Source organism: Clostridium fungisolvens (assembly GCF_014193895.1).
Classification (GTDB): Bacteria; Bacillota; Clostridia; order Clostridiales; family Clostridiaceae; genus Clostridium_AR; species Clostridium_AR fungisolvens.
On the sequence record NZ_BLZR01000001.1, the window covers coordinates 4094669 to 4152339 of the forward strand.

Sequence of the window (57671 nt, forward strand, 5' to 3'; positions counted from 1 at the left end):
GCCATTTCCTCAAATGTATCTATATTATAATTACTTGCATAAACTGTTCCTTTACTTATATATGCACCAGTACTATAAGTATTATCTGGCAAGCTTATATTTTTGGGAACTCTCAACTTGTCAGTGGACTTTTGATTATACAATATAAAATGATCAGCTTTATCAAAAGCAGAAAAATTGCTTTTAGAGTTTTCGTCAACCCTATCTAATAACTGTAGCGGCTCAAAGTATTTATAGTAATATCCCTTTCCATCTTCATCTGGAGAAAATATAGTTGTATATGCCTTATAATTTCCTTTTACAGCAACAGACTCTCCAGTTTGGTACGCTTCAGGAGAAGTGTTTATATAAGCAGTTCCCATTATCAAAGCTTCATTCCCAATATCGATAATCCTATCATTTACTACATCATCTGAATCATCTGCAGAAGTACTTGTATTCACAATTATACTACTAGAAGATTTAAAATGTTCGTTTTTATCTTCACTGATTGTATCGGACAAGGTTGTACTAGAAATAGCACTACCATCTGATACATTATTTGCACCTGTAGTCGCTGCACCCGTACTACTTGCATGAGTACGATTTAATTCACTTATTGCATATAAGCCTCCGGGTAGCCTTATGTGGCTATTATTTGAATTATAGGCTAAGTCATTGTCAATGATAGACTCACCCGTTACCGTTAAAGTATTTCCTGAAGATGAGTCCGCAGTTGTGTTTTTTCCCACATATATGTTATTTGCATACAGCTTCTTATCTAAAGTTACAGAAGCATTATTTAGCAATTTAAGTGTATTAGAAGTAACTACATTTTCACCGAAAGTAACAGTTATATTACTAGTATTATCTATTATAATACCACCATTATATTTTGAATAAGTATCTAGAGCCATATCATTTTCACTTGGATCGTTTCCTTTAACAAAAACAGAACCTCCACTTACTGTTAAATCTCCTTTTATACGTAAATCCCCGTCAATCGCTACTGCTTTTTGAATCACTGGTGTCATCTCAATCTTACCACTTGTAGTCTTAGTCCCATACACTCCTGCATAATCAGGTACATTTATAGTGTAGTTAGCTTCAACTTTTCTTTCTTGATTTCCAGTACTACTATCAATTTGATAGTCAGAAATAATCTTTACTACAAACTTAGATGCACTATCGTAGCCTATATCATGATTAGAATTATCTCTCGAATAGATATCAACATCAAAGGTAGGCTCATGAGAAGTATTAAATGTAGCCGGTGTGCTTGTCGGGGTTCCAGTAGAATCATCTGCCAGTGTCAAAAATGATTTACTCACTATTTTATCATATAAATAGGTGTGAATAACATTTCTATATGTTGCCTTAAACATACCATTTAATAATATTTTTACATTATCTAGATTTGTTGTATAATCATCCTTTAGCAACTTACTCTTTGTAGAATTATCATCTCGTGGATAATCGCATATTTGTCCAGTTTTCATTTTATTCGTCTCACTGGCTATAACATTACCAAACGTATCCATAAATGTTTTCACACTATAATTTCCTCTTCTTACAGCTTGCTCTACAACCTTTCCAGTAATAGCATATGCCACATCTATTCCTGATTCTGATCCATACAAATTTTCAACTCTTCTGCTTTCTAACACTCTTGACTGATAACTAGAGGCTGTCAATGCTAGAACTGAGGTCCCTACAGTAAATAAAACAGCAAAAATTGCAACTACTGTTATTAATGTGCTCCCCTTTTTCTTCCTTCTCATTGAATCCCCTCCTATTTTGATATATTAGAGTTTACAGTGTATATTGTTGCTCCGTCCTTTATCACATCAACTTTTGTATTATAGTTTTTAGAAAAGACTGCTGCATTACCAGTTACTACATTATAAGTTGTAATAGTACCTTTTATGTTATTAACGACGTAATCTACATTCTTTCCAGTTTGGGTATTAACATAAACGTTTATGTTATCAGTTGTATCATTATATAAATTCACACTAAATTGATGTGTATTTTCATAACTATTATCAAAGCTTAAGCTAATATTATTATTAAAAGTATCCCTATCCAAATAAACTTTAGTATAGTTATGGCTGGCATCCTCAATAGAACTACTAGTCTTTACTGCTAAGTTATACCCCGGTAGATTGATGTCATGTTTAGTCGCGTATACATAAACATAAATACCGTTAGGTGCTTCACTTATAGAACTTTCTGGTAAATTATTTAACTTAACAGTCCTTGATGAATCATCTTGCCCACCAACCATAAGATTATAATCCGCACTTACATTGTTTGTTGCAGTATTATTATAAATATTAGCATTTTGCATCCTACCTAAAGTTACCCTTAAAGTGTAGTCTCCTATATTTATGTCATTGAATCTTACTGTCAAAGGGTCTGTATTTATGGTGCTGTCTACACTGAAACTGTATGCATTACCATTTAAAGAGAAGCTTTGAGCTGTAAACCCATTGTTGTCTTCAAATGCTGATACATTCTTAAAGGCTTCTAGAACTTGTTGTGCCAAATATACAGCCTGCTGCTTATCTTCTCCTCTTTTGTTCGTCTTAACCGAGGTCAATATCATATTGCTCATTGGAACAATAATAATACCTAGGATAGCGATACTTATTATTACCTCTAACAGGGTCATACCTTTTCTCTTACTTTTCATCGAAAGCATAAGCACCACCTCTACTTCTTGGTGACATTTACAGCCTTGCCTTCAGAAGTTATATTAACTCTTGGCCTCTGACCATCATCACCATCTACTTCTACCGCAACTACCTTATCCGTGTTATTAATTATTTTCATATTTATGCCTGATTTATCGTCAGCTCCTTGCCTTGGTGTAGCAAATATTTTAAATCCTATATTAGATGAGCTAGGCTTAAATTCCACTCCGTTAGTATCGTACTGCAGTGGATAACTATTTTTACTAGTTTTATATTTATAATAGTAGTTACCATCTTTATCTTTAGTCACTACCATCTCCACATTTTCTATTCCAGGATTATCTGCGTATAGATAACTTGTCCTGCTTTGATCATTATCTCTACCAATTATAACTGTAGGCAAATCAGAAGTTATAGGTTTTGCAACCATAGAGAAGTCATTTACTTCTTGTTTTGGTTTAGCTGCATCTTCTATTGTTGTAGCTAACGTAAGTTGTCCGCCACCAAAAGGCGTATCTTTACCATATTTATTTGTTAAAAGCCATTTTGAATAATCACTATCTTCGTCTCCAACTTTAGGAACCGCATAGAATTCTAATGTTAGAGTTCCAGTTATACCAGTTTGAGTACTTTGAGCCATAGATAGATTAGATAATACTATTCTTTTGCTTCTTTCTTCTATGTTTTTTATAAAGGTAGTTAAGTTTTGATAGCTTCCTCTAAAGTTTAAAGTAACCTTCATTTGCTCGGCAGTATTCCCACCACCATCTTTTGCTTGAGCAGCTTGTCCGTTGTTTTGTTGAGTTGCCTTTGTACCACTATTGTTTGTCTTACTGTTATTACTGCTAGTACTATTGTTGTATTGATCTGCTAAACCTTGAAGTGATGAAGACGGTAATGGCTGGTAAGTGCTCTTTTTACCTTCTACTCCTTGAACTTGTATATTTGAAAAACTTATATTGCCCTTTAGATTAGCTCCTTTAAGAAGATCATCTAGCTCTAATATTAGTTTTTCTTGAATAAGCTCAGGATAAATATTTTTTGATTTATCTATGATTTTTGCATTTAATATCTTTAAATCTGCTTCTTTTTTATCTAAGGAATTTATAGTGTTCATTATGGTGTTATATTTTGCTTCAGCAGCAGCTCTTTGAGTCTTTAACCCAGCTATTTTCTCTACTTGCTTTGTATAAACGAATTGATAGTAGCCCACAACTACCAAAACCGCTAACAGGATACCTAGTAAATATTTTTCTCTTTCACTTATCTTCATTTCACATCAACATCCTTTAATGTACATTTTAAGTCAAAGGTATAATTCCCATTATCAGAATCATCTCCGCTTATATTTCCTATTTGGGCATCTCCTACTATATCTAGGGCTTTCATGTTGTGTTGAACTTCACCAATAGCTGTTCTAGTCTTAGAAACTCCTTGTATGCTAAGGTTACTTCCATCAACAGTTATACTCTTAAAGTAAACATCCGCAGGAAGTGTAGAATTGATATTGTTAAGCAAACTTGATGATATAGTATTTCTGCTGTTTATTCCTTCATTAATCTTAGTAAGGCCATCATCATATTTATTAAGTACATCTATTTTCTTGTTTACTTCTTCAGCTTTCTTTACCTTATCTTGTACCTTTGGAGAATTTATAGAGCTTTGAAACTTGTCTATATCTCTATTAAGCATATAAACATTTATGCTATTCCATGCAAAAGTCCCAACAATAAAAACTGCAACTACAGCTGATACTGTATAAATATATATCTTTTTATTTACTACCTGCTTTTGCTTCCCTTGATAAGGGGCGAAAAAGTTAAAATCATTCATCCTCATATCCCCCTTATAGTCTTATTATAGAACCAATTGCATTTAAGTACTGTTCTATAGTCTCAGTGGCTATTTTTAAATTTAGATTTACATTTCCCATAGTTCTAACCTTTGAAGTAGGTATTGAAAATCTATTAAATATATATCTTTCTATCCCTTTTAAGTTAGAGCTCCCTCCAAATAAGAATATCTTATCTATACTATTTCCAACCTTTTTGTTTCTATAGAATTGAACTATTCTTTCAAGTTCCATACTCCATTCATCTACTACATCTCTTATTATTCTGTTAGAAGAATCCTCATTATCATTTGAAATTGATAAATCTCCTTTGTTTTTCTTTATCTCTTCAGCAGCCTCTAAAGATATTCCCATTGCTCTGCTAAGTGCTCCATCTATATTGGCTCCACCAGACTTTATAATTCTAGTAAATTCAAACTTACCATCCTTGTATATACTTACGCTAAGGGTACTTGCTCCCATATCAATAAAAGCTATGGTTTCTTCGGTACTATAAGCTTCATCGTTTACTTTATTACTGTAGTTTACAAGTTTGTTTAAGGAATTATAAGATATATCTAACGCTAATGGTTTTAAATTTGAGTTAGTTAATAGCTTATAATACTTCATAGCTAACTTTTCTGGATATGTAATAACTAAGGCCTTAAACTTAAGTTTTGATTCCACTTGAAATCTATCTAGTATACTTTGCTGGATAACATAATCATCCATATTTATAGGAAGATACTGCTGTATTTCATATTTAACCACTGTACTAAGTTCATCCTCTTGTACCGCTGGTATAACAACTTCTCTATTAATTACACTAGTAGAGTTATTTGTACAAATAGCATCTTTTATATTGATTTTGTTATTATTAAGAAGCTGCTCTAAAAAAACATTCATAACATCTGGATTTAATATGTTTCCATCTCCAACTGCATCTACAGGAGTTTTAGCAGTAATCAATCTTTCTATCTCTAATTGATCTTTATAATACTTCCCAACTACCACTTTCGTAGTATCACTTCCAAAATCAAAAGAAACTACTTTTCTATTTAGTTCTTTCTTTTTAACCGGCTTCTTTTCAATAGGTTTATTTCTTATTTTATTTTTAAGATCACTTATATCTACATTCATTAAATCTTTTACTTTACTGAAATCCATTTACTTGAACCTCCGATTTTCTGTTTTAGTTTTGTTCGTCGTATCTATATCTTAATAAAATATGCTTCTCATTGAGTTCAATTTAACTTTAGTTTATATATACTTAAAACTACATAGATACTGAGTTTTAGGCATATATAAGCTAAGTTATGGAATAATATAGTTTAAAGTGTAAAGTTATATGGATAACTTTACACTTCATTGATAGTTATTAATTAGTTTGTTGCAACTACAGTAACTGTTTCATCAGTATGACTTATTTTTACATTAAACTTAGTTTTTCCTGACTCTTGTGGAGATTTTATATCTTTAAAATAAGAAGCAATAGTTGTTGCTGATCCTGAAGTAAGTCCTACTGGAGTAGAAACTTGTACAGTACCTGAAGCATCAACAGATATATCAAATGTTCCATCTGTAGCACTATCCTGCTTTATAGTTCCATCAGTTAACAGTGTGATAACAGCTTTTTTAATTGTATCTGAACTAGCTTCATCCACCTTAACTTTTGATTTTTCCCTTATTTGAGTAAAGCTTGGTATAGCTATAGCTGCTAATATAGCTATAATAGCTATAACAATGATAAGTTCTATCAAAGTAAAGCCTTTCTTCTTCTTCTTTAGTCTTGATGTTAATGCGTTTGACATGAATTATTCCTCCTTGAATTTTTTATTATATACTAAGTCACTACATATTGTTATACATAGTAAACATTGGTAACATCATTGATATTACGATAAACCCAACTACTCCCCCCATCAATACCAATAGTAAAGGTTCAATCAGAGCTGTAGTGGTTTGTATGGTAGTTTCCACTTCTTCATCATAGAAGTCAGCAGTTTTATTCAATATATCATCTAGAGATCCAGACTCTTCCCCTATTTTTATCATAGAAGCAAGCATTGGGGGGAAGATTTTGCTTTCCTCAATAGGCTTGGATAAACCTTCACCTTTTATGAGTTCTTCCCTTATTTCAAGCAGTTTATCTTGAGCTATTTTATTTCCTACAACTTCTGATACGGTCTCTAAAGCTTGCACCAAACTTACGCCACTTGATAGCATAGTAGATAATGTTCTCGTAAATCTAGAAACAATAATTTTTTGATTTAAACCTTTTAGTATTGGAAATGTAAGTTTAAACTTACTTATAAATAGCTGCCCACTATCACTTTTAAAATAATATCTCAAGCCTACGACTACTAATACTATGATTAAAAGTATTATTAAGCCATGTTTACTCAAGGCTCCACTGATAGCAAGTAAAATTCTTGTTGGTAGTGGCAGTACTACACCACTTTGGGTAAACATATCTATAAAGGTTGGCATTACAAAAGTTAAAAGTATAGTTACAACACTTACTGCCAGTACACTTAGTACTGCAGGATAAACCATTGCACCTTTTATCTTATTATTTATCTTATTTTCTTTTTCAAAATGAGTAGACATTCTAAGCATTACACTATCTAAATTACCACTCATCTCTCCAGTCTCCACCATGCTTATAAGTAAGTCTGGAAAGACCTTACCTTGTAGCTTCATCGACTCAGACAGAGTTTCCCCTTTTTTAACATTATCCTCTACCTTAGAAAGTACTTCTTTAAGCTTTTTATTAGGAAGCTGCCTTGCAAGGATATTAAGTGAACTATTTATGGACACACCAGCATCTAGCATGGTATAAAACTGTCTACAAAAGATAGCAATATCTTTAGTGGTAACTCTATCAAAAATGCTCAAGTTTATAGTTGTGCCTTGCTGAACTTCCTCTACTAGAAGCGGATAATAATTATTCGCACTTATCATGTCCATTACTTCATCTCTACTATCCGCAGTATAGGTACCTTGCAGCCTATCACCATTTTCATTCATTGCTTTATATTTAAAATTAGGCATGTGCGTAAAACACCTCTCTTCTTAAAGAAATTACTACTCTTTTAAGAACGCAATGGAAGCCATCTCTTCTACTGTGGTTACCCCTTCTAAAACAAGCTCCTTACATGCCATACCAAGAGTTTTCATCCCATTTTTTATTGATAAATCCATTAGTTGATTAGAATCTCTAGTATTTAAAATCATATCTCTATGATCTCTAGTTATTTCCATTATTTCATATACACCTACTCTGCCCGAGTAACCAGTGTTATTACAATAACCACATCCGCGACCTTTATATATAGTTACTGCTTCATTATTTCTTTCACCTAAAATTGCCTTTTCATAAGCTGAAGCTTCATGGGCTTGCCTACAATTTGGGCATATCTTTTTTACTAATCTTTGAGCAACTATACCTGCTAAAGATGTAGAAACCAAATAAGGCTGTATCCCCATATCCACTAGTCTTAATACAGAAGAAGGAGCGTCATTAGTATGTAGTGTACTTAATACTAGATGTCCAGTTATCGCAGCTCTTATAGCTATTTCTGCAGTTTCACTATCTCTTATCTCACCTATCATTACAATGTCAGGGTCTTGTCTTAATATAGATCTAAGACCGTTTGCAAAGGTAAGTCCAGATTTGGTGTTTACATTAACTTGATTTACACCTTTTAAGGTGTATTCAACTGGATCTTCAACAGTTACTATGTTAACATCTCCAGTATTTAGTTCATTTAGCACAGTATAAAGAGTAGTGGATTTTCCGCTTCCAGTAGGCCCTGTAACAAGAACAATTCCATGTGGAGATTTTATTATTCTATCTAAAACCTCTAAATCATCATTCTTCATTCCAAGTCTTTCTTTTCCTATTTGATAGCTTTCTCTATCTAGTATTCTTATAACAACCTTTTCACCCGCTACCACAGGTAAAATTGAAACTCTTAGGTCAACATCCTTGTGTCCCACTTTAGTTATAATTCTTCCGTCTTGAGGGATTCTTTTTTCTGCTATATTAAGCCCTGCTAGTATCTTTATTCTTGTAACAAGAGCAGCTTGGCTTTCAGGCTCTAGGGAATTTGTAGTTTGAAGTTGTCCATCTATTCTATATCTTATTCTTATTTCATCTTCAAAAGGTTCTATGTGTATATCAGATGCTCTCATCTCAACTGCATTCTTGAATAGATACTCAACCATCTTTACAACTGGCGCATTCTTTATATCATCAAACTGTTCTTCTTCCTGAACTTGGATTGTTTTAGCTTCCAGCTTACCTTTAGAAAGTTCCTCAGCTGCTTTTGTAACCTTCTGACTTGAATATTCCATTTCTATATGTTTTTTAATTTCTTCTCTTGTACATATATAGGTTTCCACTTCAAATCCAGATGAAATTGAAACGTCATCGATAGCAAATATATTAAGTGGATCCCACATTGCTACCATTATTCTATTTTCATTGAAACCAAAAGGTATCAGTTCATGCTTGTCACAAACGCTTTCAGGTACTACCTTAAGTGCTCTTTTATCAAAGGTTGTAATGTTAAGGTTGATTCTCTTTATTCCTGTTTGCTTTTCTAAAACCTCCATGATATCTTCTGAAGTTACCATACCAAGTTCTATAAGCATTTCACCCAACTTCTTACCGGTTATCCTTTGTTTCTTAAGAGCTTCCTGAAGTTGAGGCATAGATATCTTACCAGACTCCACAAGCATGTCACCCAGTCTTCTCTTAATTACTCCCTCCATTAGTATCTCCTTCCAACCAAACAGGTTGAACAAATTATAATTTTACTTCATATACTAATAAGTATACAAAGCGAAGTTTAATAAAGCAACCCAAAAATTCTGCCATGATTTGGTAACTAAGTCCATAATTTCTTAGTTACTTTTTATATGGATTAAACTTAATATTAAACATTTAAATAAATAATCTTAAACTACCAAAGAAAAGCATTTTAAAAGCTTATACTTGGTAAATCTTATATAAAAACTCACATTTTGCAATAAAAAAACATAATTATATCCAAATTAAATGTTATAAATTTAACAAAAATGTTTTTAATTATTTAGCTATTTATTTATATATTAAGATAAATTTTTATTATTTTATCCCCATATAACATAGCTATCATTGTTCCAATAGCTAAAAACGGACCAAATGCAATCGGATCCTTTCTTCCTTTCTTTTTCAGAGCTATAAGTGACACACCTATAATCGCACCTATAATAAATGCAAAAAATATTGTAATAAGAGTGTTACTCCATCCCAAATATATACCACATATAGCCGCTATCTCTATATCCCCTGCTCCCATAGCCCCTGTAAGTATAACTATAAGTCCAATCACTCCAGCTCCTACTACAAGACCAATTAAGTACGTCATTATATTGCTATGTAAATAGAACTTGTCTATTAATATAAATACAATCCCAATAAAAAGGCATGGATATGTGGTAACTGCGTATACATCCTGTGTATTAAAATCAATAAATGCTATAACTATTAAAAACACAGCTAATATTAAAAACTTTATAAGCTCGATTGATAGTCCATACTGGTTGTATATTAATAAGAATATTATTGCAGTAAATAGTTCAAGGGCAGGATACTTAATAGATATCTTGTTGCCACAGTGCCTACACTTTCCTCCTAAAAATAAATAACTTATCACTGGTACCAGATCATAAGCTTTAATTTGAGTCTTACAATCAGTACAATGTGAAGGAGGAAAAGAAATTGATTCTCCCCTTGGTATTCTATAAATACATACATTCAAAAAGCTTCCAATAACTAATCCTAAAATAAATATTAAAATTCCAATCTCCATGTATTACTCCTAAACTTTATAGAATTAAATTCAAATTTGATCTATTCAATTTGAATTCATATCAATTATCATCTTTTCAATCCATATATTGCAAGTAAATTTTGTATTAAATTTAGCAATCTTATTGCAACATTCTCTTATATCCTAATTTTTCTATATATGTATGCAATTTTATATTTTTATATATTCATTTTTTCAAGCCGCCAACATGTAATCATCTTCGAATAAATTAGTTAACTTTAAGTTACACATTTCTCAAAACTATATTTATAAGTTATCATTATATACTTACATTTTGTTAATTTATTTTAATTATATCCCACTTTGGCAATTATAATCACCAAATTAACAAAAACACACCATTAGTGTAACTATACTTTGTGTCTTTTTGTATAACTACTTTTCTAAATACACCTAAGGAAACTCTAAAAGTCCAGTGAGTTTTATCTTCGCGGTATGTTTAAGTTGGAACTAGTATATCTAGATATAATTCTAATAACTTTAAGATTTTATATACTTCTGCACATTTTTGTACATCAAAAAAGCTAGAATGCAGAAGCATTCTAGCTCTAAGTTCTTGTTTTTAGTACATTCCTTCCATTCCCATGCCTGGATTTGGCATTGCAGGAGTCTTCTCTGGAATGTCAGCTACAGCTGATTCAGTTGTTAAGAATGTTGATGCAACTGATGCAGCATTTTGAAGAGCTGATCTTGTAACCTTAGTTGGATCAACAATTCCTGCTTTTATCATGTTCTTGTAGTCCCCAAGTAATGCATCGTAACCTACTCCAACTTCACTATGCTTAACTTTTTCTATTATAACAGAAGCTTCAACTCCAGCATTAGTAGCTATTTGTCTCATTGGTTCCTCTAAAGCTCTAACTATTATATCTATACCAACTTGAGTATCAGCAACTTCTGATGTTAACTCAGCTACTTGTTTTATAACATTTACGTAAGCTGTTCCACCACCAGGTACTATACCTTCTTCTACAGCTGCTTTTGTAGCTGCTAAAGCGTCTTCAAGTCTTAATTTCTTTTCTTTTAATTCTGTTTCAGTAGCTGCTCCAACTTTTATAACAGCAACTCCTCCAGCAAGCTTAGCTAATCTTTCTTGAAGTTTTTCTCTATCAAACTCAGAAGTAGTTTCTTCTAATTGAGTTCTTAGTTGTGCCACTCTACTAGTGATTGCTTCTTTGTCTCCTCTACCACCTACGATAGTAGTGTTTTCCTTAGTTACCTTTATAACTTCAGCTTGACCTAACATATCAAGAGTAGCTTCCTTAAGATCTCTTCCAAGCTCTTCAGATATAACTATACCACCAGTAAGTATTGCTATGTCTTCAAGCATTTCTTTTCTTCTATCACCAAAACCTGGCGCCTTAACAGCAACACAGTTAAATGTTCCTCTTACCTTATTTACTATAAGAGTAGCCATTGCTTCTGTTTCTATATCTTCAGCAATTATAAGAAGCTTCTTTCCTGTTTGAACTATTTGCTCAAGTACTGGAAGAATTTCTTGAATATTGCTTATCTTCTTATCAGTTATAAGTATTAAAGCATTGTCTAAAACAGCTTCCATCTTTTCTGTATCTGTAACCATGTAATGTGATACATATCCTCTGTCAAATTGCATACCTTCAACAACATCAAGTTCTGTACCCATTGATCTTGATTCTTCAACAGTTATAACGCCTTCGTTGCCTACTCTTTCCATAGCATCAGCTATAAGCTTACCTATTTCTTCATCACCTGCTGATATAGCAGCAACTCTAGCTATGTCTTCTTTACCTTCAACTGGTTTTGATATCTTCTTGATTTCATCTACAGCTGTTTCAACTGCAGTTCTTATACCAGTTCTAAGAAGTATAGGATTAGCACCAGCAGTTACATTCTTCAAACCTTCTCTAATTATTGCTTGAGCAAGTAATGTAGCAGTTGTTGTACCATCTCCAGCAACATCATTTGTCTTTGTTGCAACTTCTTTTACTAATTGAGCACCCATGTTTTCAAATGGATCTTCTAATTCTATTTCTCTTGCAATTGATACACCGTCATTTGTTATAAGTGGTGCACCAAACTTCTTGTCTAAAACAACATTTCTTCCCTTAGGTCCTAAAGTTACTTTTACAGTATCAGCAAGCTTATCTACACCAGCTTGCATAGCTCTTCTTGCTTCTTCACCAAACTTTATTTGCTTAGCCATCAAATTCTACCTCCTGTCTATTATTCTACTATTGCTAGTATATCTTCTTGTTTTAGTATGGTGTATTCTTCACCATCAATTTTAACTTCTGTACCAGCATATTTTGAGAATAATACTTTATCCCCAACTTTAACTTCTAATTGAATTCTAGTTCCATCAACAATTGCTCCAGGTCCAACAGCTACAACTTCAGCTTCTTGTGGTTTTTCCTTTGCTGCTCCTGTTAAAACTATACCGCTTTTTGTTTTTTCTTCTGCTTCTAATCTTTTGATAACAACTCTGTCACCAAGTGGTTTAATTCTCATTTTCTAAACCCTCCTTATGATTTTTAGAGTATATAAATTTAATATTTAACTTATTTGTTAGCACTCGTTAATATTGAGTGCTAATACAATTATTATAATAGACAATACTATTTAATAATTCAACAACTAATTGATATTTTTATCCATTTTCTCGGACTAAATTGTTTAATTTTATGAAATTATCTCTCTTTTTCTAATTTTTTCTTTTATTTTCTCAATGATTATAGCCTTTATGAAAATTAACTGATATATTTAGTAATTTTTTTAAATATATCAGTTAATTTTCATATAAAAACATAAATAATTCATAAATTTATTATATTATTTTTTATAAAGCTATTTATTTTTTATAAAAAATGATAATAATTAAATATGAAACTTTATATTCTATGCTATACGAAAGGACGTTATGATGATTTCTAAAAATTATAGTTATTTAACTAAGATTTCAAATTTTATTCTCTCTCTTATTTTAACCGTTGCTTCAATTGGATTGTGGTCAATAGCAACCTTAAACTTTACACCACTATACAAGATGAGCATAAAAACTTTTGACATTACAAGTGCTACCTCCCTTTCAGAAGGACAACTTATGACAAACTACAAAGTACTTATTAAATATCTTCAATCACCTTTTATACATAAATTAAAATTCCCAGATTTTATAATGAGTGCTGGCGGAGAAACACATTTCGTAGATGTGAAAAATATATTTATATATCTTCATATCATAACTTGGTCTACTGCCATAATCTTTGTATTATTGTTGATATTTAAGAAAAAATATCTTACAAAGGAAATATTTAATATATTCAACCATACTTTTTATATTCTATCTGTTTTTTCAATATCTATACTTATTTTAGTATTAAATAATTTTGATAAAACCTTTGAAAATTTCCACAAGCTATTTTTCAGCAATGATTTATGGTTATTTGACCCAAATACTGATCCAGTTATAAATGCCTTGCCGGAAAACTTTTTTATGATCTGTGGAATAACAATCATAGCTCTAACTCTTATCCAAGTGATAATATTTAAGATTATTTATCATAGACATAAGAAGCTATTAAGGACTTCAAAGACTACCATTTTTCACTAATAATTTCTATGCAGTAAAAAAGAGCTAATAATTAGCTCTTTTTTATTTACAAATTTTCACCTATCATTTCTGATTCATTTATTTTAATTTGATTACTCTCACCTACATTAGCAGCTATTCCAAGCATAGCCCAAAATACAGGTGCAACACTTACTACACTTATATTAAAGAATGCTTGTACTAAATATCCTACTATAGACATAAGTAGTCCTAAATACAATAATTGATAATTATTTGTACTTTCTCTAAACTTCTTTGTAAGTCTTAAGATTACCAAAGTAATTAAGGAAAGATAAATTATAAGCGCAGGTATACCACTAGTTACTGTTAACTGTAAGTACTCATTATGAGCCTTATCCACTATTCCTCCAGTTAACTTTTGCATATACCCAAGCTCATCAAAATACTTTTGTAAAAATACTACCCCGAAGGTATCTGGTCCACTGCCTAGTATAGGGTGTTCTGGAATAAAAGTAATACCTCTTTTCCATATATACATTCTTGAACTTCCAACAGTATCATTATCTGTTGAGCTTATCCTTGTTGCATCGATACCAATAGAACTAAGTCTAGATAAAACAGTGCTATTAGTCAGAGAATTTAGCATGATAAATATTACTGCAAAGATTCCTAAAGATGCAAGATAGCGTTTCATATACTTTTTATTCTTAAAACAGTAATACAAGATGGCTATTGAATAAACACCAAAGGAAACAAAATTGCTTCTAGTAATTGATGCTACTAGTCCTGAAAATATTATAGAGGAACTTAATAAATATTTCTTTTCTGATGTTCTTAAGTAATAGCTTATATTTATCGGTAAATATAAAGTCATTAAAGTGGCAAAAAAGTTTTTGTTACCAATTGTAGAATAAGCATGATTTCCCCAGTTCTTTCTAAAGACATCATGAGGTATAAAGTCTAATCCTAGATATTGTAGTACACCATAGATAGCTATCATGCAGATGAAGATATTAATTAATTTAAATATCCTATTAGAATACTTAAAATGTTTATACATTATTAAAAATATCAAACAATAGAATACTATAGCTACAAAACCTTCTCTTCTAGTCTCCCTTCCAGTTATGGATATAGGTACATACACAGAAAATACAGTTGATAGTAAAAGCCATAATATAAAACCTGCTATAAGATAATCTATTATTGTGTTCTGTGACCATCTCTTTCTATCATATACAAACATCATGGTTACCATAACTACTACATAAACAAGTAGTATTTTAGGTTCATAAAACCTATCATAAGAAGATGGAATTATTATAAACGGAATAAGTCCCATAATTAAAAATGTAAATATCTTAATAGGTTCAAGTCTTTTAAAGTTTTTTAATATAGATACATTAGCTAAACCAAAGTCATACTCTTCTTGCATAGCTATTCCCCAACCTATACCGAGCATTGCCCAAAACACTGGAGCCACACTCACTATACTTATATTGAAGAAAGCTTGCACACAATAGGATATTATACCAAGTGTGATAGCTATTAGATGTATATTTCCATCCTTTATTGCCTTAGCCCCTGCTTTAAACACTATTGTAGCTAAAATCCCTAAGTATAAGAGTAACGCAAATATTCCATTGCATATAAGTATCTGTAGATACTCATTATGGGCTTTTGTAACAACTCCCCCTAAGCTTTTCACCATAAATTCTGTTTCAGATTTATGAGCGCCTAAAAAAGCAGTACTAAAATTATCTACACCATATCCTAGTACAGGTTTGTCCCATAATAACTTTATACCATTTTTCCATATATATATTCTTCCAGAACCAGCCATCTCATTTCCTGACTGTTTTAATGATATGGCATCATCACTTATTGACAGCAATCTAGCATTAATAGCTCCACTCTTTAAATAGTTTATCCCAAAGAATATAACAACCATAGTAACTAAAACTATACCTAAATTTAGTAACCTCTTTTTACTCTTAAAGGATAGCACAAATAATATTACTATACAGATAATCAAAGCTACCCAACTACTTCTAGTAGTACTACTTACTAACCCCAAAAATAAAATTGCAGTAGCAAAAATATATTTTTTCTCACCTTTATACATAAATAAAGCTACGGTTATTGGCAAAAATATACTTATATAAGCACCTATTGCATTTCTATAACCTAAAGTACTAAAAGGTTCATACTCGGAAATTCTCCTTACCTTATCAAGCTGTATAGGATTGATACCGAAGAATTGAATGAAGCTATATAATGAAACAATTGACGCAAAAATCAATAAAATATTTATAAAACTTTTCGATAACTTAAATTTTTTTGATAACAATAAGAAATTAATAAAATAACATAGATATAATAAAAATGGTTCTCTATCTGTCATTTTACCTATAAACGAGTTTTGTACATCGACTCCCATTAAACTTGAAATAAAAATAATCCCTATAAATAATAATAATAATTTATCGATCCAGTTAAAGGTTAATGTATCTTTCTTTACATATAAATAAATTAACGATATCACTGATATAAAATAAATAAAGTATAATTTCGGTGTATAGTAAACATCTGCGGCTCCTGGAACCATTATAAGCGGAGTCACTCCCATAAGTAACACCGCAATTAAGTTTACAAAGCTTTCCTCTTTAAATTGTATTTTCCCCCTCATTTAATCCCCCTAAAATTTAAAGTCTAGTTTTCTTCCCTATTGATAAGTTTTTTTCCCTTTAATACTCCTATAAGAATAATCAAAGCCATAACTATTAAAACAATTACTAATATTGATATCTTATCTAAAGAAAGGTTATGTCCAAAAAATATTGACACAAAAAGCATTGGTGCTCTAGCTAAATTTGATATGACAAGGAATTCCTTTAAAGAAAGGCTTGATATTCCACATATATATCCTAAAATATCCTTTGGTATTCCTGGTATTAAATATAAAAGCAAAACTATTCTTCTTAAGGACTTATGCCTCTCTTCTGAGCTTTTACCAGATTCTCTTTCCCCTTTATGTTCCTCTTTAAAATGTTCGATTTTCTTTAATAGCCATAGATCCTTTTCACTTACTAACTTTTGCACAAAAGGTTTTCCTAGTTTTCTAGATAGTATAAAGGTTATAGCACTTCCGATTATTGCTCCTATAATAGATAAGGCAAATCCTATCCAAGGACCAAATATATAACCTGCTGCTACCTGAACTATTTCACCTGGTATTATGAATATTACTATTTGAAGTACCTGCATAACTAAAAATGCTAGCCATGAATAAGTTCCATATCCTAGTATTCTTTCCTTCATCTTTTTTATATCTGTAAAGATATATACATATTCACCAAGATATTTATAAAACGCTGCCATTAATACTAATACAGAAAAAACTGTTATAATATGATACTTATATTTTGCCAACTTTTCTTTCATAATCACATATCCTCATAAAATTAAGTATATTATACTTCAACGTAAAACCTTAAAATCAAGCTTATATTATAGGTTTAATTTTATAAATATATCCTATTGTTGCTTTCTGCAATTCTACATATTACTACATTTTTCACTTAGCAGAATCATTAACTTGTAATACTTCTTCATTAAAATGCCGTATCTATAGTATAATATACGAAATATATCTATACACTAGCTATTTTCTTAGTATTACCTTAATTTTTTATTAATATTTGATATAAATTTCATAGTTCAATTATTAATTTATACACATTAAAGACCACAAATTCTAATTTTTCAACAGATACAAATTAAATTTCTGTAGATAAGTCTTTTATTTAACTTTATAATATATGTGATTTTTCTATATTCCACATTATTATAACATCTATCTCACTTTCTTAATACAATAATTGTCATAATTTTAATTCTTTCTCATTAAAATTATTAGCTAAGTTTAGTAGTATTATTGATTTATTAATCTCTAGGAATTATCTCTACTGAGAATTCAGATAATATAATTATCTATAACTTCGACCAGTTTCTTAATTATAATGAAAACTTTTAATTTGTAGGTGATATTATGTACAATGAGAAGTATATTTGTGATTTATGCGGAAGAGAGGTTTCTAAAGTAACTGTTCATCATTTAATTCCAAGAGAAGAAGGCGGCAAGGATTTAGCCACAGTAATGCTATGCATCCCTTGTCATAAGCAGATCCATGCACTTTATTCTAACAAGGAACTATCAGTAAGACTTTATACTATATCGAGACTTAAGAGTGATGATAAGATAATAAAGTATCTTAAATTCATAACAAAACATCCTGGCGATTCTCACATTTCGGTAAAGAAATCTAAAGATGTTAGAAAAAAATAGGCAACAAGATAATAAAAGTTGTTTAAACTTAAATTCTATCTTGTTGCCTACTTATGATGGTTTATATTGGCTTTAGTTTATACAAATCTAGTATACCTCTATTACCTTCATCCTATCCTCATCAAACTTTTATATTGTTTTCTCTAGCATAGTAGAAGAAATACTGCTGAGCAAAGCCTGAAAGTTCACCAAACTTCTCTCTTCCAAAAATTCTTATCTTATTAAGCGATACATCAGGAGCCAAATAGAAATGAGCCATAGCTCTTTTCACCCATACATCCACTGGAAAAGCTGAGTATTTTTTCATAGAAAACAGCATTACGCAGTCAGCTACTTTCGCACCAACACCTTTAAAATTTTGAAGAGCTTCATGGCACTGATCATCATTTAGCTCAGAAATCATTACTAAATCATATTTAAGTAATTCTTTTTCTTCATCAGTCATTGCTTCTATAGCCTTATTACTGTTTAAGAGCTCATTACAGCTTTTTACTTTCTCTACAGTATCATAAATGTACTTACTTCTAAAAGATGCCCCTGTAGTGTTTATTTCCTCCAAGGATGCCTTTGAAAATTGCTCTACCGTAGGGAAGGCGTAATAAGTCTTTCCTTTATACTCAATAGCCGAACCCCACTTCTCACTTATTTTATTTATTGTTTTGCTAATCACCGGTATAGAATTTCTTGCAGATATTATAAAGCTTATAAGTATTTCAAAAGGATCTTGCTTTAGTATCCTTATACCATATCCAAAATCTACTGCTTTTTCTAATAAAGGATCTCCTGAAAACTTTTCCTTTATAGCTGTATAATCTCGTTCTAAATCAAAATATTCCATCCATATGTTATTAAAATCATCTCTATTTGTATTATGTATTATTATATCTTTTCCGCTTTCTTCTACCTCTATCACTCTCTCATGTGCTACCCCTATGTAAGTGCCACTCTCTTGTCTAATCCATCTAAAGCACTGACCACACTCAAAAACTTGCTTTATATTAAAGTTTTCTGCATCCTTTAAAATTACTTTATCATCATAGTATTCTACATCTTTATAATCCATTTTTATCACCTTTTCCTACTCGTCTATAAGTTGCCATCTTCTTTAACAAGCATTATCACAACTTACATATTTTACTTAAATATAATTATACTTTTATATTTAGTTTTTTACAATTACTTAAGTAAAATCTTTACCACCAAATACAAGTTTTCATTTAATAATTAAAATTACTTACACAAACTACATCTTATAAAGCTTCAGTTACTAAAATACTATTTCTAAACAGCTTAATCTTAATTCGTAGATCGACGAATAAATTATAAATTCTCTATAATCAACGTTAACCTTAATGATTTAACAAATTTATTTAGTATCAATGAGTTAACACCTATTATTTTTCTATATAAAAACTTTCGTTCCATGGAAACTACAAACAAATAGTTTTTCCATCTCCACTTTTGTGATCTTTCTTGGATTAGAGCCAGTACATGCATCTTCCACTGCATTCTCCGCTATAAGTTGTAGGTTACTATTAAATACATCTTCTTTAACTCCATATTCTTTTAAACTATTAGGTATTCCAAGCTTTTCATTAAACAATCTTATAAGCTGCCTAAGTGATTCTACTAATTCGTCATCAGTTTCTCCTTGAAGCTGTAATCTTCTACTTATATCTGCATATCTTTTTGAACAAGTCTTTTTATTATAATCAATAACATAAGGTAAATATATCGCATTAGCACAACCATGTGGAATATTAAATATCGCCCCAGTTTTATGGGCCATACTATGAGTTATTCCAAGCAACGCATTGCTAAAGGCCATTCCAGCTAAACACTGAGCATAATGCATCCTTTCCCTAGCCTCTTTATCCCCTTGATATGAGTTCAATAAATTATCTCTGACCATTTCAATGGACTGTAATGCTAGAGGATCTGTAAAACAGGTATGCTGTGATGCAACATAAGCTTCTATACCATGAGTTAGTGCATCCATTCCCGTATGCGCTGTAAGCTTAGCGGGCATCGTTTCAGCAAGCTCTGAATCTACTATAGCTATATCTGGTGTTATATCATAGTCAGCTAGAGGATATTTTATTTTAGTTTTGTAATCTGTTATAACTGTAAATGCTGTTACTTCAGTTGCAGTTCCAGAGGTAGATGGAATAGCTACAAATTTAGCTTTGTTCCTAAGTTTAGGTATAGAAAAAGGCTTCTTTATATTTTCAAAGTTTTCATCTGGATATTCATAAAAAACCCACATTGCCTTAGCTGCATCTATGGCTGAGCCTCCTCCAATAGCAACTATCCAATCTGGTCTATATTCAAGCATCTTCTTAGATCCATCAATAACCGTCTCAACTGATGGATCTGGTTCAACGCCTTCTATCAAGTTAACCTCAAAGTTAGCGTCCTTTAGATAGCTTATAGCCTTATCCAGAAAGCCAAACTTCCTCATAGACCCTCCCCCTGTAACTATGACTGCCCTCTTTCCTTCTAATTCCTTTAACTGCTCCATAGTTCCTTTTCCATAGTATATATCTCTAGGTAAGGTAAATCTGCTCATTAAATTGCCTCCTAATTCTATCTAAAATAATTGTACAAGACTATTAATGATGTACCAATTAAATTACAATCTCGCTTTTTTAACTCCTGTGTATTTAGAAAATAGGTTTTAAAATTTGTTTTTCTCAAGTAATACATCATTACAATATTTAAAATGTCCTTAGGATATTATTAGTAATTACAGCAAGTTTTATTTATATTAATTCATAAAATCATTTAGCTAATATATGCGTCTTATTTACTTCATCAATCATATAAAATATCATTACTTCAATATTTTTATGTATAAAACTTATTCTACTTCAAGAATTTCTTAACTTATGTCCGGAAAAAACTGCTGCTCAAAAAAACACCGAAGAAGAGCATTCCAATGAATTTTTCTAGTATAAAACTGTTTGTTAAATAAATGTTGGTAGTGATTAAAAACATGAATATGCGGCAAGCATTAAGAGGATAGCTTAATTATTAGATTTTCTTAGAGAGGTGTTCCTTTTGCTACAGCATGATGTTGAATTAAAAAAGTTTGATCTGCATACTAACAATGTTTTAAAAAAAGATTTTTATAAAGATAGAGTTGTAGAAGTTTGCCCAATTTGTGAATCAACTTGGTATATTAAATATGGTTTTTATCATGGAATTCAAAGATACAAATGTAAAGTGTGTCAAAAAACCTTTTCCCGTACAACTAATTCATTGTGGAGTTATTCAAAGAAGAACACTAGAACTTGGATGGAATTTACTGAATTAATGGCGGAAAATAAGACCTTAAAATTCTGCGCAGAAAAGCTAAATATAAGTATTGGAACAGCTTTTTATTGGAGACATAAAATACTTCAAGCCTTAAGTATAGACTCAACTCCAGATAGTCTATCGGGAATTGTACATGTAGGAAAGGTTATTTTAAAAGAGAACTTTAAAGGGTGTAGAAATTCACAAATAATATCCGCTGCAACTCCAAGACAAAACATTTGGGTTATTGGTGCAAAAGGACAGGAAGACTCTATGTTTATAAAACCAATATTTAAGCATCAATGGGATCGAAGAGCTTTCAATGAGAAAGTCTATTCTAAAATAGAAAATAGCTCATATATTGCTGCATACGGAGACAGATATATAAATTCAGTAGCAATGAGACATAATAAAAACAAATCCATTAAGGTAGAGCCTGAGTATAGAATAAAATACCTTTGGCCAAATTTGAAAAAATGGCTATCAAGCTTTCATGGGGTGGCCTCAAAGTATATTCGAAGATACCTTAGTTTTTTTATAATTATGAACTTAGACAAGGTACATGACTACATGGACTTGATGTATGATAGCGTATTTCAAGGTAATAGATTTACAAGAATTGAAGAAATACGATATATGAATTCGCCTTTTTAAAAAATTACAACTTAATACATATTAGTTTTATGGAATATATCGTAAAATACAGACTTAATTACAAGGTTGTCCATCTAGAGTTATAAATACCTAACAACATTTAATTAATAAATAACTGTATATAAAAAAAATTAACTATAAGCATAAACTAGTGGAAAATACTAGTTTGCATATTATCAAAACATATTAGTTCAAGCATTTTCTAATCTACTATATGATTTGAGTAAGATTTGAAGACATATTAGTTTTAATTAACTGTAAGATTAGCTCACTCTACATTTCAACGCGCTATTTAACCATAAAAAAGTCGCTCAAGCGACCTTCTTCATCGAACTTTTCTTAACGCATCTGCCTTTCCGAATGTAAATGAGGAAAATCTGGCTTTTTACTGTTTACCCTAAAAAGCTGTTCTACCCCTTTAATATTGATAGGTTTAGTTAATAAAAAATTTTATACTTTCATTAACAGTAAAAAAACACAGTTCTATTAAGAACTGTGTTTCAAAATTCATATAATGAATTATTATTTTGCGTAGTTGTGGAATCCTCTACCTGACTTTCTTCCTAACCAACCAGCTCTAACATACTTTCTTAGTAAGCTATGAGCTCTGTACTTAGTATCTCCAGTTTCATTGTAAAGAACATCCATGATAGCTAGACATACGTCTAATCCTATAAGATCTCCTAAAGCTAGAGGTCCCATTGGGTGGTTTGCACCTAACATCATTGACTTATCTATATCAACAGCTGAAGCTATATCTTCTGCAAGTATTCCTACAGCTTCGTTGATCATTGGTATAAGTATTCTGTTAACTACGAAACCAGGTGCTTCAGCAACTTCTACTGGTTCCTTGCCTATAGCTATTGAAACTTCTTTAACTGCATCAAAAGCTTCTTGTGAAGTAGCCATTCCTCTGATTATTTCAACTAGCTTCATTACTGGAGCTGGGTTGAAGAAATGCATTCCTATAACTTTATCAGGTCTTCCAGTTGCAGCAGCAACTTCAGTTATTGATAAAGATGAAGTGTTTGAAGCTAATATAGTTTCTGGCTTACAGATCTTATCTAATTCAGCAAATATTTGCTTCTTTATAGCCATGTTTTCTACTGCAGCTTCTATAACTAAATCACAGTCAGCAGCTAAGTTCATATCAGTAGTTCCTGATATTCTTGAAAGGATTTCTTCTCTAACTTCTTCAGTCATCTTTCCTTTAGCAACTAATTTGCTTAAACCATTGCTGATTCCAGTTATTCCTTTATCAACAAATTCTTCCTTTATATCTCTAACTATAACTTCATATCCTTTTTGAGCGAAAGCTTGAACTATACCAGCTCCCATTGTACCAGCACCAAGAACAAATATCTTTTCCATGGGTATACCTCCTAAGATTTATATATTTAGTCCTACCTTTTTAGGTAGGACTTATAATTATATTCAAGAATTATGTTTAACTAATTGAATAATTTTATGCTTCTTCTTTTCTAGCCTTAGCTTTAGCAATAAGTTCTGGAATAACTTTGTTTAAGTCTCCAACTATAGCATAGTCAGCCATCTTCATGATAGGTGCAGTAGCATCCTTATTGATTGCTATGATCATATCAGAATCTTGCATACCAGCAGTATGTTGGATAGCTCCTGATATACCACAAGCTATATATATTGTTGGTTTAACAGTCTTACCAGTTTGACCTACTTGGTAAGCAGCTTCAAGCCATCCAGCTTCAGTAGCAGCTCTTGAACCAGCAACTGTTCCACCTAAAGCATCAGCTAATTCTTTTAGAAGTGCGAAGTTTTCTTTGTTTCCAACTCCTCTACCACCTGAAACGATGATATTTGCTTCACTTATATCAACTATATCCTTAGCTTCTTTAACTACTTTAACAACTTTAGTTCTAACATCAGCATCAGTTAAGCTAATCTTAACTTCTTCAACTACTGCTTTGTTTTCAGTGTCTATCTTTGAGAATACACCTGGTCTTACAGTAGCCATTTGTGGTCTGTGATCAGTACAAGCGATTGTAGCCATTAAGTTACCACCGAATGCTGGTCTTGTAGCAAGAAGGAATTTTCCTTCTGCATCTATATCAAGTGATGTACAGTCAGCTGTTAAACCAGTTGTAAGTCTAGCTGCAACTCTAGGACCTAAATCTCTTCCTATAAATGTTGCTCCTATGAATAGTATTTCTGGCTTTCTTTCTGCAGCAAGGTCACAGATAACCTTAGTGTATCCGTCAGTTGTATAGTTTTCTAATAATTCATTTTCTACAACTAAAACTTCATCAGCTCCGTGAGCTCCTAGCTTTTCAGCTAATCCTTTAACGTTGTTTCCTATTAATAAAGCTGTTAGCTTAACTCCTAGCTTATCAGCAATTGTTCTTCCTTCTCCTAAAAGTTCTAATGAAACTTTTTGAAGTTCGCCGTTTCTTTGTTCAGCGAATACCCATACGCCTTTATAATCTGCTATATTCATAATATTTTACCTCCCAAATCTTAGATGTAGTGTTTTTCGATCAATTTTCTTAATACGTACTCTGCTGCTTCGTTTGCTGGTAATTCAACTAATTCTCCAGCTCCCTTAGTTTCTTTAGTCATTGATTTCTTAACCTTTGTTGGAGAACCTTTTAGTCCTAATAAACTCTTATCTACATCTATATCGTCTGCTGACCATATTTGAATTTCTTTACCAGCAGTTTCGAAGATTAAACCTACATTCATATATCTTGGTTCGTTTAATTCTTTAATTGCTGTTAAAAGCACTGGTGTTTGAACCTTTATTAATTCATAACCATCTTCTAATGCTCTATTAACTAAAAGACCGTCTTCTTCAACAGTAACACCTTGAACATAAGTTACTTGAGGTATATTTAAATGCTCTGCTATTTCTGGTCCAACTTGTGCAGTATCTCCATCGATAGCCTGTCTTCCAGCAAATATTATATCGTATTCTAATTTTCTTATAGCTCCTGCTATAGTGTTTGAAGTTGCAAGAGTATCAGCTCCAGCAAATGCTCTGTCAGTTATTAATATAGCTTCATCAGCACCCATACATAATGCTTCTCTTAAAGCTGTTTGTGCTTGTGGAGGTCCCATACTTACTATAGTTATATGAGCACCTTTTTCTTCTTTTATTCTTAAAGCTGCTTCTAAAGCATGCTTATCTTCTGGGTTTATTATTGAAGGAACACCTTCTCTTATAAGAGTTCCAGTCTTTGGATCTATTCTAACAGCTGTAGTATCTGGTACTTGCTTTAAACAAACTACTATTTTCATCTTTTTCTGTCCTCCCTAAAACTATTTTAAAATGTTTGCTGATATAACCATCTTTTGAACTTCTGAAGTTCCTTCGTATAGTTCAGTTATCTTAGCATCTCTCATTAATCTTTCAACTGGGTATTCCTTAGTATATCCGTATCCACCGAATATTTGAACAGCCTTAGTAGTTACTTCCATAGCTACTTCAGCAGCAAATAGTTTAGCTCTAGCAGCATCTACTGTGTAAGGAAGTTTATTTTGCTTAAGCCATGCAGCTCTATATACTAAGTATCTAGCAGCTTCAACCTTAACATCCATTTCAGCTATATACCATTGTAAACCTTGGAATGCAGCAAGTGGTCTTCCGAATTGCTTTCTTTCCATCATGTAGTTTTTAGCTTCTTCTAATGCTCCACCAGCAAGTCCTAGTGCTTGAGCAGCTATACCTATTCTTCCTCCATCAAGAGTCTTCATAGCTATACCAAATCCCTTACCTTCTTGACCAAGTAAGTTTTCCTTTGGAACGATACAGTTTTGCATTACAAGTTCAGTTGTTGATGAAGCTCTGATACCCATCTTGTTTTCAACTTTACCTATTGAGAATCCTGGGAATGATTTTTCAACTATGAAAGCTGATATTCCTTTTGTTCCCTTGCTCTTGTCAGTCATAGCAAATATTATGAAAGTTTCAGCAACTCCACCATTTGTTATGAATATCTTAGATCCGTTAAGGATGTAGTTATCTCCATCTAAAACTGCAACTGTTTGTTGTCCAGCAGCATCTGTTCCAGCACCTGGCTCAGTTAATCCGAATGCACCTAATTTTCTTCCACTAGCAAGATCTGGTAGGTACTTTTGTTTTTGAGCTTCATTACCAAATTCGTTAACTACTGATCCACAAAGTGATGTATGAGCTGATACTATAACACCGTGAGTACCACAAACTTTTGATAATTCTTCAACTGTAAGGATGTATGATAAAACATCTCCGCCAGCACCTTCATATTTCTTATCGAAAGGAATTCCTAACATACCTAGTGCAGCCATTTTCTTTGCATTTTCCATTGGGAATTCTTCAGTCTCGTCAATCTCACCTGCTATTGGCTTAACTTCATTTTGAGCAAAATCTCTAACCATTTGTCTTACTAATTCTTGTTCTCTTGTTAATTGGAAATCCATTTATTTATTCCCTCCTGCTATTTATTTAAGTATAGAGCAACTATTAATTACTCTTTTATATATGTTCATTTTTCACGGAGCAATTTTACTTGCTCCGTCTAGTATTTACTAATATTTTTAAATTTAAATATGAATTAAAGAAATTTTCAAAAAGTCATAAATTTAATTATTGGTTTTTGAAGTTCTTTTCTCTTCTTTCAACAAATGCAGTCATACCTTCAGTTTGATCTTCAGTAGCAAAACACTTACCAAAATCTTCTGCTTCTATAACTATAGCTTCATCAATGCTTACTTGCATTCCTCTGTCTATAGCATCTTTACATAACTTAACTGCGATTGGAGCATTTTTAGCTATCTTATTAGCAAGAGCTTTAGCTTCAGTCATTAAATCTTCTAGAGCTACAACTTTATTAACTAAACCTATTCTTAATGCTTCTTCTGCATTAATTATGTCTCCAGTATATATTAATTCTTTTGCTTTACCAAGTCCAACTATTCTAGGAAGTCTTTGTGTTCCACCAAATCCTGGAGTTATTCCAAGTCCACTCTCTGGTTGAGCGAATTTTGCTTTTACAGAAGCTATTCTTATATCACATGCCATGGCTAATTCACAGCCACCGCCTAATGCAAAACCTGAAATTGCTGCAATAACTGGTTTGTCCAGCACTTCTAACCTTCTGAAAACTTTATTTCCTAAAGCTCCGAATTCTCTACCTTGCTCTTCATTTAAGTCCTTCATTTCAGATATATCAGCACCAGCTACAAATGATTTTTCACCAGCTCCTGTTAATATAACAGCATAAACTTCTTTGTCTTTTTCAAGTTCTGATACAACTGTGTCTATGTCCTTTAATGTCTCTGAGTTAAGTGCGTTTAAAGCCTTTGGTCTGTTTATTGTCACAATAGCAATATTTCCTTCTTTTTCAAGGATAACATTTTTTAATTCCATTGTTTTGGCCTCCTTAAAGTAGTTATATTCTTAACAAAGCATATAAGTTTTATTTGCATAATCTTATATTACAATAAAAAGCTTACTAAATTTGTTAAATTTTTTCGACGTTTGTTAATATTATAACAAACAAAATCAAAAAATAATTGAAGCTCGTAAACTTCAATTATGATTATACTTGTTTAAGAATATATTTGCAATATATTTTGTGTCTTTTTTAACAATTTTTAAACTAGTATTTGTATTTATTATTTAATTTTGGGATTCATTTATTAAATATGCCAGTGTTAGTAAACTTTCACTTAAGTGAACATTTTCTACAATAACGTCTTTAGGAGCTACTAAATCTATAGGTGCAAAGTTCCAAATACCCTTTACTCCATTCTCCACCAGTTCATCACAAACCTTTTGAGCATTGTTGTCTGGAACACATAATATTGCTATATCAACGTGGTTTTCTTTTAGAAAATCTTTGATAACGTCTATATCTTTTATCTCTACGTCTTTTATTCTAATGCCTGTTAATCTTGGATTTGCATCAAACATCCCAAGAAGATTGAATCCTAGTTTTTCAAATTGAGTGTAGTTTGCAAGCGCTTGACCTATGTTACCAGCACCTATAATTATAGTATTATAATCTCTCTGAAGACCAAGAATAGCAATTATTTGATTATATAAATCTCTTACATTATAACCATAGCCTTGTTGACCAAAATCACCAAAGCAGTTTAAATCTTGTCTTATCTGTGATGCTGTAAATCCTATCTTCTCGCTTAATTCTTTAGATGAAATTCTATCAACATCATTTTTTAATAATTCTAATAGATATCTATGATATTTTGGTAGTCTCTTTATGACAGCCATAGATATATTTTTCTTTTTTTCCATTTATGTCACCTCTTCTTAAATTAACAAATAAGTTATTAAATTCTATAAGATCGCTAAAAAACTTAGCCGTATATTTTTTATACACCTGTTTTTCTGAACTTTGTTCATCTGTCAGGCCAATAAATCCTATTGTTTTACTTTTAATTTACCCACAAATTAAAAAATTTTAGATAGATGAAGAGTAATAAAATCCACTATACTACTCTATTCCTTATATATATTACCACATTTAACTTAAACTTATCTATATCTTAGTCATAAAATTGTTTTAATATGAAATTGTTTTTATATAAAGTTCTATTAATACTTTATGCCAGTAATTTATCTGAATATTATTATTTATTCAACAAATGATATTTATTATCCGACAATATTTCATGTTAAATATTGATTGTTTTACCATATAAATTTATAATAACAACAACTAATATAAATAACCTAATATATAAACATATTTAAAAGGAGGATAAAAAATGTTAAGCGAAAGATTAATTGAGGCTTTAAACGAACAAATAAATTATGAGTTTTATTCATCTTATACTTATCTAGCAATGGCTGCCTTTGCTCAATCAGAGGATTTAGATGGTTTTGCAAATTTCTTTAGAGTTCAGGCTCAAGAAGAACTTTTTCATGCTATGAAGTTTTATGATTATGTTTATCAAAAAAATGGTGATGTAACCCTTGAGGCCATACATAAACCACAAATAAAATTCGAAAATATGATTGATGTTTTCGAAAAAGGCTATGAGCATGAGCAAGAAGTTACAAGAAGAATATATAATCTTGCAGATATAGCAAATGAAGAAAAAGAACATTCTACTATATCCCTATTAAAATGGTTTATAGATGAACAAGTAGAAGAAGAAGATAATTTTAATAAGATAATTAAAAAACTTAGAAGAGCAGAATCAAATCCTGCCGCTCTTTATATGTTAGATGACGAATTAGCTCAAAGAGTTTATGTTGCCCCTACAACAGGTGCATCTGCTCAATAAAACTAAAAGCAGCTGATCTAACTTTAGCTTCAGCTGCTTCTATTATATATAGATTAATAACTTCAAATACGTCCATTAATTATAATGTTAAAAATATAACTGCTTAAATTCTGTTAAGAACCTATCAATCTTTTTTATACTATAAAATATTTTTAGTATATATGTAAATGTTCAAGCAATATGCTAGTCCCTATTACTACCAATATAACTCCTCCAAGCAATTCTGCTTTGGATTTTAGTAGTTCTCCAAATTTCTTTCCTATGAATACAGCTACAAAACAAACTACAAAGGTTGTTAACGCTATTGCTAATACTGCTTCAAGTATATTAACCTTTAGAAAAGCAAAGCCTATTCCAACTGCTAATGCGTCAATACTTGTTGCAATAGCAAGCAGTATGAATTCTTTGGTACTAGTTGTAGCTAATTGTTCTTTCTCTTCATCCTCATCATTTTTTATAACATCAAGAATCATTTTTCCACCAATTATTGAAAGTAAGGCAAATGCAACCCAATGATCAAACTTCTCTATATACTGAGTAAAATTTATTCCTAGTATCCATCCTACAAGAGGCATAGCCCCCTGAAATCCTCCAAAATATAGTGCTGCTTTCATGGCTATATTTTTTTTATCTTTGTTTGTTGCTTTTATTCCTAAAGTAAGAGATACAGCAAAAGCATCCATTGATAAAGCTAGTCCAGTTAGAAAAATTGATAATACGTTCATATGTCCCCCTTAAATTAATTGGTTTTTAATAGAAATTCATCATAAGTTCTTGAAACTTTAATATGTAAAAATAAAAATTCCGTAAAAATGTGGAAAACTCTATTTCTATTTTAATTCTTAGAATAATTTATTTAGATTTATTAGAGATATAAAGATAATTTTAACTTATTAAAAATAAAAAGAAAATGAGACTTATGTATAACGCAACCCTCGTTATACATAAGTCTCACAATTTAATACAAAGCCAGATGAAAAGCATCAGTATGTTGACTCTGCAACAACATTAAATGTTGTCTGCTACTCCCTTATGCCTGAAAGTATTCTCAACGAAAACAATTATATTTAATTATTGTCGTAATGTCAACACGATTTGTAGTTTTTTTTGTTTTTTTGTCAAATAAAAGCCGTGGTAATTTATAGCAACCTCTAAAACTAGTCTAAATCAGTCTTTATCCAGCTCATCATGCCTCTTAATTCTTTTCCAACCTTTTCAATTGGGTGCTCTTTTTCCATTCTTCTCTTAGCGTTAAAGTAAGGTCTATTTACTGCATTTTCAACTAACCAGTTTCTTGCGAAAGTTCCATCTTGGATATCTTTAAGTACATCTCTCATAGCTTTTCTCGTATCTTCAGTAACTATCTTAGTTCCAGTTACGTAGTCACCATACTCAGCAGTATCACTTATTGAATATCTCATAGTGCTCATTCCACCTTGATACATTAAATCAACAATTAGCTTCATTTCATGTAGACATTCAAAGTAAGCATTTTCTGGAGAATAACCAGCTTCAACTAAAGTATCGAATCCAGCCTTTATAAGCTCAGTAACACCTCCGCAAAGTACAGCCTGCTCTCCAAATAAATCTGTTTCTGTTTCATCCTTAAAAGTAGTTTCAAGAACACCAGCTCTTGCTCCCCCTATACCTATAGTGTAAGCTAAAGCATAATCCTTTGCTTTTCCTGAATAATCTTGTTGTACAGCTATAAGACATGGAACACCAGAACCTTCAGTATAAGTTCTTCTTACCATGTGTCCTGGGCCTTTAGGAGCTACCATGAATACATCAACGAATGCAGGAGGAACAATTTGTCCATAGTGAATATTGAATCCATGTGCAAACACTAATGCCTTACCTTCAGTTAAAGCTGGTTCTATTTCTTCCTTATATAGTTTTGCTTGTTTTTCATCAGGAACTAATATCATAATTATATCGCAGTTTTCTGTAGCTTCTTTTACAGTAGCAACTTTAAGCCCTGCAGCTTGAGCCTTTTCAAAGGACTTACTTCCATTATATAATCCTACAGTAACATCTACTCCACTTTCATGTAAGTTAAGAGCATGAGCATGTCCTTGACTTCCATATCCAATTACAGCAACCTTTTTGTTTTCTAATAAACTTAAATCCCCATCTTTTTCATAATACATCTTTACCATTCTATTCCCCATCCTTTTCTATTTTTTCTATCATTTTATTTACTGCATTTATTAATGCATTTATGCTAGCTTCAATAATATCGCCTGAGAGAGCCTTTCCTACAAATATATTACTTGCCTCTTCAATCTTTACAGTAACTTCTCCCAGTGCATCTTCACCATCACTAACTGATTGTATAGTGTAGTCTTTAAGCTTTATTGGTATATTAATAGCCCTTTCAACTGCTTTAAATGCTGAAGCGACAGTACCATCCCCCACTGAACTTTCTCTTAAAATTTCCCCATTAAACTCAATTTCCACAGTAGTTGTCGGTATACTTCTATTACCTCCAAGCGTCTGAAAAGAAACTAACTTATAGGTTTCTTCAGCTATATTGGCATTATTATTTATAATCGCCTCTATATCCTTCCAAGTAATATTCTTCTTTCTATCAGTAAGCTTTTTAAACTTGTCAAATGCATCATTTATAGTCTCTTCATCCATCTCAATACCATTTTCCTTTAAATAGCTTGAAAAAGCATGTCTACCTGAATGTTTGCCAAGAACTATATTATTATTTTGAACCTTCCCTATGGATTCAGGAGTGATTATCTCATAGGTTGACTTTTCTTTTAAAACTCCATCTTGATGTATTCCAGACTCATGAGCAAAAGCATTTTCTCCTACAATAGCCTTGTTAGGCTGAACCACAATTCCAGTTAAAGAAGAAACAAGTTTACTGCTTCTCCATATCCCATTTATCTTTATTCCAGTCTCCATATCTAAGTAACTTTTTCTTGTTTCAATAGCCATAACTATTTCTTCAAGTGAAGCATTCCCTGCTCTTTCTCCAAGCCCATTTATGGCACATTCCACTTGAGTTGCGCCATTCATGATACCACTTAAGGAGTTAGCTACAGCCATTCCTAGATCATCATGACAATGAACTGATACATCTATATTTTCTATTCCTTTAACATTATCAACTATATGCTTAATAAAACTACCATAGTCATTTGGTAATGCATACCCAACAGTATCGGGTATATTTATAACCTTAGCTCCTGCCTTTATGACTTCAGTAAAAAGCCTAATTAGATATTCAGGATTGCTTCTATAAGCATCCTCAGCAGAAAACTCAACATCAGAACATAAGCTTGAAGCATACTTAACCATATCCACAGCTCTTTCTAGAACTTGATCTTCAGTCATATTAAGCTTATATTTTAGGTGAATTGGCGAAGTCGCAATAAAAGTGTGTATTCTTGGACTTTCAGCATCCCTTATTGCCTCATAAGCTCTATCAATATCCCCTTTAGTTGCCCTCGCAAGAGCTGCCACTGTTGAGGTTTTTATAGTTTTAGCTATAGAAGCAACACTTTCAAAATCCCCAATGGAGGCTGTAGGAAATCCAGCTTCTATTACATCAACACCTAGAGCTTCTAGATTTTTTGCTATGATTAGTTTTTCTTTTAGATTTAAGTTTACCCCTGGCGTTTGCTCCCCATCTCTTAGAGTAGTATCAAAAATCTTGATTCTCTTCAATATTCCACCCCCTATTTTATTATCTGTTAGCTTGATTGCTATCTGTGTTCCTACGCTTCAGATATTATGTCATCTATAGGTGCTCCAGGAGCAACCATAGGAAATACCTTTTTATCTATATTTATAACGTAATCTATAACTACAGGTACTTCTGAGTTAAAGGACTTGTCTAACACTTCATTAAGCTGTGAAGGTTCGGTTACTCTGAAACCTTTTGCTCCATAAGCTTCTGCAAGCTTAACATAGTCTGTTCCTCTGTTAAGTGTGGTATAAGAGTATCTGCTTTCATAGAAGAAGTTTTGCCACTGTCTAACCATTCCAAGACAGCCATTATTTAATATGATTATTATCACTGGCACTCTATTACTAACTGCTGTTGCAAGTTCTATAGCATTCATAGAAAAACTTCCATCTCCAGCTATATTTACAACCTTTTTATGTGGCAGACCTAGCTTCGCCCCAATTGAAGCTCCAAGGCCATATCCCATAGTGCCAAGACCTCCTGAGGTTATAAGTGTTCTCGGTCTTAAAAAAGTATAATGAAGTGCAGCCCACATCTGATGCTGACCTACTTCTGTAGTCATAACAAGCTCTTCTCCAAAGCTATTATATAAACTACTAAATAGTAATTCTGGTGTTAAGTTTTCGTTATCCTCTTTATGAGCTTTTAGAGCTTTATACTCCCTCATAAGATCTAACCATTGATCATTCCTTTTCTCATCTATAAGATCAATAAGCTTTTCTAAAGTATATTTAACATCCCCAACGATATTTGCATCTGTTTTAATATTCTTATCTAACTCTGCTGGATCAATATCTATCTGAATAACTTTTGCATTCTTTATATGATCTCTGCTTCCTACAACTCTATCAGAAAATCTAGTTCCTATTGCAATTATCAAATCAGCTTTAGTTGCCAAAAGATTTGAAGCTTTAGTGCCATGCATTCCAATCATACCTGTATAAAGTTCATGATCTCCTGGAAAAGCTCCCATTGCCATCAGAGAAGTTGTTACCGGCGCATTTATCTTAAGTGCTAGTTCTTTTAATATCTCTGTAGCTCCTGAGCTTATAACCCCACCACCAGCAAATATTAAAGGTTTTTTTGCTTTATTTATAAACTCTGCAAAGTTTGCTAAGGCTTTATCAGTTACAAATTTGTACTCTTTCTTAACTTCAATAGGAGCTTTACTTTCATATTCACAAAGCTTTGCTGTTATATCCTTTGGAATATCTATAAGAACCGGTCCTGGTCTACCTTCTTTAGCTATATAAAACGCTTTTCTTATAGTTTCTTGCAACTCCTCTACATCTCTTACTATGAAGTTATGTTTAGTTACTGGCATTGTTATACCTACTATATCTACTTCCTGAAAGCTGTCTCTTCCAAGCAATGGAGTTGTAACATTTCCTGTTATAGCAACCATTGGCACAGAGTCCATATAAGCAGTTGCTATACCAGTAACTAAATTTGTAGCACCTGGTCCAGAGGTTGCAAGACATACACCTACCTTGCCAGTAGCTCTTGAGTATCCATCTGCAGCATGAGCAGCACCTTGTTCATGGCATGAAAGCACATGTTTTATCCTATTTTCATTCTTGTAGATAGCATCATATATATTAAGTACAGCTCCACCAGGATAGCCGAAGATTATATCTACCCCTTCATCTATTAAAGTATTGATTAATATTTCTGAGCCGTTTATTCTCATAGGATCCTCCTATCTTAGTACTGCCCCAGCACTAGCAGAGCTTACAAGTCTAGCATAACGACTGAGATAGCCTTCTTTTATTTTTGGTTCTGGTAAAACCCATTTTTCTCTTCTTGCCTCTATTTCTTCAGCGCTTACCTGAAGTTCTAGCTTTCCATTTGGTATATCTACTAAAATCTTATCTCCCTCTTCTACTAAAGCGATAAGTCCGCCTTCGTAAGCTTCTGGAGATACATGTCCTATGGCAGCTCCACGAGTTGCGCCAGAAAATCTTCCATCAGTGATTAACGCAACGCTCTTATCAAGTCCCATTCCAGCAAGTGCTGAAGTTGGAGACAACATCTCTCTCATTCCAGGGCCGCCTTTTGGACCTTCATATCTTATTACAACTACATCACCCTTATTTATCTTTCCACCAAGTATGGCATCTATTGTATCCTCTTCTGAATCAAATACTCTTGCTGGTCCCTCATGTACCATCATTTCTTCAACTACTGCAGATCTCTTAACTACAGCTCCATCTAGTGCTATGTTTCCTCTTAGTACAGCTATTCCACCAGTTTTGCTATATGGATTTTCTGCTGACTTTACAACAGAGTGATCTGCTTCTGAAGCTGTTTCAACTATCTGTCCTTGTGTAAGTCCACTAGCAGTTATACAGCTTAAATCTAATAAATCAAGTTTTGCAAGCTCTTTCATTACAGATTTTATTCCACCTGCCCAGTATAAATCTTCTATGTGATGTCCACCTGCAGGAGCTAGCTTACAAAGATTAGGTGTTACACTACTTATTTCATTTACCTTATCTAAATCAAATTCTACTTTAGCTTCATTAGCTATGGCAGCTAAGTGAAGTACACTATTAGTTGAACATCCTAAAGCCATATCTACAGTTAAAGCATTTCTTATACTTCTTTCATTTACTATATCTCTAGGTTTTATATCCGCTTTAACTAAATCTAATATTTTCATACCCGCATGCTTTGCTAGTCTTAATCTCTCTGAATAAACAGCTGGTATAGTTCCATTGCCAGGGAGAGCTAAACCAAGTACTTCACTTAAGCAGTTCATTGAGTTTGCTGTATACATTCCTGAGCATGAGCCACAAGTTGGACACGCTTTCTCTTCTAACTCCTTAAGATCACAAGTGCTCATCTTTCCACTGCTATGTGCACCTACTGCTTCAAATACAGTAGAAAGACTTACATCCTTGCCTTTAAACTTTCCTGCCAGCATCGGCCCTCCACTAACAACAACTGAAGGTACATTTAGTCTTAATGCACCCATAATTACACCGGGAACAATCTTGTCACAGTTCGGTATAAGTACTAGTCCATCAAAACCATGTGCATTTGTCATACATTCTACGGAGTCAGCTATGATTTCTCTTGAAGCTAAGGAATATTTCATTCCTATATGACCCATAGCAATACCATCACATACTCCTATAACAGGAAATTCTATTGGAGTTCCCCCTGCCAGCAGTACTCCCTTTTTCACAGCCTCAACCACTTTATCTAGGTGAGTGTGTCCTGGAATTATTTCATTATGTGAAGTTACAATTCCTATTAACGGTCTATCTAGCTCCTCATCAGTAAAGCCTGCTGCTTTAAACAGAGATCTATGAGGAGTTCTTTCTACTCCTTTTTTAACTAAATCACTTCTCATTTCGCTTCCTCCATTACCTAATAATTTATTTTTTAAACTTAGTTCTTTTTTAATTCTTCAATTACTAAGCTTCCCATTTCCTTTGTGCCGACTTTTTTCATGCCTTCGCTGAATATGTCTCCTGTTCTGTATCCAGCTTCAAGTACATTTAGCACAGCTTTTTCAATTTCATCAGCTTCTTCTTGAAGATTGAAGCTGAATCTAAGCATCATTGCTGTAGATAGAATTGTTGCAAGTGGATTTGCGAGTCCCTTCCCTGCTATATCAGGTGCACTTCCATGTATAGGTTCATACATCCCCATGTTGTTTTCTCCAATACTAGCAGAAGGAAGCATTCCTATAGATCCTGTTATCATCGAAGCTTCATCTGATAATATATCTCCAAATAAGTTACTAGTTACTATTACATCAAATTGTCTTGGGTTTCTAACAATCTGCATTGCTGCATTATCAACATACATGTGATTTACAGTAACTTCTGGATAGTCCTTTGCAACTTCCTCAACTACAGTTCTCCATAATCTTGAACTTTCTAATATATTAGCTTTGTCCACACTAGTCAAAAGCTTGTTTCTCTTTAAAGCTATATCAAATGCTGTTTTTACTATTCTTCTTATTTCAGTTACTGAATACTTTTCAGTATCATAAGCATATTGCTCATTATTTTCTTCAAATCTTCCTCTATCTCCAAAGTAGATTCCTCCAGTAAGTTCTCTTACCACTGAAAAATCTATTCCTTCACCAATAACTTCATCCTTTAAAGGTGATGCAGCTCTTAGTGGTGCATAAAGCAGTGCCGGTCTTAAGTTACAGTAAAGTCCTAAACCTCCTCTAAGTCCTAAAAGAGCTTGTTCTGGTCTTTGCTTTGCATTTGGATTATCCCACTTAGGACCACCAACAGCACCTAAAAGCACAGCATCACTTTTTTTACATTCTTCTAAAGTCTCTTCTGGAAGTGGAGTGCCTTTTTCATCCATAGCACAACCTCCAGCTAGTAAAAATTTATATTCAAATTTATGATTATACTTTTCCCCAACTACCTCTAATACTTTTAAAGCCTCATCTACAACTTCTGGTCCTATTCCGTCACCCTTTATTACAGCTATTTTATATGTCAACTTAAATCCCCCTTTTAATGTTCACGCCTATTGCTAAAGCCTTTTAGATTTCTTTAATCTCATTTAATTTAAATTTATGACTTTTTAACTTTTTATAAAGTCAAAGTTTTGTATTTTTAAATACTTATATTCTAAACTTCTTATATTCTTATGTTTATACATTGTTATAAAGCTAACTTCTTAAGTTGTTATATTGTAAACTTCATATATTGTTATATTTTAAAGTTATTATTCATGGTTATTGCTAAGAATAGTTTTTGAATTAATTGGTTATACAGGAGACGCTCTATGAGCGAGCTATTAGAATTAAATGATTTTTTCAGATGGAATGGCGTTAATAAACTGTACTGTTCGAACGTAGTGAGTTTACAGTTTTAGCCATGGAATATGACAAAATCATATTAATTCTTTGCGTAAGCTCATTAAAGCGTTGGATGTATAACCAATTAATTGCTACAATGAACTAAGCACTACGCTTTATTCTTTATATAACCTACTAGCCCGTTATTCTTTATGATTTCCTGCATAAACTCAGGGAATGGCTCTGCTTTGTATTCTTCTTGTTTTGTAAGATTTTTAATTACTCCATCATTAAAATCTATCTCTACTTCGTCACCTGCATCTATACCAGCTACAGCTTCATCACACTCTAATATAGGAAGTCCTATATTGATAGCATTTCTGTAGAAGATTCTTGCGAATGTAGAAGCTATAACGCAGCTTATTCCACTCTCTCTGATTGCTATAGGTGCATGTTCTCTAGAAGAACCACATCCAAAGTTTTTATTGGCAACCATTATATCTCCCTGGTTTACCTTATTAACAAAGTCTGCATCTATATCTTCCATACAATGAGCTGCAAGTTCCTTAAAGTCTGAAGTATTTAGGTATCTTGCTGGTATTATTACATCTGTATCAACATTATCTCCGTATTTAAAAACTCTTCCTCTTGCTTTCATTTTAGCTACTCCTCCTAAACTAATTCTGGGTCAGTTATTACTCCAGTCAATGCTGAAGCTGCTGCTACTGCTGGACTTGCTAGATAAACTTCTGACTCTACATGTCCCATTCTTCCAACAAAGTTTCTATTTGTGGTGGAAACTGCTCTTTCACCTGCTGCTAGTATTCCCATGTGTCCACCAAGACAAGGTCCACAAGTAGGAGTAGAAACAATTGCTCCAGCTTCAATAAAATCCTTTAATAGTCCTTCTTCCATAGCCTGCAAGTAAATCTTTTGAGTTCCTGGGAAAACTATAGTTCTTACATACTTAGCAACCTTTTTACCTCTAAGTATTGAAGCTGCTACTCTTAAATCTTCTAATCTTCCATTTGTACAAGAACCTATAACTACTTGATTTATCTTAACTTCACCAGCTTCATCTACAGTCTTAGTATTTTCAGGTAGATGAGGGAAAGCTACTGTTGGTCTTAAAGTAGATAAATCTATCTCATAAACCTCGTCATATTCAGCATCTTCATCTGGTTCATAAACTTTATATTCTCTTGTAGAATGTTCTTTCATATACTCAACTGTTTTTTCATCCACTGGGAATATTCCATTCTTAGCTCCTGCTTCAATTGCCATGTTTGCCATAGTAAATCTGCTATCCATTGAAAGATACTTAAGTCCATCCCCTGTAAACTCCATTGATTTATACAAAGCTCCATCAACACCTATAAGACCTATGATATGAAGGATTACGTCCTTACCGCTTATCCACTTAGCAGGTTTATTCTTTAATACAAACTTTAACGCTGAAGGAACCTTAAACCAACATTCTCCTGTAGCCATTCCTGCTCCCATATCTGTAGAACCTATTCCTGTTGAAAATGCACCTAATGCCCCATAAGTACAAGTATGTGAGTCAGCTCCTATAACCACATCTCCAGCTACAACTAATCCTTTTTCAGGTATTAGAACATGCTCTATTCCCATCTCACCTATATCAAAGAAGTTTGTTATTTCCTTTTGCTGTGCAAATTCTCTTATAAACTTACATTGCTCTGCTGCTTTTATATCTTTATTTGGTGTAAAATGATCTGGTACTATTGCAATTTTATCTTTATCAAAAACTTCTGAATCACCAAGTTTTTTAAATTCCTTTATAGCCACAGGTGAAGTTATATCATTACCTAAAACCAAATCAAGCTTTGCTTGTATAAGTTGCCCTGCCTTAACTGTTTCAAGCCCTGCATGGCTTGCTAATATCTTTTGAGTCATTGTCATCCCCATTTTAAAAATACCTCCTAAAAATAAGTTCTTACTTTTCTTTCTATATCTTTTATTAGTTTATATTCTATTGAGTCAACTAGAGCTACCCAGCTAGCTTCAATAATATCCTTTGATACCCCAACATTGCTCCATTTTTCTACTCCATCAGTAGATTCTATAAGAACTCTAACCTTTGCCCCTGTATTACTCTCTGAATCTAAGACCCTGACTTTATAGTCTACAAGTCTTACACTTCTAAGCTGAGGGTAAAAAACTTCTAAGGCTTTTCTAAGAGCTTTGTCTAACGCATTTACTGGTCCATCACCTTCCGCTGCAGTGATTTCAGTCTTACCATCAACTGTTATATTTATTAAAGCTGTTGAACTGAAGGTTCCTTTTAAGGAAGGTTGTTCACCTATTATCTTAAAATGATTTAGTTTAAAGAATGGCTCATACTTACCTATAACCTTTCTCATAACTAGTTCAACAGTACCTTCTGCTCCCTCAAACTGATAACCATCAAACTCTAATTCCTTGAGCTTATCAGTTATTATTTTTACTTCTTCACTATCCTTTTTTATATTTGGGAAGATCTTTTGAACTTCTTTCCATATAGTACTTTTTCCACTAACCTCTGAAACTAAAAATCTTCTCTTATTCCCTACAAGCTCAGGCTTTATATGTTCATAAGATTTTGGATCCTTAGCTACTGCATCTATATGCATACCACCTTTATGAGCAAAAGCAGAAGCTCCTACATAAGGGGTATCATCACTTAGCGTTATATTTGATATTTCAGAAATATATCTTGAGATTTTTGTTAGCTTATCTAGATTCTTTATTGCATTAAGTTCATACTCGTATTTACAAATCAGAGTTGGTAAAATCGTAGATAAGTTGGCATTTCCACATCTCTCACCTATACCTATGAAAGTTCCTTGTATGTGGGTAGCCCCCTCTTCAACTGCCATTATTGAATTGGCTACTGCCATCCCCATATCATTGTGACAATGTATCCCCAAGTTATCCCCTAAAACTTTATTAGTTTTACTTACAATCTTAGATATCTCAGAAGGTAAGGTTCCTCCATTTGTATCACATAAAACTACTACTTCTGCTCCGCCTTCCTTTGCAATCTTTAAGGTCTCTAGAGCATATTCCTCATTACTCTTAAAACCATCAAAAAAATGCTCAGAGTCAAAAATCACTTTTTTTCCTTTATCAACTAAAAACTTTATAGAATCATATATCATTGCTAAGTTTTCTTCTAAGGTAGTTTTTAGTATATCCTTCACTTGAAAGTCCCAGGACTTACCGAAAAGCACTATAGTCTCTACTCCTGCATCTAGTAGATCTTTTAAATTTTTATCATCTTCCACCTTACTCCCAGCCCTTCTTGTGCTTCCGAAGGCCACTAGCTTTGCATGATTTAGTTTAATATTCTTCATAGATTTAAATAATTCTAAATCCTTTGGATTTGATCCAGGATTTCCTGCTTCTATAAAATCTATGCCTAAATCATCTAGGCATTTACATATCTTGATTTTATCTTCTAGAGAAAATGAAATCCCTTGTCCTTGTGCCCCATCTCTTAAGGTAGAATCTAAGATATAGATTTTTTTATTCAAAATTCACTCCCCCATTTGATAATTCTCTGTCTTAATTCAAACTTGAACCGTTAACTTTCATTAATTAAAGCCCCTTATATAAATCCCCTTTTTACTGCTTATTGCTTACTACTTATTTTTCATTTTTACGCCCCAATATTTTACCGAAAATTCTTACTATAAATAATTTTCTGACATAGAATTATTAAAGTTCCCCACAAATAGAATCCTTATTGAAATATACAGATTTCATATTACTTTAGTAGTTCTTCTAATACACTAATATATAAGTCTTTAACCTACATACTCCTCTTCGAAGTAGTCTCCATAGGAATTTATATCCTTGCTTCCCCTTTCGATGGCTGTAAGGCCAGTTCTTACAATTTCCTTTACACCATACTCTTCCATCAGTTTTATTAGCGCAGATATCTTACTATCATCTCCAGTAAGTTCTATAGTTAAGGTTTCTGTATCCAAATCTATAACCTTACATCTAAAGATTTTAGCAACATCATTAATCGCTGCTCTTTGTGCTGCATCAGCTTTGACCTTTATCAATACAAGTTCTCTGATAACTGAGTTGTCAGGTGTAAGTTTTATTACTTTAATAACTTCCTGCAGCTTGTTTAGCTGCTTTATGAATTGATCTAAAGTTTCTTCTCCTCCCATAAGAGTTATTGTCATCCTTGCAAAGTCTGGATTTTCCGTTCTACCTACAGATAAACTATCAATATTAAAACCTCTTCTCATAAACAATCCTGAAACTCTACTTAGTACTCCAGCTGTATTCTTTACCAAAACAGATAATACATGTCTCTCCATCGCAACCTCCCATTATATATCTTATTTTCTATTATTAAGTTATATCCCATAGGTTTTTCCATTAAAAAAGGTTAAAAAAATCCCACTCTAATGATATAAATCATTTAAAGTGGGATATGTTATCATCTCCGCCTTATAAAAAAGATATCACCAGGTTCAATCAAACCCTTGCCTATAACGGGGCTTACCGGAAGTTCCTTACTTGCGCCATTGCTTTCAGGTTTCTGCTCAAGAGTGATTGTCACCTAGAAAAAACATCGATTCTCACCTAACCTCGACTCTCTGTGGCTTTTAATACTAAATGACTGTCTCCGTCAACGCATTTATTTTTAACGGGCATATTATCAAATTATTTTCTGAATTTATTATTAATTATGATTTTATTTGTGAAGTTACGATATGTCAATAGTTTTAAAAATTAAATGGCAATATAATATTTATTTACATATTATATTGCCATTTTTATAAATGAATAGGTTTTAAAAATCAATTTAGTTAATTATTTCTAACCTTTAATATCCTCATAGCATTTAGTACTGCGATAAGAGCTACACCAACATCACCAAAAACAGCCTCCCACATATTGGCAATCCCTAGAGCTCCAAGTACTAAAATTACAAGCTTTACTCCTAATGCGAATATTATATTTTGCCAAGCTATAACATTAGTTCTTTTTGCAATATTTATACCCATTGCTATTTTTGAAGGTTCATCTGTCATTATTACCACATCGGCAGCTTCAATTGCAGCATCTGAGCCAACTCCACCCATTGCTATTCCGATATCAGCTCTTGCAAGCACAGGCGCATCATTTATTCCATCACCTACAAAAACTATGGAGTCTTTTTCCTGCTTAGCACTAAATATATTTTCTAATTTTTCTACTTTATCAGCTGGAAGAAGCTCTGAGTATACCTTTTTTATTGATAATTTTTTTGCTACTGCTTCTGCTACCTTTTTGTTGTCACCAGTTAGCATTACAATATCATCAATCCCTAAACTTCTTAACTTATCAATAGCTTCTTTAGAGTCATGCTTTACTTCATCTGCAATCAATATATAACCTGCATATTTTTTATTTACTGCAATATGAATTACCGTACCTATAGCATCATGTACTTCAGTTTCTATAGAGAACTCCTCCATAAGCTTTACATTACCTGCTAAAACCTCTTGTCCATCAAACTTTATCTTTATTCCCCTTCCCGATATTTCTTCAAAGTAATCTATTTTATTTTTATCAATAGTTCTTTCATATTCTCTAACTATAGACACTGCAATTGGATGATTTGAATAGAATTCTGCATAGGCTGCAAACTCGAGCAATTGAGCTTTAGTAAAATCATTTCTACTTTCTAACGCTGATACCTTAAATACACCCTTTGTTAAAGTACCTGTTTTATCAAAAACTACTGTCTTTACTCTGTTTAATGCTTCAAGATAGTTTCCACCCTTAATTAATATCCCTTGCTTTGAAGCAGCTCCTATTCCTCCAAAGAAGGTTAAAGGTATTGAGATAACCAAAGCACAAGGGCAAGAAACAACTAAAAATACAAGTGCTCTATAAATCCATTGTGAAAAACTATGACTTCCAGTGATTATTGGAGGTATAAACGCTAAAGCCAATGCAGCAAAAACCACAGCTGGTGTGTAATATCTAGCAAACTTTGTTATAAACTTTTCAGTTTGTGCCTTTTTATTTCCTGCATTCTCTACAAGATCTAATATCTTAGCTACAGTTGATTCACCATAAGTTTTTGTCACCTTAACTTCTAAAAGACCATTTTTATTTATGGCACCGGAAAGAATATCATCTCCTAGTTTTACTTCTCTAGGTATTGACTCACCAGTTAACGCTGAAGTGTCAACAGATGCTTCTCCTTTTAAAATGATTCCATCTAACGGCACTCTTTCTCCAGCTTTTACTATAATTATATCTCCTACTTCTACACTTTCAGGATCAACCTTTTGTTCTCCTGTAGGAAGCTTTAAATTTGCATAATCAGGCCTTATGTCCATAAGTCCTTGTATTGATTTTCTTGATTTATCAACAGCCATATCTTGAAAAGCTTCTCCTATTTGATAGAACAACATAACTGCTACTGCTTCTGGGAACTCTTTTATTGCAAAAGCTCCAACAGTTGCAAGCACCATTAGGAAGTTTTCATCAAATATCTCGCCTTTTTTAATATTTTTTAAAGCCGATAAAACTATATCTCCTCCAGCTAACACATAGCTGATTAAGAAAATTCCAAGCTCGCCATAGAAACTAAAATCAAATATAAAACCTATGGCGTATAAAACTATAGCAGCTACTATTCTTCCAACTCTAAACTTAGATAACTCACCACCATGTTCATGATCGTGTCCATGATGATGTCCATCTTCTTCATCTTCGTGACTATGCTCATGTTCTGAATGTCCGTGACTATGTCCAGCATGACTATGATCATGACCCTGAGAAGATAAGTGACTTTGATGATTATTAATAGGCTCTTTATGCTTAAGCTTTGCATTTAAATTTTGCCCTCTATGAATTTCATCATGGTGGTCATGCTCTTCGCAGCAACCATCATTGCAAACAGCTATAGCTTTAACTGATTTGCTTACCTTTGCCTTTGTAGCCTTCCTAACTTTAACATGTGGTTCCATCCCCACTACTATATCAGTAACCTTTGAGATTATACTTTCTTTTTGTTCTTCATTCACTGTCATAACTAAAGTTCCGTTAGCAAAATTAACACTTGCTTCCTTCACCTCATCTAATTTATTTATCTTGTCTTCTATCTTGGCTGCACAATTTGCACAATCGAGCCCATCCAGATAGAGCTTTACTTTTTCCATTTAGTTTATCCCCCTTTGCAGAACTTGTGCCTTTTTATCTAAATTTCAAATACTAAATTTAATAACTATAATTTTTACAAACACATTAAGACAGCATCTCTATAGTTATGTTCATTTTAATTTATCTTTCAGTAATATGTTCTAATCCTTGGTTGAATATATTCTTTACATGCTCATCATCTAATGAGTAATAAACTATTTTTCCTTCTCTTCTAGGCTTAACTAATCTTGCATTTTTTAGCACTCTTAGCTGATGTGAAACCGCTGATTGAGTCATCCTTAATAAAGCAGCTATATCACATACGCACATCTCAGCTTCGAAAAGTGCACAAATTATTTTTATCCTTGTACTATCTCCAAAAACCTTAAAAAGCTCCGATAAATCATATAAAGTCTCTTCTTGTGGTATTTTATCATTTACTTCCCTTATAACATCTTCATGTATTATGGTACAATTACAACTTTCAATCTTTTCATTTATCATATAATCACCTCATAATAATTTCCAACAAACACATGAGCAATTGTTCATATGTTAATATTATTATATGCCTTACCTCAATAATGGTCAATTAAAAATAGTAATTATTTTATTTTTTACAATCTAAGTAATAAGCACAAAATAAGTTGCTTTACATATATTAATGTATTTATAATTTATACATAAGAATTTACCAGTACAAATATTAAATGTTTTATTATTTTAGGAGGAGATTATGAGATATTATTTTTTTAGTTACAGAGTGGTAAATCCTCTAGGTGAGTATTTTGAAAGTGCTGTATGCGATAAGCACCCTTTTGAAAAAATTAAAGAGATGAGAAAGTCTACAGACGAATATGATTTTACCCTTTTATTCTTTACCGAAATATCTGGTGAAGAATACAAAAGTTTTTAAAAACTTACAAAATGTTTAACAATAAAAGAGATTTCAAAATAGTTCCCTATGCTATTTTGAAATCTCTTTTACATTACGCTATAAATACAAATAAAAAATTAAAGACGGCTAAAATACTACACTAATCCCATTCCCCAATTGGATCTATCATATATTCCCCTCCTCATTACCTTAATTTAATAATAATTATTTTTACATATTTTGTAAATAGGTGTTCATGAAATTGTATTTTTATGGTAAAATTTTTATTAGCGGCTGTTTTTCGAATAAAACCACTAATCTGGTCATATATTTCTAACCTAAATATATTCTAAAGGAAGATATAAAATGCGTTTTAAATTATATGATTCTAAAATTGATGAAATTTTAATAGAAAATGATGATTTAGCATACTTAGTAGAAAGTGAAGAGAATTCTCTGTCCTTTTATGTAAATCTAGGGGATGAACTTAACTCAAAGGGGAAGATCTATTACTCCTATATATGCTTTTCTAAAGCCTATAAACTCGAAAGTAACTGTGATGATAATCTAAAGGCAAAGATTGCAATATGCTTAAGCACCTTAGCATTGAAGCTTAATAAGGTATGTGAAGCAAAAGAAATATTGGCAGAGACCTTAAATAACGATTTAAATATCTGCAGTTCTAAGAAAGGTAAACTACTTTTAAATTATATATTAGTTTTAAAAATTGAAGGAAGCCTTGATGATGCACTAGAAAATATCCTTCTATTCGAGAGTAATTTCGACATAAATGACTTTAATTCCTTTAGTTTAATAACCTTAAAAGCCAACATACTTAAGGAAAAAGGACTTTTAGATAATGCTGTCAGTATACACAAGCTTCTTGTGACTTCAAGTGATAAACTAGAAAATAAACTTGTTGCTTCATGTAATCTTCTTGATATATATATGGAATGTGAAGACTTAACAAAAATTAAAGAACTCTTAGCTAAATATGAAACTCTAGTGTTGGAATATATAAACTTAGACAATAAATTCTACGAAACAGAGATATATTTTACTCTTTTTAAAAGCTATGATTTTATTAATGACCAGAATAAAGCTATAAAATTCTACAAACTAACTTACGACAGCGCTGTTTGCCATAATGATTATAAAACAATAGATAAATGTATAAATTCAACATACTATTCCAATATTTTAAGTAAGTAGTAAAGTCACTGAAGTTACCGTCTTCAGTGAGTTTTTACGCACCTATCTTTCCTAAAACATCAAAAAAAGAGATTGTACTAAAAACTATTTAAATAGCTTTAGAACAATCTCATAAATTACAGCTTACTATATACCCAATTATGTCCAAGAAGAACTTTTTGTTCAGTTATCTCATTTTCCTTTAACTGATTTGCTGCTTCTTTAAAGCATCCTGCCAAATTATCAACCACATGAGCATCACTATTTATGTTCATAGGTATATCTAGTTCCTTGCATCTTTTTATAATCCATTCACTTGGATAATACTCTGATATATATCCCCTAGTTACGCCACCAGTATTCACCTCAACAATGAGGTCATTTTCTTTTATTACCTTTAAGGTCTTTTCAACCTGTTCCACATATTTTGGATTATCTTCTTTAAAGAATAAATTCTTTTTATTAAACTTCTTTATTAAATCCAGATGTCCAATTATATCTGGTTTACTGCTTTCTGCCATTTCTCTAATAAAGCCATAATAAGCCTCAACAAATTTATAAGAATCTCCATCGTACCCTTTTTCGATTATAGCCCTTAGCTCATCTTCATTGTAATCTACAGTTAAATATTCTCCAGTATCTTTTATAGGCATGAAATGAACGGATCCTATACAATAATCCAATGAAATAGTTTTATATATTTCATCCCCTGGTCCCATGATACTCTTTATATAATCAATCTCTAGTCCCAGGTAAATTTCTATCTTATCCTTATATTTTTCTTTCAATCCCAGTATTTCTTCAACATATTTAGATAAGTCTTCTTGCTTCATCGTCCATTCGTTAGGTATAGCTACAGGTGCATGACTAGAAAAACCTATGGCCTTGAATCCTAATTCAATAGCTCTTTTAACATAATCTTCTGGCTCACCTTTTCCATCACAATAGTGGTTGTGCATGTGATAATTAAATAGATCCATCATTCTCCCTCCCTTATATTTACTTCTACTAGTTCGTTTATTGTTTATCCAATAAATCTTATGTTTATTATATATTATAAAAAGAACCTCAAGCTAGATATTTTATGCTTAAAAATTAATAAAAAAATAAAGCTAGAAGGAACATATATGTTCTTTCTAGCTTCATTTTAAAAATTAATCTTAGCTTTGAAGTGGATTATCGACTCCTTGAGTTGTAAATGTTCCCCCACTTATAGTTTTACTACCTGTTCCAAATGTCGGAACTATAATTGCTCCTAATAAAATAACAATAAAAATAACTTTTGCAACTTTATTTTTCATTCCCATTACCCCCATTTATTAACTATGTTACTATTATAATACATATAATATACTTTTGCATTATATTTTAATGGATTTAACAATAATTAATTTATCAGCAAAGTTTGTAATCTATTCAATAAAGCAAGAGCTTTGTTACTATCATTTTGTTTTATAGCAACTTCAATAAGCTTGTAAAGAGCATAACTTTTACCATTCTCTACTTCATGGTCATCTAAAATCTCTAAAAATCTATTCATCACTTCTTCTATTTTACTTAATTCTTCTCTAGACTCATAGGCCTTTACTATATCTCTATAGTTCTCAAAAAGCATATCAAATCTTTTATACTGCTCTGCCAGGCTAATTGCTAGCTCGAAAATCATTAAACATTCATCATAAAGCCCTTGCTTAAAAAAAACTTTTGCTTTTGTATTTAAAGTATTCGCTAGAGTATTCTTACTAACTTTATTCTTTAACTTTTGTGCTTCACTAATATACTGTAAGCTTTCATTATACCTACCCATATTGTAATAAAATTCACCTATATTATTATATGAATAAGCCAATAGCACATCATTTCTCTCTTTATTATCCTTATTATCTTCAATTATTTTAAGATGCTCTTTTATGGCTTCTTCTTGTCTTCCAATATAATACAATGAATTTGCTCTTGTCATTCTAGCATCCGTTACAACATCTCGCTGTAATTTGTTATCATTATTAAGCATATCCTTATCTATATTGACCATAACTTCATCTATAAGTTCTATACATTTTTCGTATTTTTGAGTATAGTAGTATGATATCGCTAGGTTAATGCTGGCCCTAAAAAAATATATCGAATCATCAACTAACTTAGCGTAAAATATTGCCTGCTTATAGTAAAAAACAGATTCTTCTTGTTCATTTCTATGAGCCTTACAATTACCTAAAATATTATAGATATATACTTGAGATGCATCATCCTTCAATTCTTTATATTTACCTAATGCATAACTAAAAGACTCGAAGGCTTTAGCATATTCTTTTTCAGAAAAATACTTTTCTCCATCTAACTTGTATACTGTAGCCAATAAATCATCTAAACTATACTTTTTACCAATCTCTATAAGCTCTTCAAGCTTTTTATGATCATTTTCATTCTTCAATTCATTTTCAATATAATATCTAGCATCTTCTTCTGGTTGTCTTGAAAAATACTCATCGTCTAAATTTAAGTTTACAGAAATTCTTTTTGCTATTTCATTAAATCTTTCTGCAAGATGCTTAGAACTTGCCTTGCTTACATTTCTCTTACCGCTCTCCATCATACTGATGAAAGCTCTAGTCATGTTAACCCCCTCTAGTGCGGCTTGATTAACTCTGAACTTTTTTCTCATACGTCTTATCTTTTCACTTGGATTGTAAAACTCCAAATTAATCCCCCCTTAGCCAACAATTGCCTAATCACTTATATACTATTAATTATAACTGCTTTTAAATAAAAAATCATAAAAATATATGAAAAAATGTTAATTTCTTGGGGATAATTCATTTATCCACTTGTATTTTTTTGTCACTCCGATCACCATCATATTTCAACAATTGTAAAATACAGCTAAAATCAACTTCTTTGTTACTAAAGTTACTAAGAGTTGTAATCTTTTTAGCAACATTATTTTAAATTTAAAAAATCTCTGAAGCGAAAAAGTTCTAGCTATATATAAATATAGCTAGAACTTTTAAATAAACTAGTATCTTATGTCCAACCTTGCTCCTCTGCCATTACTCCACTTTTGTTTTTGCTTGGTTCTTCTATTGTGGTAGGAAATCTACTTTTAGCCCATTGATTCTGTGTTTTTGTACCATTCTTTTTAAAAGTCTTTTCTGTGTACACTCTTCTATGTCTACTATTCATTACTAGCACCTCCACAAATTTTTTAGTTTATGGCGTCTAGATGCATATTACGATAAAGCTTTATGCTGTGAACACATAGAACCTCTCACTATACAATAAAGTTAGATCTAAGATGCATCTTTGGCTTTGGAAAGATACTACACTCCAGCTTTTCATAACATTCACTACATAAAACTACTAATGAAAGCTCTGAATTTTAAAATACTTCTGGAATGTTATATATATATTATGCTACAGATTAAAAGTATTATAATGATGACTTTTTATTAAAAACTCCATATGATAGCAATATAGTAAATCGGTTTTTGCCTACTCTTTTTTATCTATTTATAATCTAAATTGTCTCTTTATACCGTGGAAATATAGGTGCATACCTTATATTTTGTAACAATTTTATATATACATATTCGTATCAATTAGAAAAACTTAGATTAATATAATTATATTCATAATGATACACAATATCGTCATCTTTGTTAACATAAAGTTTTCTTTAGTTTTTTTAACTCACTTTTCTCAAATTCGCCTCTGATTAATCCTTCTAATAATGATTTTAAAAAATAAAAGAAGAAAACTTCATATTATCGACATTAGCTTTTTTTGTAGAAATGAACCACAACTTGTAGTACTTGTAACATTGCATATCCTTTATATTTATACAATAAAATTGTAAAACTTTAATTATTAGATATTAATTATAAAGTTTCTTCTAATAATATACAGCATATTTAACCATCTATGAATTAAATCCATTGTTTTGCAAATTTCCATGCAAACACCCAAAATACAACAAGATCTTAAACTTTTGCGAAACAAGAAATACTTTGTCGAAATATTATGTTTTACAGGTAGGAATAAAAAGAAGTAAAAATATTAAACCAAGTTACTTTATTATACAAAGTATATTTTTTAACTTTAAGTTTCAAACCAAATTTCAAAATTTATGAAGTTAAAAGATTGATTGAAATTTATTAAAAATTAAAAACATTCTATTATCTCAACTGCTGTGCTTTGTTATACTTTTATCTTGACTTGTTGCATATCGTATATTATAGTAAAGTACGTAATTATATAATTTAATAAAGACAGTTCGTAACCATCCTGTCTATAAACAAAACTAGGACGTATACTACCCGTCTAGGTAGTGTTTTTTGTTTATGGGCTTTTTACGCCTTTTTTTAAACTATAAAGTATGTCATAGGATTTTACGAAAAACTTAGCTTATATATGTTGCATTCTAGAATTTTTAAGTTCTGAATCAATATGCATAAGTTAATAAAGTTTAGTAAAATCCTTTTTTTATTTTTTAGCAAGGCTATGTTCAACACAAGGTTTTAACAGAGCCTTCAGTAATATGGTTCGAGTTGTATAAGTTAAGGGGGATTTAAAATTAAGAAGATAGGTTTGACAACAACAGTTCCTATAGAAGTTCTTATTGCTGCTGGATACACGCCAGTAGATTTGAATAATGTTTTTGTAGTGTCTGATAACTATTTAAAATATATAGATATGGCTGAAAAAGATGGCTTTCCAAAAAGTATGTGCACTTGGATTAAAGGCCTCTATGGAGCTTGCTTAGAAAACGGTATAAAAGAAGTAATTGGCGTTATGGAAGGTGACTGCTCCAATACCAAGGCTTTAATTGAAGTTCTTCAATTAAAAGGAATAAAGGTACACCCTTTCTCTTTTCCTCATAGCCACACCTTAGAAGATGTTGAAAGAGAAATAAAGAAGCTTATGGATCACTTCAATGTTGAAGAATCAGAAGTTGAAACTGTTAGAAAAAGATTAAATGAAGTTAGAGCTCTTGGAAAAGAAATAGATGAGTTAACTTATATAGACTGTAAAGCCAATGGATTTGAAAACCATCTTCATCAAGTTAGCTTAAGTGATTTTAACGGTGATATTGATGTATTTGAAGCTGATTTAAAGAAAGCAATAAATGAAATAAAAACAAGGGAATCTATAAATAAAAAGCTTCGTCTTGGCTATATAGGGGTTCCTCCAATGACTGCTGATATATATGACTTTGTTGAAAACTTTAATGCTCATTTTGTATATAATGAGGTTCAAAGAGAATTTGCTTTCCCTAGGGGAATAGAAGCCAAAAATATCTACGAGCAGTATTATGACTATACTTACCCTTATAACACTGAATTTAGAATTTTAGAACTAAAAAAACAAGTCGAAGAAAGAAAGCTAGATGGAATAATCCACTACACTCAAGCTTTCTGCTACAGAGCTGTTGAAGATATTATTATAAAGAATAAACTTGATATCCCTATATTGAATATCGAAGGTGATAAGTTAAATACTCTAGATGCAAGAACTAAGCTTAGATTAGAGGCTTTTCTTGATATGCTATTGGATTTAAAGGAGGCTAACTAATGAGGATTCTAGGTATAGATCTTGGAAGTAGAGAAGTTAAAATTGTAGTTATGGAAGACAACACCCTAGTTATAAAGAAAAAAATCAGTACCATGAGATTTTATAGAGATTACTGCCACATGGACGGTAAAATAGTGGTTGATTTAGATAAATTAGATATTGGCCACTTCGATAAAGCTGTATCCACTGGTTATGGAAAGAATAACACAGATTTAAAACTATTTACTCAAATAAATGAAATAAAAGCTCATGCTTACGGAGCAATCTATCAGAGTTCTTTAAAGGATTTTATACTATTAGATGTTGGCGGGCAGGATGTTAAGATCGTCAAGATAGAAAAGGGCTTAACTACAGACTTGGAACTTAATGAAAAATGTGCTGCTTCCTGTGGAAGATACTTAGAAAACATGGCAAATGTTCTTGAAATCTCTTTCGAAGAAATGAGCAAGTATTCGGAAAATCCTGTGGATCTTAATTCTACTTGTGCTGTATTCTCAGAGTCAGAGCTTATAGGAAAAATTGCCGAAGGTGTCGCAGTAGAAAGATTATGTGCTGGGGTTAACTACTCAATGTACAAAAGATTACGTCCTCTTTTAAGTAACTTTAGAGGTGATAAATTGGTTTTAACAGGTGGAGTTGCTAACAACTCTGCTATAAAAGGTTACTTAAAGAATGATTACGAAGAAATAATTTCTGTAGAAGAACCTCAGTTTAATGGAGCTATTGGCTGTTGTTACTACGGAAGTAAGTTTTTGAAATAGATTAGGAGGAAGAACATGTATACTTTAAAAACAGAACACAGTTTTGACAGTGCCCACTTTCTTTCAAGGTACGAAGGAAAATGCGCAAATATTCATGGTCATAGATGGAAGGTTGAAATTGAAGTCCAGGCTGAAACTCTAGTGACTGACGGTCAGCTTAAAGGAATGGTAATTGATTTCGGAGATTTAAAAAAAGATGTTAAAGCTATGGTTGATTATTACGATCATGCTTTGATAATAGAAAAAGGATCTATTAGAGAAGAGACATTATGCTGTCTAAAGAAAGACGGTTTTAAGATAATAGAGATGAATTTCAGAACAACAGCAGAGAACTTTGCAGCTTTCTTTTATACAACGATGAAGGAAAAAGGCTACGACGTAAAGAGTGCTACAGTTTATGAAACACCTACAAATAGTGCTAGATACGAGGAAAGTGGGGTTAACTAATATGAATTTCAAAGTTGTTGAAAAGTTTGTAAGTATAAATGGTGAAGGTCGTAGATGTGGACAATTAGCTATTTTTATAAGATTTGCAGGCTGTAATTTAAATTGCAGCTATTGTGATACAACTTGGGCTAATGAAAAAAACGCTCCCTATGATCTTATGTCTTCAGAAGAAATATATAACTATATAAAATCTACAGAAGTTAAAAATATAACATTAACTGGTGGTGAACCACTTCTTCAAGAAGGAATAATTGAACTACTAGAACTAATAGCTAAAGATAAAGAACTTCATGTTGAAATCGAAACAAATGGTAGTGTACTGCTTGATACTTTCTCAAAAATCTACAATCCACCTAGTTTTACTATGGATTATAAGCTTCCATCAAGTAATATGGAAAAACAAATGAACTTAGATAACTTTAAATTTCTAACTAAAAACGACACAGTAAAATTTGTTTCTGGAAGTATTGAAGATTTAGAAAAAGCTAAAGAAATAATTGATAGATATGATTTAGTTGAAAAGACAAGCGTATATATTAGTCCTGTATTTGGACAAATTTCCTTAGATAATATTGTAGAGTTTATGAAGGATAACAAAATGAATGGTGTTAATCTTCAAGTTCAGCTTCACAAAATAATTTGGGAACCATCAAAGAGAGGGGTATAATATATGGCAATTGATATAAAAGCAATTGAAGAACATATAAGAGGTATTTTAATAGCCCTTGGCGATGATCCTGAAAGAGAAGGTTTAAAGAATACACCAAAGCGTGTGGCTAAAATGTATGAAGAGGTTTTTAATGGTATGAACTATACCAATGATGATATTGCTTCTATGTTCAATGTTACTTTTGAAGATGATTTAGATGTAAGGAGCAATAATAATGACTTAGTTTTTATGAAAGATATAGAGATCTTTAGTCACTGCGAACACCACTTAGCTTTAATGTACAATATGAAAGTCGCAGTAGCTTATGTTCCTAACAAAAAAGTGATAGGTTTAAGTAAAATAGCCAGAATTGCTGACATGGTGGGAAAAAGACTTCAACTTCAAGAAAGAATCGGAACTGATATCGCTGAAATTCTTCAAAAAATAACTGAATCAGAAGATGTAGCTGTAATAATCCAAGGTGAACATGGCTGCATGACTACTAGAGGGATAGAGAAACCTGGAACTAAAACTATAACAACTACCCTACGAGGTAGATTTAATACTGATCCAATTTTAAATAATAAGCTTATGATGCTTTATACTAAGTAAAAAAATAAAATTAAGAGGATGGTGCAATTATGAATAAGAAAAAAGCAGTAGTGGTATTTAGTGGCGGACAAGATAGTACAACTTGTTTATTTTGGGCAAAGAAAAAATTTGAAGAAGTTATAGCAGTTTCTTTTGATTACAATCAAAAGCACAAATTAGAATTAGAATGTGCAAAGGATATATGTAAAAAACATGGCATCGAACATCATATCCTAGATCTTAATCTATTAAACCAATTAGCTCCTAACTCATTAACTAGACAAGACATAACTGTTGATAAAAATGCACCTACTGAAGGACTTCCTAATTCCTTTGTAGATGGAAGAAACTTATTATTCTTAACATTTGTAGCTGTGTTTGCAAAACAAAGAGGAATAAATACAATTATAACTGGTGTTTCTCAAAGTGATTTCAGCGGATATCCAGATTGCAGAGATGTATTTATAAAATCCCTAAACGTAACTTTAAACTTAGCTATGGATTATCAATTTGAGATTTTTACACCATTAATGTGGATTAATAAAGCTGAGACTTGGAAGATGGCTCATGATCTAGGGGTTTTAGATATAGTAAAAAACGAAACCTTAACTTGCTATAACGGAGTTAAAGGAAATGGCTGCGGAGAGTGCCCTGCTTGCAAGCTTAGAAAAAATGGATACTTAGAGTTTAAGAATAACTTTTTATAAAAAACTCCTGCATAACCACTTAATTTCAGTACTCTACTCGAACATAACACTTTAGTAAGAGAGATTCAAATATTCAAAAAGCTTACACTATTTTATTTTTAGTGTAAGCTTTTTTATTTTGGCACATTGTATATGCTTCAATAAAACTAAAGTGTAACTCTTCACTAACTTGTTAAAAATTTAACTTGACTTAATAGACAGAACGGTCTATTATATGAATTGTAAGATATATTTCTAATTAGGAGATAAAACCATGGTTAAGAACACAAAAGGTGAACAATCTAAAAATAACTTAATTGAATGCGCAGCTAATTTATTTATACAAAAAGGCTATAATGCTACTGGAATAAACGACATCTTGGAAGGTACGGGATTACCTAAAGGCTCCTTCTATTTTCACTTTAAAAGTAAAAAAGATCTAGCTATAAGTGTTTCTGATTATTTTGAAAGAAAAATTGGTGAGATGGTATTAAATTCTGCCAAGGGCAATCAGTGGGAAGCTTTTATAAAAACTCTAACATCTACAATGATCTCTGGTGCAGAAAACAACAAGCATTTTGGATGCCCTTTTGCAGTACTAGGACTTGAGATAGCATTTTCTGAACCAGATCTTGCAGAATACTATACTAAGTCAATGAATAACTTAATTTATGTATTCGCTGAGGTTCTTAGATTTTCTAAAGTTCCTGAAGAAAAAGTTCTTACTCTATCCAACCGTGCATTTGCTATATACGAAGGATATTTGGTGTATTATCGTTTAAGCAAAGATATAAATACATTAAGAAGAATGTCAGATGATCTAATTTCAATCTATAAAGACTAAAGAAACTCTCTTTAATCTTCATATAAATATACATAAGATTTATTAATTGGCTCTCAGTAATTTGGGTGCTAATTAATTTCGCAACAATAGACAGACCAGTCTATTATGATTGACGTAATTTTATCCTAGTTTCAATATTATAAAAAAATAAACTTTTGGAGGTATCTTATTATGAAAGATGTAGTAATCGTTAGTGCTGTAAGAACTGCTATAGGAGCATACGGAAAAACTCTTAAGGATGTTCCTGCTGTTGATTTAGGAGCTGTTGTAATAAAGGAAGCTGTAAAAAGAGCCGGAATAAAACCTGAATTAATTAGCGAAGTTATATTTGGTAATGTTCTTCAAGCTGGTCTTGGACAAAACCCAGCAAGACAAGCTGCTGTAAAAGCAGGTTTACCAGTAGAAATTCCAGCCTTAACACTTAATAAAGTTTGCGGTTCTGGTTTAAGAAGCATAAGCCTTGCTGCACAAATAATTAAAGCTGGTGATGCTGAAGTTATAGTTGCTGGTGGTATGGAAAGCATGTCTGCAGCTCCATTCATACTTGAGAACGCAAGATGGGGTTACAGAATGGGACACAATGACTTAGTAGATGAAATGATCAGAGATGGGCTATGGGATGCCTTTAATGATTATCATATGGGAGTAACTGCTGAAAATGTAGCAGAACAATGGAATGTTACTAGAGAAGAACAAGATGAATTCTCTCTTTCTTCCCAGAAAAAAGCTGAGGAAGCTATTAAGAGTGGACAATTTAAAGAAGAAATAGTTCCAGTTGTTATAAAAACTAAAAAAGGTGAAATCATATTTGATACAGATGAATTTCCTAGATTCGGCAACACTATAGAAGCTCTAGCTAAACTTAAACCAATCTTTAAGGAAAATGGTACTGTAACTGCTGGTAATG

52 protein-coding genes (2 of these 52 running past the window's edge) are annotated in these 57671 nt (G+C 32.1%); 14 read left to right on the forward strand and 38 right to left on the reverse strand.

Annotated elements, in window-relative coordinates; translation table 11 throughout:
- From bsdtw1_RS18125 to bsdtw1_RS23660, 12 genes are all read right to left on the reverse strand, one after another.
- On the reverse strand, positions 1 to 1760 hold the 5' portion of the coding sequence (locus bsdtw1_RS18125) for a hypothetical protein (RefSeq protein ID WP_183278930.1). It extends 616 nt beyond the left edge of the window; the window shows 1760 of its 2376 coding nt (coding positions 1-1760); it begins with the start codon at positions 1758 to 1760; the stop codon falls past the left edge of the window.
- A gap of 11 nt (positions 1761 to 1771) precedes the next feature.
- Positions 1772 to 2683, reverse strand: coding sequence for a type IV pilus modification PilV family protein (locus bsdtw1_RS18130; protein ID WP_183278931.1), 912 nt, complete (start codon positions 2681 to 2683; stop codon positions 1772 to 1774).
- An 11-nt stretch (positions 2684 to 2694) separates the two neighbouring features.
- On the reverse strand, positions 2695 to 3948 hold the full coding sequence (locus bsdtw1_RS18135; RefSeq protein WP_183278932.1) for a hypothetical protein: 1254 nt from the start codon (positions 3946 to 3948) through the stop codon (positions 2695 to 2697).
- A complete protein-coding gene (locus bsdtw1_RS18140) occupies positions 3945 to 4508 on the reverse strand; it encodes a PilN domain-containing protein (protein ID WP_183278933.1) in 564 nt (187 codons plus the stop codon). Before bsdtw1_RS18140 ends, bsdtw1_RS18135 begins: the two co-directional genes overlap by 4 nt.
- Before the next feature lie 13 nt (positions 4509 to 4521).
- Complete coding sequence (gene pilM, locus bsdtw1_RS18145; protein WP_183278934.1) at positions 4522 to 5673, reverse strand: type IV pilus assembly protein PilM; 1152 nt, start codon at positions 5671 to 5673, stop codon at positions 4522 to 4524.
- A 215-nt stretch (positions 5674 to 5888) separates the two neighbouring features.
- Positions 5889 to 6317: a prepilin-type N-terminal cleavage/methylation domain-containing protein gene (locus bsdtw1_RS23655; RefSeq protein ID WP_183278935.1), complete on the reverse strand. Its 429-nt coding sequence runs from the start codon at positions 6315 to 6317 to the stop codon at positions 5889 to 5891.
- A gap of 40 nt (positions 6318 to 6357) precedes the next feature.
- Positions 6358 to 7560 (reverse strand): type II secretion system F family protein, encoded by a 1203-nt coding sequence (locus bsdtw1_RS18155; protein WP_183278936.1) that lies wholly within the window; start codon positions 7558 to 7560, stop codon positions 6358 to 6360.
- 33 nt (positions 7561 to 7593) lie between these two features.
- The gene (locus bsdtw1_RS18160; RefSeq protein ID WP_183278937.1) at positions 7594 to 9285 is read right to left on the reverse strand and encodes a GspE/PulE family protein; all 1692 of its coding nucleotides are present in this window, start codon (positions 9283 to 9285) and stop codon (positions 7594 to 7596) included.
- Positions 9286 to 9617: 332 nt separating this feature from the next.
- Positions 9618 to 10361 (reverse strand): prepilin peptidase, encoded by a 744-nt coding sequence (locus bsdtw1_RS18165; protein WP_371874760.1) that lies wholly within the window; start codon positions 10359 to 10361, stop codon positions 9618 to 9620.
- 589 nt (positions 10362 to 10950) lie between these two features.
- Positions 10951 to 12573 carry a chaperonin GroEL gene (gene groL / locus bsdtw1_RS18170; RefSeq protein ID WP_183278939.1) on the reverse strand — a complete coding sequence of 541 codons (1623 nt, stop codon included), beginning with the start codon at positions 12571 to 12573 and terminating at the stop codon, positions 10951 to 10953.
- A 20-nt stretch (positions 12574 to 12593) separates the two neighbouring features.
- Positions 12594 to 12878, reverse strand: a complete 285-nt coding sequence (gene groES / locus bsdtw1_RS18175; protein WP_183278940.1) for a co-chaperone GroES — start codon at positions 12876 to 12878, stop codon at positions 12594 to 12596.
- Positions 12879 to 13310: 432 nt separating this feature from the next.
- Positions 13311 to 13436: a hypothetical protein gene (locus tag bsdtw1_RS23660; RefSeq protein ID WP_280514174.1), complete on the reverse strand. Its 126-nt coding sequence runs from the start codon at positions 13434 to 13436 to the stop codon at positions 13311 to 13313.
- On the opposite strand from bsdtw1_RS23660, the gene bsdtw1_RS18180 reads away from it, so the two are divergent.
- Positions 13381 to 13980 carry a TIGR01906 family membrane protein gene (locus bsdtw1_RS18180; protein WP_244638230.1) on the forward strand — a complete coding sequence of 200 codons (600 nt, stop codon included), beginning with the start codon at positions 13381 to 13383 and terminating at the stop codon, positions 13978 to 13980. The two genes, bsdtw1_RS23660 and bsdtw1_RS18180, sit on opposite strands and share 56 nt — an antisense overlap.
- 46 nt (positions 13981 to 14026) lie before the next feature.
- On the opposite strand, the gene bsdtw1_RS18185 is transcribed toward bsdtw1_RS18180, so the two are convergent.
- Both bsdtw1_RS18185 and bsdtw1_RS18190 read right to left on the reverse strand, forming a co-directional pair.
- Entirely contained in the window at positions 14027 to 16630 is a 2604-nt protein-coding gene (locus bsdtw1_RS18185) for an O-antigen ligase family protein (protein WP_183278942.1), read from the reverse strand.
- A 23-nt stretch (positions 16631 to 16653) separates the two neighbouring features.
- A complete protein-coding gene (locus bsdtw1_RS18190; RefSeq protein WP_183278943.1) occupies positions 16654 to 17385 on the reverse strand; it encodes a TVP38/TMEM64 family protein in 732 nt (243 codons plus the stop codon).
- Between the two features lie 607 nt (positions 17386 to 17992).
- Between bsdtw1_RS18190 and bsdtw1_RS18195 the strand changes: the two genes are divergently transcribed.
- Positions 17993 to 18289 carry an HNH endonuclease gene (locus bsdtw1_RS18195; protein WP_183278944.1) on the forward strand — a complete coding sequence of 99 codons (297 nt, stop codon included), beginning with the start codon at positions 17993 to 17995 and terminating at the stop codon, positions 18287 to 18289.
- Between the two features lie 121 nt (positions 18290 to 18410).
- On the opposite strand, the gene bsdtw1_RS18200 is transcribed toward bsdtw1_RS18195, so the two are convergent.
- Both bsdtw1_RS18200 and bsdtw1_RS18205 read right to left on the reverse strand, forming a co-directional pair.
- On the reverse strand, positions 18411 to 19352 hold the full coding sequence (locus bsdtw1_RS18200; RefSeq protein WP_183278945.1) for a DNA-3-methyladenine glycosylase family protein: 942 nt from the start codon (positions 19350 to 19352) through the stop codon (positions 18411 to 18413).
- A 339-nt stretch (positions 19353 to 19691) separates the two neighbouring features.
- Positions 19692 to 20858: an iron-containing alcohol dehydrogenase gene (locus bsdtw1_RS18205; RefSeq protein WP_183278946.1), complete on the reverse strand. Its 1167-nt coding sequence runs from the start codon at positions 20856 to 20858 to the stop codon at positions 19692 to 19694.
- Positions 20859 to 21349: 491 nt separating this feature from the next.
- Here bsdtw1_RS18205 and bsdtw1_RS18210 point away from each other — a divergent pair, with 491 nt between their 5' ends.
- Entirely contained in the window at positions 21350 to 22240 is an 891-nt protein-coding gene (locus tag bsdtw1_RS18210; RefSeq protein ID WP_183278947.1) for an IS1/IS1595 family N-terminal zinc-binding domain-containing protein, read from the forward strand.
- 522 nt (positions 22241 to 22762) lie between these two features.
- Here bsdtw1_RS18210 and bsdtw1_RS18215 read toward each other — a convergent pair.
- The 6 genes from bsdtw1_RS18215 to bsdtw1_RS18240 form a co-directional block, all read right to left on the reverse strand.
- Positions 22763 to 23611, reverse strand: a complete 849-nt coding sequence (locus bsdtw1_RS18215) for a 3-hydroxybutyryl-CoA dehydrogenase (RefSeq protein WP_183278948.1) — start codon at positions 23609 to 23611, stop codon at positions 22763 to 22765.
- A gap of 94 nt (positions 23612 to 23705) precedes the next feature.
- The gene (locus bsdtw1_RS18220; protein ID WP_183278949.1) at positions 23706 to 24710 is read right to left on the reverse strand and encodes an electron transfer flavoprotein subunit alpha/FixB family protein; all 1005 of its coding nucleotides are present in this window, start codon (positions 24708 to 24710) and stop codon (positions 23706 to 23708) included.
- Positions 24711 to 24730: 20 nt separating this feature from the next.
- Positions 24731 to 25510 (reverse strand): electron transfer flavoprotein subunit beta/FixA family protein, encoded by a 780-nt coding sequence (locus bsdtw1_RS18225; RefSeq protein ID WP_183278950.1) that lies wholly within the window; start codon positions 25508 to 25510, stop codon positions 24731 to 24733.
- A gap of 21 nt (positions 25511 to 25531) precedes the next feature.
- Positions 25532 to 26671 carry an acyl-CoA dehydrogenase gene (locus bsdtw1_RS18230; protein ID WP_183278951.1) on the reverse strand — a complete coding sequence of 380 codons (1140 nt, stop codon included), beginning with the start codon at positions 26669 to 26671 and terminating at the stop codon, positions 25532 to 25534.
- 166 nt (positions 26672 to 26837) lie between these two features.
- On the reverse strand, positions 26838 to 27620 hold the full coding sequence (locus bsdtw1_RS18235; RefSeq protein WP_183278952.1) for a short-chain-enoyl-CoA hydratase: 783 nt from the start codon (positions 27618 to 27620) through the stop codon (positions 26838 to 26840).
- 252 nt (positions 27621 to 27872) lie between these two features.
- On the reverse strand, positions 27873 to 28508 hold the full coding sequence (locus bsdtw1_RS18240) for a redox-sensing transcriptional repressor Rex (RefSeq protein ID WP_183278953.1): 636 nt from the start codon (positions 28506 to 28508) through the stop codon (positions 27873 to 27875).
- A 473-nt stretch (positions 28509 to 28981) separates the two neighbouring features.
- On the opposite strand from bsdtw1_RS18240, the gene bsdtw1_RS18245 reads away from it, so the two are divergent.
- Positions 28982 to 29503: a ferritin gene (locus bsdtw1_RS18245; RefSeq protein ID WP_183278954.1), complete on the forward strand. Its 522-nt coding sequence runs from the start codon at positions 28982 to 28984 to the stop codon at positions 29501 to 29503.
- 152 nt (positions 29504 to 29655) lie between these two features.
- On the opposite strand, the gene bsdtw1_RS18250 is transcribed toward bsdtw1_RS18245, so the two are convergent.
- The 12 genes from bsdtw1_RS18250 to bsdtw1_RS18305 all read right to left on the reverse strand — a co-directional run bounded on the left by bsdtw1_RS18250 (position 29656) and on the right by bsdtw1_RS18305 (position 45654).
- On the reverse strand, positions 29656 to 30228 hold the full coding sequence (locus tag bsdtw1_RS18250) for a manganese efflux pump MntP (protein ID WP_183278955.1): 573 nt from the start codon (positions 30226 to 30228) through the stop codon (positions 29656 to 29658).
- A gap of 432 nt (positions 30229 to 30660) precedes the next feature.
- Complete coding sequence (gene ilvC, locus bsdtw1_RS18255; protein WP_183278956.1) at positions 30661 to 31662, reverse strand: ketol-acid reductoisomerase; 1002 nt, start codon at positions 31660 to 31662, stop codon at positions 30661 to 30663.
- Position 31663: 1 nt separating this feature from the next.
- Entirely contained in the window at positions 31664 to 33190 is a 1527-nt protein-coding gene (locus bsdtw1_RS18260; RefSeq protein ID WP_183279846.1) for a 2-isopropylmalate synthase, read from the reverse strand.
- A 47-nt stretch (positions 33191 to 33237) separates the two neighbouring features.
- Complete coding sequence (gene ilvB / locus bsdtw1_RS18265; RefSeq protein ID WP_183278957.1) at positions 33238 to 34899, reverse strand: biosynthetic-type acetolactate synthase large subunit; 1662 nt, start codon at positions 34897 to 34899, stop codon at positions 33238 to 33240.
- Positions 34900 to 34908: 9 nt separating this feature from the next.
- The gene (gene ilvD, locus bsdtw1_RS18270) at positions 34909 to 36567 is read right to left on the reverse strand and encodes a dihydroxy-acid dehydratase (protein WP_183278958.1); all 1659 of its coding nucleotides are present in this window, start codon (positions 36565 to 36567) and stop codon (positions 34909 to 34911) included.
- A gap of 38 nt (positions 36568 to 36605) precedes the next feature.
- Positions 36606 to 37685, reverse strand: a complete 1080-nt coding sequence (leuB, locus tag bsdtw1_RS18275; protein WP_183278959.1) for a 3-isopropylmalate dehydrogenase — start codon at positions 37683 to 37685, stop codon at positions 36606 to 36608.
- A 470-nt stretch (positions 37686 to 38155) separates the two neighbouring features.
- Entirely contained in the window at positions 38156 to 38644 is a 489-nt protein-coding gene (leuD, locus tag bsdtw1_RS18280; RefSeq protein ID WP_183278960.1) for a 3-isopropylmalate dehydratase small subunit, read from the reverse strand.
- 14 nt (positions 38645 to 38658) lie between these two features.
- Positions 38659 to 39918: a 3-isopropylmalate dehydratase large subunit gene (leuC, locus tag bsdtw1_RS18285; RefSeq protein ID WP_183278961.1), complete on the reverse strand. Its 1260-nt coding sequence runs from the start codon at positions 39916 to 39918 to the stop codon at positions 38659 to 38661.
- Between the two features lie 14 nt (positions 39919 to 39932).
- Positions 39933 to 41528 (reverse strand): citramalate synthase, encoded by a 1596-nt coding sequence (gene cimA / locus bsdtw1_RS18290; RefSeq protein ID WP_183279847.1) that lies wholly within the window; start codon positions 41526 to 41528, stop codon positions 39933 to 39935.
- A gap of 270 nt (positions 41529 to 41798) precedes the next feature.
- Complete coding sequence (gene ilvN / locus bsdtw1_RS18295) at positions 41799 to 42326, reverse strand: acetolactate synthase small subunit (RefSeq protein ID WP_183278962.1); 528 nt, start codon at positions 42324 to 42326, stop codon at positions 41799 to 41801.
- 495 nt (positions 42327 to 42821) lie between these two features.
- Positions 42822 to 45170 (reverse strand): heavy metal translocating P-type ATPase, encoded by a 2349-nt coding sequence (locus bsdtw1_RS18300; protein ID WP_183278963.1) that lies wholly within the window; start codon positions 45168 to 45170, stop codon positions 42822 to 42824.
- Positions 45171 to 45291: 121 nt separating this feature from the next.
- Complete coding sequence (locus tag bsdtw1_RS18305) at positions 45292 to 45654, reverse strand: ArsR/SmtB family transcription factor (protein WP_183278964.1); 363 nt, start codon at positions 45652 to 45654, stop codon at positions 45292 to 45294.
- 232 nt (positions 45655 to 45886) lie between these two features.
- Between bsdtw1_RS18305 and bsdtw1_RS18310 the strand changes: the two genes are divergently transcribed.
- A complete protein-coding gene (locus tag bsdtw1_RS18310; RefSeq protein WP_183278965.1) occupies positions 45887 to 46066 on the forward strand; it encodes a hypothetical protein in 180 nt (59 codons plus the stop codon).
- 327 nt (positions 46067 to 46393) lie between these two features.
- A complete protein-coding gene (locus bsdtw1_RS18315; protein WP_183278966.1) occupies positions 46394 to 47239 on the forward strand; it encodes a hypothetical protein in 846 nt (281 codons plus the stop codon).
- Between the two features lie 116 nt (positions 47240 to 47355).
- On the opposite strand, the gene hisJ is transcribed toward bsdtw1_RS18315, so the two are convergent.
- From hisJ to bsdtw1_RS18335, 4 genes are all read right to left on the reverse strand, one after another.
- Positions 47356 to 48198: a histidinol-phosphatase HisJ gene (gene hisJ / locus bsdtw1_RS18320; protein WP_183278967.1), complete on the reverse strand. Its 843-nt coding sequence runs from the start codon at positions 48196 to 48198 to the stop codon at positions 47356 to 47358.
- 180 nt (positions 48199 to 48378) lie between these two features.
- Positions 48379 to 48519 carry a hypothetical protein gene (locus bsdtw1_RS18325; RefSeq protein WP_183278968.1) on the reverse strand — a complete coding sequence of 47 codons (141 nt, stop codon included), beginning with the start codon at positions 48517 to 48519 and terminating at the stop codon, positions 48379 to 48381.
- Positions 48520 to 48605: 86 nt separating this feature from the next.
- Entirely contained in the window at positions 48606 to 49916 is a 1311-nt protein-coding gene (locus bsdtw1_RS18330; protein ID WP_183278969.1) for a helix-turn-helix transcriptional regulator, read from the reverse strand.
- A 323-nt stretch (positions 49917 to 50239) separates the two neighbouring features.
- Entirely contained in the window at positions 50240 to 50398 is a 159-nt protein-coding gene (locus tag bsdtw1_RS18335; protein ID WP_183278970.1) for a hypothetical protein, read from the reverse strand.
- Positions 50399 to 51787: 1389 nt separating this feature from the next.
- Between bsdtw1_RS18335 and bsdtw1_RS18340 the strand changes: the two genes are divergently transcribed.
- From bsdtw1_RS18340 to bsdtw1_RS18375, 8 genes are all read left to right on the forward strand, one after another.
- A complete protein-coding gene (locus tag bsdtw1_RS18340; RefSeq protein WP_183279848.1) occupies positions 51788 to 52786 on the forward strand; it encodes a 2-hydroxyacyl-CoA dehydratase family protein in 999 nt (332 codons plus the stop codon).
- Positions 52786 to 53547, forward strand: a complete 762-nt coding sequence (locus bsdtw1_RS18345; protein WP_183278971.1) for an acyl-CoA dehydratase activase — start codon at positions 52786 to 52788, stop codon at positions 53545 to 53547. Before bsdtw1_RS18340 ends, bsdtw1_RS18345 begins: the two co-directional genes overlap by 1 nt.
- Positions 53548 to 53562: 15 nt before the next feature.
- Complete coding sequence (queD, locus tag bsdtw1_RS18350; RefSeq protein WP_183278972.1) at positions 53563 to 53994, forward strand: 6-carboxytetrahydropterin synthase QueD; 432 nt, start codon at positions 53563 to 53565, stop codon at positions 53992 to 53994.
- A 1-nt stretch (position 53995) separates the two neighbouring features.
- Complete coding sequence (gene queE / locus bsdtw1_RS18355) at positions 53996 to 54661, forward strand: putative 7-carboxy-7-deazaguanine synthase QueE (RefSeq protein WP_183278973.1); 666 nt, start codon at positions 53996 to 53998, stop codon at positions 54659 to 54661.
- 3 nt (positions 54662 to 54664) lie between these two features.
- Positions 54665 to 55255 carry a GTP cyclohydrolase I FolE gene (folE, locus tag bsdtw1_RS18360; protein ID WP_183278974.1) on the forward strand — a complete coding sequence of 197 codons (591 nt, stop codon included), beginning with the start codon at positions 54665 to 54667 and terminating at the stop codon, positions 55253 to 55255.
- Positions 55256 to 55284: 29 nt separating this feature from the next.
- Positions 55285 to 55941, forward strand: a complete 657-nt coding sequence (gene queC / locus bsdtw1_RS18365) for a 7-cyano-7-deazaguanine synthase QueC (protein ID WP_183278975.1) — start codon at positions 55285 to 55287, stop codon at positions 55939 to 55941.
- 253 nt (positions 55942 to 56194) lie between these two features.
- Positions 56195 to 56764 (forward strand): TetR/AcrR family transcriptional regulator, encoded by a 570-nt coding sequence (locus tag bsdtw1_RS18370; protein WP_183278976.1) that lies wholly within the window; start codon positions 56195 to 56197, stop codon positions 56762 to 56764.
- 171 nt (positions 56765 to 56935) lie between these two features.
- Positions 56936 to 57671 carry the 5' portion of an acetyl-CoA C-acetyltransferase gene (locus tag bsdtw1_RS18375; RefSeq protein ID WP_183278977.1) on the forward strand. Its footprint extends 443 nt past the window's final position, so the window shows 736 of its 1179 coding nt (coding positions 1-736); the start codon lies at positions 56936 to 56938; its stop codon lies beyond the right edge, outside the window.

Bases quoted from the DNA above. Each gene is read 5' to 3' on its own strand.
- leuC (WP_183278961.1), bottom strand. From the start codon at position 39,918: ATGGGGATGACAATGACTCAAAAGATATTAGCAAGCCATGCAGGGCTT.
- bsdtw1_RS18345 (WP_183278971.1), top strand. From the start codon at position 52,786: ATGAGGATTCTAGGTATAGATCTTGGAAGTAGAGAAGTTAAAATTGTA.
- bsdtw1_RS18225 (WP_183278950.1), bottom strand. From the start codon at position 25,510: ATGAAAATAGTAGTTTGTTTAAAGCAAGTACCAGATACTACAGCTGTT.
- bsdtw1_RS18205 (WP_183278946.1), bottom strand. From the start codon at position 20,858: ATGAGCAGATTTACCTTACCTAGAGATATATACTATGGAAAAGGAACT.
- queD (WP_183278972.1), top strand. From the start codon at position 53,563: ATGTATACTTTAAAAACAGAACACAGTTTTGACAGTGCCCACTTTCTT.
- ilvB (WP_183278957.1), bottom strand. From the start codon at position 34,899: ATGAGAATAAACGGCTCAGAAATATTAATCAATACTTTAATAGATGAA.
- bsdtw1_RS18130 (WP_183278931.1), bottom strand. From the start codon at position 2,683: ATGCTTTCGATGAAAAGTAAGAGAAAAGGTATGACCCTGTTAGAGGTA.
- bsdtw1_RS18190 (WP_183278943.1), bottom strand. From the start codon at position 17,385: ATGAAAGAAAAGTTGGCAAAATATAAGTATCATATTATAACAGTTTTT.
- bsdtw1_RS18195 (WP_183278944.1), top strand. From the start codon at position 17,993: ATGTACAATGAGAAGTATATTTGTGATTTATGCGGAAGAGAGGTTTCT.
- bsdtw1_RS18220 (WP_183278949.1), bottom strand. From the start codon at position 24,710: ATGAATATAGCAGATTATAAAGGCGTATGGGTATTCGCTGAACAAAGA.
- bsdtw1_RS18335 (WP_183278970.1), bottom strand. From the start codon at position 50,398: ATGAATAGTAGACATAGAAGAGTGTACACAGAAAAGACTTTTAAAAAG.
- bsdtw1_RS18230 (WP_183278951.1), bottom strand. From the start codon at position 26,671: ATGGATTTCCAATTAACAAGAGAACAAGAATTAGTAAGACAAATGGTT.
- bsdtw1_RS18135 (WP_183278932.1), bottom strand. From the start codon at position 3,948: ATGAAGATAAGTGAAAGAGAAAAATATTTACTAGGTATCCTGTTAGCG.
- queE (WP_183278973.1), top strand. From the start codon at position 53,996: ATGAATTTCAAAGTTGTTGAAAAGTTTGTAAGTATAAATGGTGAAGGT.
- bsdtw1_RS18240 (WP_183278953.1), bottom strand. From the start codon at position 28,508: ATGGAAAAAAAGAAAAATATATCTATGGCTGTCATAAAGAGACTACCA.
- bsdtw1_RS18315 (WP_183278966.1), top strand. From the start codon at position 46,394: ATGCGTTTTAAATTATATGATTCTAAAATTGATGAAATTTTAATAGAA.
- bsdtw1_RS18155 (WP_183278936.1), bottom strand. From the start codon at position 7,560: ATGCCTAATTTTAAATATAAAGCAATGAATGAAAATGGTGATAGGCTG.
- bsdtw1_RS23660 (WP_280514174.1), bottom strand. From the start codon at position 13,436: ATGTCAAAAGTTTTTATGCTCATCTTGTATAGTGGTGTAAAGTTTAAG.
- ilvD (WP_183278958.1), bottom strand. From the start codon at position 36,567: ATGAGAAGTGATTTAGTTAAAAAAGGAGTAGAAAGAACTCCTCATAGA.
- bsdtw1_RS18245 (WP_183278954.1), top strand. From the start codon at position 28,982: ATGTTAAGCGAAAGATTAATTGAGGCTTTAAACGAACAAATAAATTAT.
- bsdtw1_RS18235 (WP_183278952.1), bottom strand. From the start codon at position 27,620: ATGGAATTAAAAAATGTTATCCTTGAAAAAGAAGGAAATATTGCTATT.
- bsdtw1_RS23655 (WP_183278935.1), bottom strand. From the start codon at position 6,317: ATGTCAAACGCATTAACATCAAGACTAAAGAAGAAGAAGAAAGGCTTT.
- bsdtw1_RS18250 (WP_183278955.1), bottom strand. From the start codon at position 30,228: ATGAACGTATTATCAATTTTTCTAACTGGACTAGCTTTATCAATGGAT.
- hisJ (WP_183278967.1), bottom strand. From the start codon at position 48,198: ATGGATCTATTTAATTATCACATGCACAACCACTATTGTGATGGAAAA.
- leuD (WP_183278960.1), bottom strand. From the start codon at position 38,644: ATGAAAGCAAGAGGAAGAGTTTTTAAATACGGAGATAATGTTGATACA.
- bsdtw1_RS18185 (WP_183278942.1), bottom strand. From the start codon at position 16,630: ATGAGGGGGAAAATACAATTTAAAGAGGAAAGCTTTGTAAACTTAATT.
- ilvN (WP_183278962.1), bottom strand. From the start codon at position 42,326: ATGGAGAGACATGTATTATCTGTTTTGGTAAAGAATACAGCTGGAGTA.
- bsdtw1_RS18215 (WP_183278948.1), bottom strand. From the start codon at position 23,611: ATGGAAAAGATATTTGTTCTTGGTGCTGGTACAATGGGAGCTGGTATA.
- queC (WP_183278975.1), top strand. From the start codon at position 55,285: ATGAATAAGAAAAAAGCAGTAGTGGTATTTAGTGGCGGACAAGATAGT.
- bsdtw1_RS18140 (WP_183278933.1), bottom strand. From the start codon at position 4,508: ATGAATGATTTTAACTTTTTCGCCCCTTATCAAGGGAAGCAAAAGCAG.
- bsdtw1_RS18325 (WP_183278968.1), bottom strand. From the start codon at position 48,519: ATGAAAAATAAAGTTGCAAAAGTTATTTTTATTGTTATTTTATTAGGA.
- folE (WP_183278974.1), top strand. From the start codon at position 54,665: ATGGCAATTGATATAAAAGCAATTGAAGAACATATAAGAGGTATTTTA.
- bsdtw1_RS18370 (WP_183278976.1), top strand. From the start codon at position 56,195: ATGGTTAAGAACACAAAAGGTGAACAATCTAAAAATAACTTAATTGAA.
- bsdtw1_RS18200 (WP_183278945.1), bottom strand. From the start codon at position 19,352: ATGGATTATAAAGATGTAGAATACTATGATGATAAAGTAATTTTAAAG.
- bsdtw1_RS18305 (WP_183278964.1), bottom strand. From the start codon at position 45,654: ATGATAAATGAAAAGATTGAAAGTTGTAATTGTACCATAATACATGAA.
- bsdtw1_RS18300 (WP_183278963.1), bottom strand. From the start codon at position 45,170: ATGGAAAAAGTAAAGCTCTATCTGGATGGGCTCGATTGTGCAAATTGT.
- bsdtw1_RS18160 (WP_183278937.1), bottom strand. From the start codon at position 9,285: ATGGAGGGAGTAATTAAGAGAAGACTGGGTGACATGCTTGTGGAGTCT.
- ilvC (WP_183278956.1), bottom strand. From the start codon at position 31,662: ATGGTAAAGATGTATTATGAAAAAGATGGGGATTTAAGTTTATTAGAA.
- bsdtw1_RS18310 (WP_183278965.1), top strand. From the start codon at position 45,887: ATGAGATATTATTTTTTTAGTTACAGAGTGGTAAATCCTCTAGGTGAG.
- groL (WP_183278939.1), bottom strand. From the start codon at position 12,573: ATGGCTAAGCAAATAAAGTTTGGTGAAGAAGCAAGAAGAGCTATGCAA.
- groES (WP_183278940.1), bottom strand. From the start codon at position 12,878: ATGAGAATTAAACCACTTGGTGACAGAGTTGTTATCAAAAGATTAGAA.
- pilM (WP_183278934.1), bottom strand. From the start codon at position 5,673: ATGGATTTCAGTAAAGTAAAAGATTTAATGAATGTAGATATAAGTGAT.